The following is a 57,671-nucleotide window of genomic DNA, read 5'->3' as shown; positions in this document are numbered from 1 at the left end:
GGCGGGGACTGCCCGGTGGACGCCCGTACGCTGCTGACGTACTCGCAGTCCTCCAACCCGCGCTCGCCGCACTACAGCGACCAGACCGAGCTGTATTCGGCAGGCCGGATGCCGCGTTCGCGCTTCTGTGAGAAGGACGTGCTCGCCTCGCCGGAGCTGCGGGTGGTGCACGTACGCCAGCGGTAGGTACCGCTACACGGCGCGCTCCCGGCCCGCCCAGTACGGGTCGCGGAGCCGCCGCTTGTAGAGCTTGCCGTTCGGGTCGCGTGGCATCTCCGCGATGAAGTCGACCGACCCGGGGCGTTTGTAGCCCGCCAGCCGCTCCGCGCAGTGGGCCAGGATCGCGTCGGCGAGCGCCGGGCCCGCCGCGTACCCGTCGGCGGGCTCGACAACGGCCTTGACCTGCTCGCCCCAGTCGTCGTGCGGGATGCCGAAGGCCGCTGCGTCGGCGACGGCGGGGTGGGCGAGCAGGGCGGCCTCGATCTCGGCGGGGTAGATGTTGACCCCGCCCGAGATGATCATGTCGATCTTGCGGTCGCGGAGGAAGAGATACCCGTCCTCGTCCAGGTGGCCGAGATCGCCGACGGTGAAGAAGTCGCCGATGCGGTTCTTCCGGGTCTTGCCCTCGTCCTTGTGGTAGCTGAAGCCGCCGGTGGTCATCTTCATGTATACGGTGCCCAGTTCGCCGGGCGGCAGGCGGTTGCCGTCATCGTCGAAGACGGCCAGTTCGCTGATGGGCCAGGCCCTGCCGACCGTACCGGGCTTCTTCAGCCAGTCCTCGGCCGTGGCGAAGGCGCCGCCGCCCTCGCTCGCCGCGTAGTACTCCTCCACGCAGCTCCCCCACCAGTCGATCATCGCCCGTTTGACGTGGTCGGGGCAGGGCGCGGCGCCGTGAATCGCGTGCCGCATCGATGTCACGTCGTAGCGGGCCCGTACCTCCTCCGGGAGGGCGAGCAGGCGGTGGAACTGGGTCGGCACCATGTGTGTGTGGGTGCAGCGGTACGTGTCGATCAGAAGCAGCATCTCCTCGGGCGTCCACTTGTCCATCAGGACGACCTGGTGCCCGATGTGCAGGGACGCGCCCGCGAACTGCAGTACGGCCGTGTGGTAGAGCGGTGAACACACCAGGTGCACATTGCCGTCGAAGGGACGGATGCCGAAGATGCCGAGGAAGCCGCCGAGCGGGGACTCCTCGGGCGGCTTGCCGGAGAGCGGGCGGCGGATGCCGCGGGGGCGGCCGGTGGTGCCGGAGGTGTAGTTCATGACCCAGCCGAGGGTGCGGTCCCGCGGCGGGGTCTCCGGCTGTCCGTCGAGGAGATCCGCGTACGGCCGGAATCCGAGCACCTCGCCGACGGCGTAACGGTGTTGCGGTGGCAGTCCCGCCGCGTCGGCGGCGGCGCGGGCCGCGTCGGCGAACCGTTCGTGCGCGATCAGCGCCTTGGCTTCCGAATCGCCGACGATCCAGGCGATCTCCGGGCCGACCAGGTGGTGGTTGACGGGTACGAGGTAGAAACCCGCCTGCGTGGCGGCAAGGTAGGCGGTGAAGAGTTCCACGCCGTTGGGCAGCACCACCGCGAAGGCGTCGCCCCGCTCCAGGCCCGCGGCGCGCAGACCGTGCACCAGGCGGTTGCAGGCGGCGTGCAGCCGGGCGGCGGTCCACTCCTGGCCGTCCGGGGCGATCAGGACCGTACGCCCCGGGTCGGCGGCGGCCTGCGCCCAGAAACCGTTGGGGGATGGTGACGCCATGGATGCCGACATACGTGTCCTCCTCGGCTGGGGAAACCGGTGGCTCAACCGCGTCCGGCGATGCGGTTGACACGGTCGATGGCCCGCTCGAATCCGCGGGTGAGGTCGTCGAAGACCGCCTGCACACTGCGTTCGGAGTTCATCTGCCCGACGATCTGACCGACCGGCGTACCCAGCAGCGGCTCGACCTCGTACTTCTGGATACGGGACACGGCCTCGGCGACCAGCAGCCCCTGGAGGGGCATCGGCAGCGGTCCGGGACTGGACGGGTCGTCCCAGGCGTCCGTCCACGCCGTACGGAGCTGGCGGGCGGGCTTGCCGGTCAGCGCGCGGGAACGGACGGTGTCGCCGGGGCCGGCGGCGAGCAGTTTCTCGGTGAGCCGGCGGGAGTGCAGTCCGGCCTCCTCGGTGGTCAGCCAGACGGAACCGAGCCAGACGCCCTGCGCCCCCAGGGCCAGCCCGGCGGCGATCTGTTCGCCCGTGCCGATGCCGCCGGCCGCGAGCACGGGCAACGGGCCGACGGCACGTACGACTTCGGGCGTCAGCACCATGGTGGCGATCTCGCCGGTGTGGCCGCCGGCCTCGTAGCCCTGGGCGACGACGATGTCGATCCCGGCGTCCTTGTGGTGCCGCGCGTGCCGTGGGCTGCCCGCCAGGGCGGCGACGAGGACGCCGTGCGCGTGGGCGCGCTCCACGACGTCCGCGGGCGGTGGGCCGAGCGCGTTGGCCAGCAGCTTGACCGGATACTCGAAGGCGACGTCGAGCTGAGAGCGGGCCACCTGCTCCAGCCAGCCGGTGATGCGCCAGCCGGACGCCTCACCCGCGGGCAGTTCGGGCACCTGGTGCCTGGCGAGGGTCTCCGCGACGAAACGGCGGTGCCCGGCCGGGATCATCGCCTCGATGTCCGCCTCCGTGACGCCCTCCACCTTCTTCGCGGGCATCACCACATCGAGGCCGTACGGCTTGCCGTCGGTGTGCCGCTCGATCCAGTCCAGGTCGCGGGCCAGGTCGTCGGCGGCCGCGTAGCGGACCGCGCCGAGTACGCCGAAGCCCCCGGCGCGGGTGATCGCGGCGGCCACCGCGGGAAACGGCGTGAACCCGAAGACGGCGTGCTCGACTCCCAGCCGGTTGCTCAGCTCCGTCTGCATGGGCGCAGGATGCCGCAGGGCGCCGTACGAGGGAAGGGATTTCCTGATGCCGTGTCAGGAAGCCGAGCAGGTCGGCCACGCGCATCACCGTGTCACGTCACAGGCGGGCCGACGAGGGCCCCGCCCCTCACCCGGCCTTCTTGCGGTGGTCGCCGTACTTTTTCCTCATGACCTTCGCGCGGCCTTTGAACGTACTGGGATTCATTCTCAGAACACCCAGCCCCAGCGAAGTCGAGGAGACGACCGGCCCGGACCCGTACATGACACCGTGCAGAAACTCCTCGAATGCCGGTGAGAATTTAGGAGCGTCATCCATCGCCACACCAGCGGGAGTTGCGGCCCACCTGGCGTAGTATGTGGAGTCCTTGGACTTCATCGCATCGATGATTCTCTGCTCGGTCTCCGTATTCGCACCGCGCGCCTGTTTCGGCTCCTTGCCCTCATCATCCAGTTTTTTCTGCAGCCCGGATGGTTCAAGACCGAACCATCGGGCGATCGCCGCCTTGAAGGGTTTGGGGCCCTCCATCCTGTCCGGGTCCGTCAGTTCGTTGATCAGGTGGATCAGGGGTGCCGGAAACGCACCGTACTCCACCCGCTTTTCCCCGCTTAGTCGCCTTTCCCTCTTGGCCCGGAGCTCCGCGTCCATCTTCCCCAGCAACAACGGCTCGATGTGCGCTGCGAACTCCGCCTTCGCACGGTCCGCCCGAAGATCCTTCGACTCCTTCGTGACCGGCGCCTGGCGACCCGCCGTGCCGCCGATACTGAATTCCCTGAAATTCGACGTCAGCACCGCCGTGTCGCCGTCCTCGGCCTCGCTGGCGGACGGGGTGTGGGCCTTCAGCATGATGTCGCTGTCGGGCGGGATCTCTCGTATGATCTCCCCCTTCTCGTTCGTCCTTTCCGGCACCGTGTATCGCTGCTCCATACCGCCGTCCGCTCTCGGCACGGCTTCTTCCAGGCCGTTCCCCGCGGAGGCGGGGCCCACGCCCCTCGGGGCCGACGCGTACATGAGACGATCACGGTTTCCCATGTGCTCGCGCAGATGACCCGCGACGTCCCCACGTTTCGACTCGTCGTGCCCTGCGAGGTGACGGACGCCGGATTCGACGGCTTCCGTGTAGTACTGGTTGCCCCTGCGGGGGTAGACCAGCTTCAGCCCGATTTCCTCCTCGAAGTAGCGGAACATCGCGAGACAGGCGTCGCACGGCTTCTTCGTGCCCCGGATATGGATGGGGTCGTGGGGCGTGTCTCCCGTGAATGCGGCGTTCTGGAGAAACATCAACAGCTTCTGCTCGGCGTGCATCTTCTTCGCGTTCGTGCCGTTGTGCACCAGGTAGGCGTACCCGTCGAAGGGCCCGTCCTTCGCGAGCAGTTCAGCCAGGTACTCGCGGTGCTCGGGATCCTGCGCCTTCTCGTTGGAGACATCGACGAGGCGGATGTGTGAAGTCTCCCGCAGGGCCTTCAGTGTGGCGTTGTCGCGCTTGAACGCGCCGGATGCCGCTCCGTCGACGTCCATGGCCCCCGGGTCCACCGGCTCCAGCGCCCGGATCTGCGGCCTGAACCCCTCGCGGATCTTCAGCAGGGCCTGGCGGTCTCTCCGCGTCAGCTCCTGGTTCTTCCGCGCCTTGGCCCTGGCGATCGCCGACCGGCCGCCTTCCGCCTCGTGGTCGGTTTCGCGGTCGGTCCTGCGGCGCTTCTTGTCCTGGTCGGCGCGCGCGGCCGCCGATCGCTTGCCCTTCCCCTTCTCGACCGGGGCGGCCTCGGTCCCGGAGTCCAACCCGCTGCCGCTGCCGTCGTATCCGGACTCATCGTCGCTCGACGCGTGCTCCTGTTCCCCGAAGTCCGCCGTCAGCAGCTTCTGGAGGCTGCCGCTGCCTCCCAGATCTTTCTCGGCACTGTCTCCGCCGCTCATATTCCGCAGCACCGCGAAGAGCTGATGCATGGACTTGTTGTAGTTGCCGGCAAAGGCCAGGTGCCCATTGATTTCCGCCGCCTGGATCTCCTGCTCCCGGACCGGCTTCGCGCTCTTCTTCGCTCCGGCGTCGCCCGACGACGCGGCCTTGCCCTTGCCCTTGCCCTCTTCCGCCGCCGCGCTCTCCCTCTCCTTCTGCTCCGCGGCGGTCACGGCGAGGAGCATCCGGCGAGGGAGGTGCTGCAGACTCTGCGCCGCCGGGTCCTCGTAGTCGCGGGCGTAGCTGATCACTATCTGACTGACGAGCCGGCCCCACTGCTTCTTGTTCTGCTTACACGTGCACAGCCTGGCGAGCTTGTCGATCTCGGCGCTGATTTCCTTGTGGTTGGGGTACGGGCCGCGCGGAGCGGCCTGCGCCCGTGCGGCGCCGGAACTGCTGCTTTCGCCTCGTGCGCTCCCGCTCCCGCTCCCGCCGGCCGTGCTCCGGCTGGTCTTGCCGCTGCTCCTGCTCTGGGAGCCCTTGTCCTTGGCGGTCTTGTCCTTGGCGGCCTTCTCGTCCTTCTTGCGGGCCACGACCAGACCGCCCGCATTCCCCACCGCACGCTGCGCGAACATCCCCAGACCGCCGCTGTCCGCGCCCCCACCAGGTCTGACCGGCTGCTGCCCGCCCCTCGACGACCTCTTGGGCGAGGGTTTCAACGGCCCTTTCGCCGGCGCTCTCGACGGCGCTCTGCCCGCGCCCGCGGCGAACGCCGCACCGTCGGCTTCCGCCTTCCGCTCGGAGCCCTGCCGCGGGTCGGTGACGGTGACGCCCGCGCTGTTGCGGTTTCCCGTCTCCTTCACCCCGGCGAGGTTCTCGCTCACGTGACTCAGTTCGTGACCGACGACCGACTTCTTCTGCGCCGCCTGCGGCGGGAGGAAGATGTGATGGCCGATCGTCATCGCCTCGGCCCCCATCGCCGCGGTGGCCCGCTGGGCGACCGCGTCGTCATGGATACGCGCGGGTGACAGGTCGTTCTGGTAGAACGACTCCGCCTCCTTGCGGAGCGGCTCGGGGATCGGGCGACCCGGGGAGGCCATGGCGGCGCCGAGCAGCGCGGCCTGGTCGACCGGCTCGCTGTCCCGCACCCTGCCCGCGTCACCCTTCCCGCCGTGCCCGCAGCCCGCACCGTGGACGTGCCGCTCCTCCTTGAGCAGACGCGCGACCACCTGGTTGCCCACCAGGGACTGGAGCGCGGCGGCCCGCTCCGGGCTCATCGGCCCGTGGTCGAGGCCCCCGGGCACGGACGGTGCCCGGCGCGCGCCGGGCTCCGGGCTCCCGGATTTCTTCCCGGAGCGTTCCTCGTGCGCGTGCATGGCGTTCCCTTTCCGGTCCGGTCGGCGGCGGGCCGGCGTCGCGCGCCGCGGAAGACCCCCACGTGACCTGGCGGGGGCTCGGTTCCGGGCCACGGCCCGCTTCCCTGAGCGACCGTTGTATCCGGTGGCTCCCGGGACGGACAGGTCCGCTCGGGCACGCGTGAGGGCACGTCCGCGGGTCCGGTCACCCCTCGTCGAGGACGGCCATGGCCGCGTTGTGGCCCGGAATGCCGCTCACCCCGCCGCCTCTGACCGCGCCCGCGCCGCACAGCAGCACGTTGGCGTGCGCGGTCCGCACGCCCCATCGGGCCGCCGCGTCGCCCCCGTCGGCCTCGGTGCCGTACTCCGTGGCGTACGGGAACGCCAGCTCGCGGTGGAAGATGTTGCCGCCCGGCAGACCGAGGTCGCGTTCCAGGTCGAGCGGGCTGCGGGCCTCGATGCACGGGCGGCCGTCCGCGTCGGTGGCCAGGCAGTCGGTGAGCGGTTCGGCCAGTACGGCGTCGAGCTGGGCGACGGTGGCCGTGAGCAGCCGCTCACGGGTGGCGTCGTTGTCCTCGGTGAAGAGGCTGGCCGGAGTGTGCAGGCCGAAGAGGGTCAGCGTCTGGTAGCCCTGCCGTACCAGGTCGGAGCCGAGGATGGAGGGGTCCGTCAGGGAGTGGCAGTAGATCTCCGAGGGTGGCGCGGCGGGGAGTTCGCCGGCGGCCGCCTGCCGGTAGGCGGTCTCCAGCTGCTCGTAGCCCTCGGCGACGTGGAAGGTCCCGGAGAAGGCCAGCCGCGGGTCGACGCCGGTGTCCCGCAGCCGGGGCAGCCGGGTGAGCAGCATGTTGACCTTGAGCTGGGCGCCCTCGGCGGGCTCCGAGGACGGTTCGCCGAGGAGCCCGGCGAGGGTCTGCGGGGCGGCGTTGACCAGGACGTGGCGCGCCCCGACCGTGCCCTGTGCGCTGGTCACCTCGGCCGTGCTGCCGTCGGTGGCGATGCCGGTCACCGGGCAGCCGGTGACGATCTCCGCGCCGGCCTTGCGGGCGGCGTCGGCGAGCGCGTCGGTCAGCGCGCCCATGCCGCCGATGGGTACGTCCCAGTCGCCGGTGCCGCCGCCGATGACGTGATAGAGGAAGCAACGATTCTGCGCGAGTGCCGGGTCATGGGCGTGCGCGAACGTGCCGATCAGCCCGTCCGTGAGCACCACACCGCGCACCAGGTCATCGTCGAACACCGACTCGACCGTCTCGCCGAGCGGCCGCTCGAACAGCGCCTCCCACGCCGCCTCGTCGCCGATACGGGAGCGCAGCTCGGCACGTGTCGGCAGCGGTTCGGTGAGGGTGGGGAAGACGCGTTCGGCGACCCGCCGGGTCATGCCGTAGAACCGCTGCCAGGCCGCGTACTCCCGGTCCGAGCCGGTGAGCCGGGCGAACGAGGCGCGGGTGGCGTCCTCGTCGGTGCTGACGTACAGACCGGTGGGACGGCCGGCGCGCACCGCGGGCGTATAGGAGGACACCGAACGTCTGCGGACCGCGAAACGCAGCCCGAGATCGCTCACGATCTTCGGCGGCAGCAGGCTGACCAGGTACGAGTAGCGCGACAGCCGCGCGTCCACACCGCGGAAGGCGCGCGCGGAGACGGCCGCGCCGCCGGTGTGGTCCAGCCGCTCCAGAACCAGCACCCGGCGCCCGGCGCGGGCGAGATAGGCGGCGGCGACCAGGCCGTTGTGCCCGCCGCCGATGATGACGACGTCGTACGAAGTCCGTTCCGGCATGTCTCTTGGTAGCACGCGGTGATCGACGCCGCCAGGTACGGACGGCTGAATTCCGGCGGACCCGCAGCGCGGCGCCTTGCTCCCCTCCTCCTACGTTCCTAACGTCCGACGATGCGTTGAATCGGCCTGCTCCGCTCCCCCGTGAGGTGCCTGTGCACGTTTCGTCGGCCACGCGTCCCCCGAGGCGCACCCTGACCCGCCTGAGCGCCGCCGCCCTGGGTGCGGCGGCTGTCCTGTCCGCGGCCGCCGCCTTCCCGGCGGCGGCCACCCCCACCGCACCGGGCCCGGCCGGGCCCGCGGACGGCGCGCGCGCCTCGGCGGCCTACCCGAACCTCACCCCGAAACCCCCGATGGGGTGGAACAACTGGTCGTACTACATGTGCGACATCAACGAGAAGGTGATCCTCGGCAACGCGCGGGCCCTGGTGAAGTCCGGTCTGGCGGCCAAGGGTTACGACACGGTCACCGTCGACGACTGCTGGATGCTCAAGCAGCGCGACGCCCGGGGCAACCTCGTCCCGGACCCGGCCCGGTTCCCGCGCGGCATGGCGTACGTGGGGCGCGAACTGCACCGGATGGGCCTGAAGTTCGGCATCTACGAGGACGTCGGCAACCTGACCTGCGAGAAGTACCCGGGCAGCCAGGGCCACTACCAGCAGGACGCCGACCTCTTCGCGAAGTGGAAGGTCGACTATCTGAAGATGGACGGCTGCAACCTGGCCGCCGCCCCGGGCAGGACGAAGGAGCGGACGTATCACGACGCCTACCGGGCGGTCAGCCGGGCCCTGCGGAAGACCGGCCGCGACATCGTCTTCTCGGTGTCGGCGCCCGCGTACTTCCAGTACGACGGCGACCGGGTCTGGCACCAGGTCATCCGCTGGTCCTCGCAGGTCGGCAACCTGTGGCGGGAGGGCCGCGACATCGCGGTGGAGAAGCACAGCGGCGCCAAGAAGTGGTCGTCGATCAAGTACAACCACGCGTACAACGCCAAGCTGGCGCCCTTCCAGCGGCCGGGCCGCTGGAACGACCCCGACTTCCTGCTGGCGGGCGACTCCGGACTGTCCACCCGGCAAATCCAGAGCCAGATGTCCCTGTGGGCTGTGATGGCCGCACCGCTGATCTCCAGCACGGACCTCACGAAGATTGCACCGGCCGCGCTGAGGGTCCTCGGTAACCGGGACATCATCGCCGTGGACCAGGACGCCAAGGGCCTCCAGGGTCGCGTGGTCCAGCAGGGCACGGGCTACGACGTACTGTCCAAGCCGCTGCAGAACGGCGACCGGGCGGTCGCGCTCTTCAACTCGGGCGACACGCCGCTGACCCTGTCGACGACAACGAAAACGGCCGGCCTGCCGAAGACAAGCGCGTACGAGCTGCGCGACCTGGTCACCAAGCGCACCACCCGAACCGCCGGGAAGATCTCCGTACGGGTGCCCGCGCACGCGACGGTGCTCTACCGGGTGCACCCGGTGCGCTGAGCGGACACGGCACCGGGCCGGGGAACGCCGGACCAGGGGGGAGCCGGACCTACAGCGGCCACCCCTCACCCCCGGCCCGGCGCGCGCCGCTGCCGCAGCTCGGCGACGCGCCGGTACAGCGCGACCGCCTCGGCGGAGCGCCCGAGCTGTTCCAGGCACTGGGCCTCGTCGCTGCGGCTGGCGAGGGTGTCCGGGTGGTCGGCGCCAAGCACCCGTTCGCGGGCCGCGGCGACCTGCCGGTAGACGGCCAGCGCGTCGGGCCAGCGGCCCAGCCAGCCGAGGGCGACGGCGATCTCCCGGCGGCTGACGAGGGTGTCGGTGTGATCGGCGCCCAGCACCTGTTCACGGAGCCCAGCCACTGACCGGGCCTCGACCAGCGCCTCTTCCCAGCGTCCGAGACGCCCGAGGTTGACGCCGAGGTTGTGCCGGGCGCGCAGCGTCTCGGGGTCGGCGGGGCCCTGCGCGGCCGTACGGGCGGCCACGAGATCCCGGTACAGCTCCAGCGCCTCGACGCTGCGTCCCAGCCGCCCCAGGCTTATGCCGACCTCGTAACGGGCGGCGAGGGTGTCGGGGTGGCCGGGCCCCAGGGCCTGGACCCGGTCGGCGGCCACCTCCCGATACGTCTGCAACGCCTCCGCCCACCGCCCCAACTGGCCTAATAAATACGCCACTTCATACCGCGTCACCAGGGTGTCCGGATGCTGCGCCCCGAGCACCCGGGCGCGGGCCGACGCCACGTCGCGCGCCATCCGGTACGCGTCCTCCAGCCGCCCGAGGCGGCTGAGGTTGAAGGCGAGGTTGTGCCGGCAGCGCAGCGCGTCCGGGTGCTCGGGGCCCATCGTGCGCTCCCGGGCCCCGAGGACGGACACATACACCTGGTGCGCCTCGAAGTGCCGCCCGAGCCGGCCCAGCGCGTACGCCGTCTCCTGCCGGGCGGCCAGCGTGTCCACGTGATCCGCTCCCAGACTCCGCTCGCGCCCGGCGGCCACCCGCTCGTACTCCCGCAGCGCATCGGCGGGCCGACCGGACCGGCCGAGGGTGAAGGCCACCTCGAACCGGCTGGCGAGGGTGTCGGGATGGTCGGGGCCGAGGGCGTGCTCCCGCTCGGCGGCGACCGCGCGGTGCACCTCCCCCGCCTCCGTCCAGCGGCCGAGCCGCCCCAGGCTGAGCCCGGCGTTGTGGCGGGCGGCCAGCGCGGCGAGGTGCTCGGGGGACGGCGCGGGGCGCTCGGGGACGTACGGCGCCGGCGTGTCGCGGCTGAGCGGGGGCAGGCCGCTCGTCCACGAACCGGTGAGCCCGGCGGCCCCCTCGGCACCGGAGACCCGCGGCGCGCGGGGACCGGCCGGGGACCCGCCGCGCATGCCCTGCGTCCAGGACGGCAGACGGTACGCGGCACGTGTCGGCGTCCGGCCGTCCGGCCGCGCGGGAAGCGTCGCCCCCACGGTGGGGTACTCCGGCGGCCGGCGGGCCGAAACGAGACGTTTCACCAGTTCCGAGGCGTCCCGTGGCCGGTCCTCCGGGTCCTTCGCCAGCAGGTCCAGGACGATGCGCTCGTACGCTTCGGGCAGGTCGGGACGGTGCCCGCGCGGCGGCTCCGGCGGCGTGTCACGATGCCCCACGAGCACCGCCCAGGCGTCATCGAGATCGAACGGCGGCACCCCGGTCGCCAGTTCGTACAGCACACACCCCAGCGAATACAGATCACTGCGGTGATCGACGGTCCCGGCGCCGATCTGCTCCGGCGACATGTAGTGCGGCGTCCCCATCGCTATGCCGGTACCGGTCAGCCGGGCGGTGAACCCGATGTCGTGCCCCAGCCGGGCGATGCCGAAGTCGCAGATCTTCACCGTCCCGTCGGCGATCCGCACGATGTTCGCGGGCTTGAGGTCACGGTGCACGATGGACTGCTCGTGGGTGTACGCGAGGGCCGCCGCGACCTGCTCGGCGATGTCGGCGAAGTCCGGCACCGGCAGCGGATCGTGCCGGTTGTCCTCCAGCAACTGGCTCAGGTTCCGTCCGTCGAGCAGCTCCATCACGAGAAACAGGATCCCGTCGTCCTCACCGAAGTCGTGGACGACCGTGATACCGCGGTGCTGCAGCGCCGCCGCCACCCGCGCCTCCCGCCGGAAACGCTCGCGCAGCACCCGCATGAAGGACGGATCGTGCTGCGGCCCGAGCGGCTTGAGGCACTTGACGGCCACCTGCCGCCCCAGCGACTCGTCGCGCGCCCGCCACACCTCCCCCATCCCCCCGCGCCCGATCAAGTCGATCAGCCGGTAACGCCCCTGAACCAGCCTGCTCTCCACCATCGCCCGCCCGCGCCCCCGTCCGCCGCGTCCAACGCGATCCCCCTAGGTGCCCCGCTCGCTCAGTATGGCGGGGGCGGGGCGCGGGGTGTAGGGCGCTGAGGGGCTCTGCGGGAGCGGGCCGTCGACGCGCGCTATCGCCGTACCCGCGGCATCCCCAGCCCGATCCACGCGATGATCTCGCGCTGGATCTCGTTGTTGCCGCCGCCGAAGGTGAAGATGACCGCGGAACGGTAGCCGCGTTCCAGTTCGCCGTGCAGGACGGCGCCGGCCGAGCCGTCCTTCAGGGGGCCGGCCGCGGCCAGGACCTCCATCAGCCAGGCGTATGCGTCGCGGCGCGCCTCGGAGCCGTAGACCTTGACGGCGGAGGCGTCCTGTGGGGTGAGCGTGCCGCGCTGGAGGGCGTCCACCATCTGCCAGTTGAGCAGTTTCATGGCGTCCAGCCGGGTGTGCGTACGGGCCAGTCGGCCGCGTACCCAGCCGAGGTCGATGACGCGCCGCCCGTCGGCCAGCTTTGTTCCGGCGGCCCAGCGCTGTACGTCGCGCAGGGCGCGGATGGCCATCGTGCCGTGTGCCGCGAGGGTGACGCGTTCGTGGTTGAGCTGGTTGGTGATGATGCGCCAGCCCTGGTTCTCCTCACCGACGCGGCGGGTGAGGGGGACACGGATGTTCTCGTAGTAACTGGCGGTGGTGTCGTGCGAGGCGAGGGTGTTGATGCGGGTGCAGGAGTAACCGGGGTCAGAGGTCGGCACGAGGAGCAGGCTGATGCCCTTGTGCGGCGGCACGCCGTCCTCGACGGGGGCGGTGCGCACGGCGAGCCAGACCCAGTCGGCCGTGTCACCGTTGGTGGTCCAGATCTTCTGTCCGTTGACGAGGTAGGCGTCGCCGTCGCGCACGGCCCGGGTCTTCAGCGACGCGAGGTCCGTACCGGCGTCGGGTTCGCTGTAGCCGATGGCGAAGTCGATCTCTCCGGCGAGGATCTTGGGCAGGAAGTACGCTTTCTGTTCGTCGGTGCCGTACCGCATGATCGTCGGGCCGACGGTGTTCAGCGCCATCAGCGGCAGCGGTACGCCCGCCTGCGCGGCCTCGTCGAAGAAGATGAACTGCTCCATCGGCGTCCTGCCCTGGCCGCCGTACTCCTCGGGCCAGCCGACCCCCAGCCGGCCGTCCGCGCCGAGCCGGCGGATGATCGCGCGGTAGAAACGCTTCTGCGCGGTGGGGCCCGGCGGCGCCGCGGGGTCGCCTTCGGGTACGTCCGGCGCGCCGTCGGGGCCGTGGAAGCGCGTATACGCGTCGTCGGGGACCAACGCGGCGAAGTACTCCCGCAGCTCGGACCGCAACCGTTGCTGTTCCGGGGTGTATTCGAGGTGCACGGCCCCTCCTGGTCTGACCGGCCCGGCTCATGCGGTGACGTGTTTACGTGCTCCGACGCGCGGCGGGTACGGCGCGGCCTGGCGGGGCCGGGAGCGGTCGGAGGCGTTCCTGACGGGCCGTCGGGTAACGGGTCGTGGGCACAGTAGAACGTGTTCCATTGATAGGGAAGGGTGCGAGGGCGCGCGCGCCGTACGGGACGTATCGGGCGGAGGTGCCCGGCCGGTGGTGCGGGAACCTCCGCCCGGGCAGATCGTCGCGGCGTCCGCCGTGCGCCGCTCACAGGAACCGGGCTGCGATCTTCTCCGGCGTCACCCGGACCGTGACCAGTTCGGGAAGTACGGCCGCCGACTCCGGGTGGTGTTCGGCGTACGGCACACCGCTGTACTTGACGGCCAGCTCGTCCAGCCGCTCCCGGCTGCCCGCGCTCTCGAACCGCGCGGTGCCGCGGATGACGGCATAGGCGTACGGCTCGTCCCGCGGATTGACGGCAATACTCAGCCGCGGGTCGCGTCGCAGGTTACGGGCCTTGATCTTGTCGACGCCCGTGACGAAGAACAGATCGCCGCCCTCCCTGCCCACCCAGACGACGGACTGCTGCGGGCTTCCGTCGGGCTGGAGGGTCGCCACCGTGACGAACACCCGGGAATCGAGGACTTGTTGCAACTTTGGGGACAGTTCGGTTGTGCGCATGGTGCAACTCCCGGGGGCGAGAACAGTAAGTGACACAACTATGTGGCAGTTCATGTCACAAGCGCAATGCTTTTGGGGCGCATGACTGGTCGTTCGGTCTCGGACGTGCGTATGCTCCGTGGCACGATGAGAGCTGACGCGGCACGCAACCTGGACGCGGTCCTGCAGACCGGCGCACGCCTGCTGGCGCACGACCCCGGTACGAGCATCGCCGCCATCGCCGCCGCGGCGGGCGTCGACCGGCGCACCGTCTACCGGCGTTTCGACAGCCGCGAGACACTGATGGCCGCGGTCTACGTGGCCAAGCTCGACGCCTGTGACGAGGTGTTCGCCCAGGCCCGGCTGACCGAGGCGCCGGTACCGGTGGCGCTGCACCGGTACGCAGAGGGCACCATCACCGTCAGCCGACGGTGGCCCGTGGACCTCCGGCGGGCGGCCGGCGAGACCGCCGCCGCCCGCCTGGGTCACCTCCTCGAACGCCTCGACGCCTTCATGGCCCGCGCGGCCCGCGAGGGTGTCCTGCGCCCCGGACTGCCGGACGGGTGGGGCCGCTCGCTGCTCGTCCAGCTCACCAACGTCGCCTCCCACGAGATGCCCGAACTCACCCCGGGCCAGGGAGCCGACCTGGTCACCCAGTCCCTGCTGCGGGGCATCGGCACCGCTACAGCGGCTGCGGCAGGAGGCGCAGGGCCAGCGGCCGGGTGACCGGGCTGTGGGACAGCCGGATCGCGGCGCGGCGGACCCGGGCGACGTGGCGGTTGGCGGGCAGGAACAGGTGCTGCATCCGGCGCGCCTGGTCGGCGTGGTGGCGGGCCGTGGGGCGCGTGCGCCGTTCCCACTCCGCGATCGCCGGGACGTGCGGGCGCCCGTCGCGTACCGCTACCGCATCCGCGAGACTCGCGGCGGCCTCCACGGCCAGGCACGCGCCGTACGCCGAGTACAGGCTCAGGCTCCACGCCGCGTCACCCAGCAGCGCCACGCGCCGGTCGGTCCACCGTGGCATCCGGATCTGGCTGACCTGGTCGAAGTGGACGGTGCCGGCGGCGTCGGCCGCGTCGAGGAGGCCGGGCATCAGCGGCCCCGGATAGTCGCCGAAGACCCGGCGCAGTACGGCGGCCGACGGCTGCCGCAGCTCGGCCGCGGGGTCGTCGCTGCGGTACAGGAAGTACGCGACGGGCCCGCAGTCCCGAAACCCGGCCACCCACGCGGCGCGGCCCGCGTCGGGCATGACGGCCGTGTCACCCGTGGCCAGCCCCTCCAGGGGCCGGTCGACCATGCACGCGGCGACGACATGGCCGAAGTCGTACCGGTACGTCCGCTCGGGGCCGAAGGCCAGGCGGCGTACCTCGGAGTGCGTACCGTCCGCGCCGATGAGCAGGTCGGAGCGGATCTCGGTGGCGTCGTCGAGGGTGGTCAGTACGTGGCCGGGAGCCTGCCGGACGCGTACCGGGGAGCGGCCGTAGCGTATCGGTACGTCGTCGGACAGACGTTGGTGGAGCGCGGCCTCGATGTCGCTGCGCAACAGTGTCAGAGAGCGGCGGCGCGCCTCGGCGGGCAGGCGCATGCCCGGCAGCGTGCGCCCCCGGCGGTCGATCTCGAACCACCGGCTGTCCGGGCCGAGCCGGTCCCGCAACTGGTCGGCCACGCCCAGACGGCGGGCCGCACGGTAGCCGTCGCCGCGGAAGAAGACCAGGTAGCCGCCTCTGCGGCGGTCCGGGGCCTGTTCGACGATCGTGGCGTCCCAGCCCACGGCGCGCAGAGCCAGGGCCGCGGCCGTACCGGCTATACCGGCGCCGATGATGAGAGCATGCGGGCGTGCCGCGGGAACTGGCATGGGGTGAAGGTCCTTGGACGGGGACGGGGACGCAGGCCTTAGCGGACGTGCGGCTCAGCGGACGCGCGGCTCACGGAGACCGGCAGTGGGTCCGGCAGCGGCCGGCGACTGCCGGACGAAGGTTGCATCGGCCGTGAGCGCGTCGGCCGACGTGTCCCATGTATCCGGTGTGTCCGCCGGGGCCGCCCGCGTGGCGGCGGCGTCGGCCAGGGCACGCAGTGCCGTGGTGAACTCCGAGGGCACGGCCAGCCGGTCGAGCAGGTCGTGGGCCTGCCGGTGCAGGCCGTCGCGTACCGCGAGGGTCGCCGCCTGCACGGCGGGGTCCAGGAGAAGGGCCCTGATCTCCGCGCGGCCGCCGGGGCTGTCGGCCGCCTCGGCCACGAGCCGGAGCGCCCGCTGCCGCGCGTCGCCGGAGAGCTGCCGCAGGGCGCAGACCAGGCGGTAGGTGGCGGTGCCGTTGCGGATGTCCTCCTCCCGTTCGTCCCGCAGGTCCTCCTCGTCGTTGCGGAACTGCAGGAGTGTGCCGACCGCGTGTCCGAACGCGCGCCACGCCTCGACCGCGGAGTCGTCGCAGCCGGCGATCCGCGCGGTCATGCCGCAGGCCATGGCGTACGAGGAGCCGCTCTTGTGCTCGTACGTCGTCAGTACGGCCGACGGGTCGGCCGTCGCCGCGGTGTTGACGAGGTCCCTGATCTGGCCGTCGTTGGTCAGGGTCCAGCCGTCGAGGTAGTCGCCGACCAGGCACTCCCGCAGGGCGGCCGGGAGATCGAGGGCGGCGAGGGCGCGCAGCGGCAGTCCGTGGCCGCATTCGAGCGCGGCCATCAGGGCGGGCCCGGTGCCGACGCCGTACATCGCGGCGCCCGCGTCCCCGTCCGCTATGTCGTCGAAGGCATTGGCCGCACGCCACCACAGGGCGTGTGCGGCGGCGATGGGCACGGCGGGCTCCGGGACGCCGGTGATGGCCGCATGGGTCAGCAGGGGCAGCGCGGTCTCGTTGCGTTCGTGACGGCCCTGGTCGATCACCTGCCGCAGGGTGGTGCGCAGCGGTCCGCAGGAGTCGGGGTAATCGTCCAGCTGCCGGTCGATGAAGGCGGTGACCTCCGGCAGCAGTCGGGCGAGCACGTCGTCGGCCCGTGCCATCGTGCTGGACATGCGTACCTCCGGTAGAACGATGTCGGAAGGTGCTGCTACGTCAACTGGGCGAGGGTGTTTCCACGTTCGGCTACCCGGGGTCTCGTCGCCCATGCGCGGCAGTGGGATGTCCGTACCGGTGTGGGGCGGGGAGGCGGAAGGCCAGTGCGGCGGCGCCGGCGGAGATGACGGCGATGGCCGCCGAGGTGAGGGCGAAGGCGGTGCCGGACGCCGCGCCGGCGTCCACGGAGCCGTAGTAGATGAGCCCCAGGAGGCAGACGCCGACCGCGGCGGCCGTCTGCTGGACGGTGGAGACCACGCCGGACGCGGATCCGGCGAAACGTTCCGGCGCGGTACGCAGTGTCGCGGTGAGGGCCGGGGTGATGAACAGCCCCTGGCCCGCGCCGACGACGGCCAGCGAGCACAGCAGCCAGCCCGGATGCAGGGACAGGGCGCTGCCGGCGGCCGCGGCGTACCCGACGGCGGCCGCGCCACCGCCCCACACGAGCAGCTGCCGCGAACCCACCTTCCGCAGCCGTGGGACGAGCAGCGACAGTACGGCGAAGAGACCGGCCAGCGGCAGCATGGCGCTGCCCGCCTCCATCGGCGCCCAGCCGAGGCCCTGTTGGAGGTGCAGTCCGAGGACCAGGAAGAAGGCGTTCAGGCCGCTGTTGAACAGGGCGATCAGCAGCAGACCGGTGGGGAAACGTCCCGCCAGCAGGGCGGGTGGCAGCAGCGGCGCCCGGTCCCGGCGCTGGGCCCGGCGTTCGTGGACCGCGAAGGCGGCGCCCGCCGGTACGGAGAGGCCCAGGCACACCCACACCCACCAGGGCCAGCCCAGGTCCCGGCCGAACGCGGGCGGTACGGAAAAGGCCGCCAGCGCCACGGCGCCGAGCAGCAGCCCGGTACCGTCCAGCCCCATCCGCCTGCGCCCGCCGCGTACGGCCACGAACGGCAGCGCGCACAGCGCCGCCAGCCCGATCGGCACGTTCACCCAGAACACCGAGCGCCAGCCCAGGCCGAACAGGTCGGCGCCGATCAGCCAGCCTCCCAGCAACTGCCCCGACACCGCCCCCAGGCCCATGACGGCTCCGGTCGCGGCGAAGCCCACCCGCTGCTCGCGCTCCCGGAAGAGGGTACGGGCCGCGCTGTAGACCTGCGGTACGAGCAGCGCCGTACCCGCTCCCTGTGCCAGCCGGGCCGCGACGAGCGCCACGGCGGTCGGCGCGAGCGCGCACCCCACCGAGGCGACCACGAAGACGGCCATGCCCGCCGCGAAGACGCGGAAGATGCCGAACATGTCGCCGAGGCGGCCGCCCGTGATCAGCCCCAGCGCGTAGACGAGCTGGTAGCCGGCCAGCACCATCTGCTGCTGGCCGGCATCGGCACCGAGGTCCCGGGAGAAGGACGGGACCGCCACCACGACGATGAACACGTCCAGGTTGGCCAGCAGCGTCCCGCACAGCATCACCGCGAGCGCGGCCCAGCGTCGTGTGGTGGACGCGGGCGCGGACGGCTCCGAAGTGAGCCGGTTCGCCCGGGAAGGTTCCGCTGACGCTTCCGTTCCGGAACCTTCCGTCCCGGGCGGCTTCCCCGCCGGTCCGGACTGCTCCGCACCGGTCTCTTCCGTCTCGGACGGCCCGGTCGTCGATGATCGCTCCGTCATGCTCCCAGCCTGGCCCATCGCAGCGTGGAAACGGCGGATCTCGCCGCCCCGGCACCGCCTACCCGCGCGTACCGGCGGCAGTCCAGGACGTACCGGTAGCACCAGCCGTACCAGCCGGTCCGGGTCGTACCGGCCGTACCCGGCCGAAACCAGCCGCACCTGGCCGTACCTCAGTCCCCCGCCTCCGCCAGGCGCCGCAGCAGCGGCTCGATCGCGGCGAGCCGGCGGACCTCGTCGGGCCGCAGCGAGGCGAGGCGCTTGGACAGCACCTCCGCCTCGCCGCGCGCGACGTCGGCGAGCGCGGTCGCGCCGCGTTCGGTGGCCAGGACGCGGCTGGCGCGCCCGTCCGTGGGGTCGGGTTCGCGGCGGATCAGACCGGCGGACTCCAGCCCCAGCACGGCCGCGGTGGCGGTCGGCTGGGAGCAGGGGACCCAGGCCGCGATCTCGCCGATCCGGGAGGGGCCCCGCTGCGTCAGCATGGCCAGGACGGCGAGTTGCGTCGGCTGGATGCCGCCCGCGGCGGCGGCCCTGCGCAGGCTGCGCGTCAGCCGGTGCAGGGATATCACCAGTTGGAGTGCCGCGTCGTCACCGATTGTCATCGCTCAGCCCATCGTGCCGCCCGTCCGGGTCAGGAAAGCGTAAGGCGGGGCTGGTACATGTCCAGCCACAGGGCCAGGTCCAGCGTCTTTTCGAGACCCTTGCGGGACGCCTGGGTGATCTGCGGCGCGGCGTGGTCGGCCGCCCGCTTGAGCCAGTTGCGGTCGACGACGTCGAAGACCGGGTGCGAGGAGCGGGCCAGCAGGTCCTTGGCGTGGTGCTGGAGGGCGATCGCGTACTTGGGGTCCTGGGTCGACGGGTACGGGCTCTTGACCCGGTCGTACACCGACTTCGGCAGGACGTCGGCGGTGGCCTCGCGCAGCAGGCTCTTCTCGCGCCCGTCGAAGGACTTCAGGGCCCACGGCGCGTTGTACACGTACTCGACCAGCCGGTGGTCGCAGAACGGCACCCGCACCTCCAGCCCGACGGCCATGCTCGCGCGGTCCTTGCGGTCGAGCAGGATGCGGACGAATCGGGTCAGGTGCAGGTAGCAGATCTTGCGCATCCGGTACTCGAAGTCGCTCTCCCCGTCGAGGCGCTGTACGTCCTTGATCGCGGTGCGGTATTGGTCCCGTACGTACGAGCGCAGGTCGAGGGAGTCGGCGAGCGCGGGCGTGAGGACGTCGCCGTCGTCGCCGAAGTGCTCGGCGAAGCGGACCAGCCAGGGGAACGTTTCCGCGTTCCGGGCCTCCTCGTCGAAGAACTGCTTGTAGCCGCCGAACACCTCGTCCGCCGACTCTCCGGAGAGGGCGACGGTGGAGTGCTGCCGGATCGCCTTGAAGAGGAGATACAGCGAGGCGTCCATGTCACCGAAGCCCATCGGGATGTCGCGCGCCCGGATGACCTTCGAGCGCACCTCGGGGTCGGCGAGGGCGTCCGAGTCCAGGACGATGTCCTGGTGGTCGGTGCCGGAGACGCGGGCCACGTCGTGGACGTACGGCGTGTCGGGGGTGGCGCGCAGCGCGTCGGCCACGAAGTGCTCGGTCTGGCCGACGAAGTCGACGGCGAAGCTGCGTACGGTCTCCCCCACCTCGCCCAGCTGCCGGGCCGCCAGCGCGGTCATGGCGGAGGAGTCGAGGCCGCCGGAGAGCAGGGTGCACCGCGGGACGTCGGAGACGAGCTGGCGGCGGACGATGTCGTCGAGCAGGGTACGGACGTGGGCGACGGAGGTGTCACGGTCGTCCTGGTGGGGGCGGGTCTCCAGCGACCAGTACACATGACGGCGCAGACCGCCGCGGTCGACGGTGACCACCGTGCCGGGCTCGACCTCGTGCATGCCCTCCCACACGCCGTGGCCGGGCGTCTTGACGAAGGCGAAGATCTCGCGGAGCCCGTCGAGTCCGACGGTCCGCTCGGCCAGCGGGTTGGCGAGGATCGCCTTGGGCTCGGAGCCGAACAGCACGCCGTCGGGCGTCTCGTAGTAAGAGAACGGCTTGATGCCCATCCGGTCGCGGATCATGACGAGCCGTTGGCGCTGCTCGTCCCAGACGGCGAACGCGTACATGCCGTTGAGCCGCCCGGCGACCGCCTCACCCCACTCGATGTAGCCGCGCAGCACGACTTCGGTGTCGGACTCGGTGCCGAACCGGTGCCCACGGGCCGTGAGTTCCTCGCGCAGCTCGCGGAAGTTGTACGTCTCGCCCGAGTAGACGATAACCACCGGGCTGCCGCCCGCCCGCTGCGCGGTCATCGGCTGGCGCCCGCCCGGCAGGTCGATGATCGCGAGGCGGCGGTGGCCGAGGGCGGCCGGTCCCTGCACCCACGTACCGCGGTCGTCGGGCCCGCGGCAGGACATCGTCTCCGTCATCGCGTCGATGGTTGCCTGCTCGGAACGCAGGTCACGATCGAAGGAAATCCAGCCGGTGATGCCACACATGCCATGTCCTCCTGTATCCGACCCGGAGAGCGGTCCGCCCGGCACCGAGGAACCGCGCGCGGGCACGGTGAAGCCCGGCGGCTCGGCACCCTCACAGGTCAGTTGTATCGAGCACCTATATATCGAGGTTGTTCCTCGCGGTGGCGCACCGTCAACCTGGCCGTAACACAGGGCCAGCCGCCCAACGCAGGGCGTGGCGGGCGCGTTTGGACGCTCGACAGGGCTCTGATCTGGGAGTTCGGCGGGAGAGGGCGGGAGAAGGCGAGCCCTGCGAACGGGCTGCCGCTTACGGCAATGTGGTGAAGGCTTTACTCCGCGATGGGGCGGCGGGGCGATGGAACGATGGGGTGGCGGCGGGCACGCGGGCGCGGCGCCCTGCCCGCCAACGCTGGCCCGCCTGGCGGCAGGCAAAGGTCACACACGGGCAAGCAGCCCTTGGGCCGCTCGGCAACCGTTGGTCACGGCTACGACTCGGCGGTGGGTACGGCTACGACTACGGCCACGGCCACAGCAGCAGCCACGGCCTGGCGGAAGTTACGGATGTGGCCACGGCCACGCCGCACGCCTCACCGACCTCACCGACCTCACCGACCTCACCTGCGGAAGATGTGCAGCGCCCGGCCCAGCGCGCCTCCCATCCGGCGGAAGAGGCCCCGGCGCCGGGGCCTGGGCAGGGTGATGTCGCCGGCGGCCCGCCAGTCGGCCGCCTGCGCCACCATCGCGGACAGGGTGCGGCAGAAGGCCGAGTACCGGTCGGCTCCGTCCAGGTCGGCCCACGTCAGTACGTGCGAGAGGACGCCGTCGTACTCGTGGTACGGGCGGGCCCGCATGTGGTCGGTGAGCTTGGTCCGTATCGCCCGCTGCCGCTCGGGCGGGAGGCCGGACGAGGGCAGTTCGTCGAGCAGCCGCTGCACATGGCCGACGACCAGGTCCACGAAGGCGTCACGGCGCCGTGCGTCCACCCGGCCCAGGCGGGCGTTCTGGTAGTCCTCCTCGCGTCCGGGCGTCTCGTTCTTCACCCGGTCTTCCTCCGCCTCGGACAGCCGCGGCACCCGGAAGTTGAGCATGCGGGAGTCGTACGCCTGGTTGACCGCGACGTGTGTCAGTTCGTGGACCATCACCGCGAGGTGGTCGCTGCGCGCCATGCCCGGCGTGTAGGCGTAGGAGATGGCGTACCGGCCCTGGCCGAGGTCGCGCGTGTTGCCGCCGCCCGTGCCCGTCGTCCGCTCGAATTCCGCCCGGTTGACGTGGCCGAGCAGCTCCCCCAACAGCCGCTGGACGTATGGGTCGCGGGTCTCCCGCGAGTAGTCGTACAGCAGTTGCCGGTCCTGTGCCGTCGAGTCGTCCGCCACGATGCCCTCCGCTCGGTGTGGTCCGGAGCGCGGTGGGCGGCGGCACCGGTGTCCGTGCGCGCCATCGCCGCACCGCGCCTGTGGCGCGGTGACGTGTGCTTGCGCGCCAGTCTGCTGACTCCGACCGCCGCCCGGTATACGTAAACCCGTCTCACCGCCCGCCACTGCCACCACCCCCGGCCCCGCCCCGACGCCTCCCCCCAACCTCTCCTCCAGCCGGGTCCGGCCCCCAGCACATCCAACGGTGTCCGGTTGGCCGTACCGCCGTCAGACGCCTGTGCTGCCGTCGATACGCTCCCGTATGAGGTCGGCGTGACCGCAGTGCCGGGCGTACTCGGCGATCATGTGGGAGTAGATCCAGCGCAGGCTGACCCGGTTGTCCCGCCACAGGCCGGTGTCCTCCAGCGCGTGGGCGGCGGCGTTCTCCCGTGCGCGCTCGATCTCGGCCTGCCACAGGAGGCGGGACTTCGCATAGGTGGCGTCCTCGCCGAGCTCGAACCCGCGGTCGGCGGGCTGGGTGTCGGCGCCGGTCTCGAAGACCGGCGGGACGTCCTCTCCGGTCAGGACTCTGCGGAACCACATGCGTTCGACCTCCGCCATATGCCGGACGAGACCGAGCAGGGTGAGCGACGAGGGCTCCGCCGACGCCTTACGGAGCTGCTCGTCCGTCAGGCCGTCGCACTTCTGGGCGAGGGTGGTGCGGTAGAAGGCGAGCCAGCCCTCCAGGGTGGCCCGCTCGTCGGCGTCCATGGGCGGGAAGGTGCGTTCAGGTGTAGTCATGTCCGTCATCGTGACACGTGGGTCTGACAATGCCGCTGAGCTGGGTGTTTCCGCACAGGACTTGGCGGAAATCGGTATCGGCCGCCCCCCGGCCGACTCACCGGCCCTGCCGCCTGAGTGACCCCGCCACCCTCAGCACCCCGGCCCCCGCCGTCGAAGGCGGCGTGCCCCGGCCCGTCCCCCGCGGCGGTCTCCCCCGAGGCGATCGCCCGCAGTGCCGCCAGGTGCCGCTGATACGCGGCCCTCCCCTCGGCGGTCAGCGCGAGCCACGTCCGGTGGCGGCGGCCGACCCGGCCCTTGTTCACGGCCACTCAGCCCGCCGCCTCCAGCGCCGCGACCTGTTTGGAGAGGGCGGAGTCGGTCACCTCGACCGGTCGCGAGGACGGCGCCCACGGCGAGCGGCAGCCTCGTGTACGGGCTTTCGGTGTATGTCTGACGGCGTTGCCCGTCACAATGACCGTCGCAGCGGCAGGCCGGGCCGGGCCACAGCAGAGCCGTGCCGTGCCGTGCCACAGCAGGGCTACGGGGACGAGTATCAGCTGCCATGCGGCAACGAACCGTAAGCGGAATCCGCTCCCCACCCCCGAAATACACAGCCCCCTTTCAGCCCTCCCCCGCACCCGGCAACGGCAGTTCCGTCCACACGGTTTTGCCGTCGCGGGTGTGGCGGGCGCCCCAGCGGTCCGTGAGCTGGGCCACCAGGAGGAGGCCGCGGCCGCCCTCGTCGGTGCTGTGGGCGCGTCTGAGGTGGGGGGCGGTGCTGCTGGGATCGGAGACTTCGCAGATGAGTGAGCGGTCGCGGATGAGACGGAGGGTGATCGGGGTGCCGCCGTACCGGTAGGCGTTGGTGACCAGTTCGCTCACCACTAGCTCGGCGGTGAACGCCAGTTCTTCCAGGCCCCATTCGGTCAGCTTGTCGGCGGTCAGTTCGCGCGCTTCCGCCGCGGCGGTCGGTTCGGCGGGCAGTTCCCAGGAGGCGACGCTTTCCGGTGGCAGCGCGCGCGTACGGGCGAGGAGGAGGGCGACGTCGTCGCGCGGGTGGACCGGCAGCAGTGCGTCGACCACCGCCTTGCAGCTGTCCTCCATGCGGCGGGCGGGCTGTTCCAGCGCTCCGCGCAGCAGTGCCAGCCCTTCGTCGAGGTCCCGTCCGCGTACCTCCAGCAGTCCGTCGGTGTAGAGGGCCAGCAGGCTGCCTTCGGCGAGTTCGAGTTCGACGGACTCGAACGGCAGGCCGCCCAGTCCGAGTGGCGGGCCCGCGGGCAGGTCGGGCAGGGTCATCCGGCCGTCGGGGCCGACCACGGCGGGCGGTACGTGGCCGGCGCGGGCGATGTTGCAGCGGCGGGAGACCGGGTCGTACACCGCGTACAGGCAGGTCGCGCCGATGACCTGCGGGCTCTGTGGGCCGCCGGCGGCCGATTCCTGTTCCTCGGCGAGGCGGTTGACGAGGTCGTCCAGGTGGGAGAGGACTTCGTCGGGTGCGAGGTCGAGTGCGGCCAGGGTGTGCACCGCCGTACGCAGCCGTCCCATCGTGGCCGCGGCGTGCAGCCCGTGGCCCACGACGTCACCGACGACCAGGGCGACGCGGGCGCTGGAGACCGGGATGACGTCGAACCAGTCGCCTCCGACGCCCGCCGCGGGGTCGGCGGGCAGGTAGCGGTGGGCGACCTCGACGGCCAGTTGTTCGGGCAGTTCGCGCGGCAGCAGGCTGCGTTGCAGGGTGAGTGCCCCGTAGTGCTCCTGGGTGTAGCGGCGGGCGTTGTCGATGCAGATGGCGGCGCGGGAGACGAATTCCTGGGCCAGTACGAGGTCGTCCTGTTCGAACGCCTGCGGCCGCTCCGCCCGCCACAGGCTCACCAGGCCGAGCACCAGCCCGCGGGCGGCCAGCGGCACCACGATCAGCGAGTGGGCACCCAGGCTCAGGGCCCGTTCCGACCGTTCCGGGTCCTGGATGTACCAGCCGGTGCAGTTGGCCAGGTCCGGTTCGAGGATGGGCTGTTGCCGGGTGAGGCACTGGGCCTGTGGCGTGCCCGGGGCGAAGCGGAACACCTCGCCCTCCGGGTACATCACGTCCAGGGCGTCCGGTACGACGGACCGTACGGCCGTGCGGTGCACCGGTACGTAGGTCCCCCGGGTGGGGTCCTGGCCGCGGGTGACCGGCTCCAGCAGGTCCACGGAGACCGCGTCGGCGAGGTCGGGGACCGCGACCTCGGCGAGTTCCCGGGCGGTCTGGGTGACGTCCAGTGTGGTGCCGATGCGGGCGCTCGCCCGGTTGAGCACCGCGAGCCGGTGCTGGGCCCGGTGCCGGTCGGTGACGTCTTCCACCATTTGGGTGACGCCGAGCACCGCTCCGGAGGGGTCGCGCATCCGGAACGCGGACACGGACACCACCCGTTCGTGTCCAGGGTCGGCGCGCAGCCGGCACGACTGCTCGGTGAAGATCAGCGGCTCGCCCGTCTCCAGCACCCTGCGCAGCCGCTCCTCGATGGTGGCGACGTCCGGGCCGATGAGGAAGTCCGCCATGCGCAGGCCCCGGTGTGCGGCGGCCGGGCGTCGGCTGATGCCCGCGATGGCCCGGTTGATGCGGAGGATGCTCAGGTCGGGGGCGTGCACGGCCAGGCCGATCGGGGACCGCCGGAACAGGCCGTCCAGGACCGAGCGGTCGATCTCCCACTGGACGACCTCCGCAGCGGGCGCGGCGACGACGAACCACTCGTGCCCGGAGTCGCCCCGCATGACGGACCGGACCCGCAGGCCCAGCTCGACGCGGTGCCCGCCGTGGTGCAGCACCGGCAGGATGCCGGACCAGCCTGCTTCGCGCCGTGCCGTGCCGACGGCTTCCGCGGCGGCGTCCCGGCCGTCGCCATGGAGCAGGAATGCGTCCGCCCGCCGTCCGATCACTTCCCGTGCCGGGTAGCCGAGCAGGGTTTCGGCGCGTTCGCTCCAGCCCACGACGGTGCCCTCGTCGTCGAGCACCGCCGAGGCGGCCCGGCTCAGCGCGAACGGGTCTTCCGGCCGCTCGGTGAACTCCGGCACCGGTGCGTCCATCGCTTCGCCCCTTCGACTCGCCGACCGGCCCCCGCGCCCTCTCAGGGTGACCCCGCAATCATGGATAGAGCAGCTGAGCCCAGTATCGTTTCGGGCCGCCCGCCCCGCGCTCCGGGCGGGGAGCGGGGTGCCGGTCACTCGGCCGAGTGGGTGGCGCTCGGGACGGGATGTCACGGGCCGGCGCGGCGCCCGTACCGGATCACTTGGCGGCCGTACTCCGACGGGCACGGTGCGCGGCGACGTTGAGCCGGTTGCCGCACAGTTCGGGCGTGCAGTACCGGCGCCGTCCCGCCTTGCTCGTGTCGACGAACATCCCGTCGCAGGCGGGCGAGGCGCAGGGCCGGATGCGGTCGTGGGACAGGGTGCGCAGGACGCCCAGCAGGCCCGCGCCGGTCACTGCCGCCAGCGCGTCGGCGAGCGGGGTCCGGGGCCCGGTTCCGGCGTACCACTGCCAGCGGCCGTCCGCGTCGCGCTCCATGGTCAGTGTCACCGCCGCCCGCCCCAGCAGGGCGTTGGCGCCGCCGGCGACTGCTTCCTCGCTGCCGGACTCCAGGAGTTCGCGCAGCTCCCGGCGCAGCGCGTGGACCTGTGCCAGGTCCTCGCCGGTCGGGCGGCGGCCGGGTCCCGTGGCGTCCACGGGGAGGGCGTGCTCGTCGAGGAATCGGCCGAGCGCCTGCGGGTCCGGGAGTGCCTCGCCGGTGCTTCTGCGGACCTGAGGGGAGGTGTTGACGAGGCCGGTGGCGACGGCCGCCCCGAGCGCGTAACCGGAAAAGAGAAACTTCACGCCTTACTCCACGCTAAGGTAACTGGAGAACAGCGATTATACCTCTTACGCGAGGAGAGATCGGCATGCGCACATCCACTCCGGCCCCACCATGGCAGCTCCACGAGCGCGTGGCGGTGACCGGCGGCGAGGTCGCCACCGGCGTCTTCGGCGAAGGCCCGCCCGTCGTCCTGGTCCACGGCAGCCCCGCCTCCTCCTACCTCTGGCGGAACGTGGTCCCCGTCCTCGCCCGCCACCACACCGTGTACGTCTGGGACCTTCTCGGCTACGGCGCTTCCCGCATCGCGCGGAGCGCCGCCCCCTCCATCACCCGGCAGGCCCGTACGCTCGCCGAACTGATCGCCCACTGGGGGCTCGCCGCCCCCGCGCTCGTCGGTCACGACATCGGCGGCGGCATCGTCATGCGGGCCCAACTCCTGGAGGGCGTACGGGTTTCCCGTACGGCTCTCCTCGACGCCGCGGTTCTCGGCCCCTGGAACACTCCCTTCACCGACCACCAGCAGCGCTACGCCGAGGCCTACCGCACCATGCCGGCGCCCGTCTTCGACGAGCTTGTCGCCGGCCGCGTCCGGACGGCCTGCCACCGGCCGATGTCCGAGGCGACCGTCGCTGCCTACTGCGCCCCCTGGGCGGGAGACGAGGGCCGGCAGCGCTGGATCGACCAGGTCTGCGCCGTCAGTTACCAGGACACCCGGGAGGCCGTGGCGCGATTGGGTGACATCACGACGCCCACCCTCGTGCTGTGGGGTGCCGAGGACCGGTGGCTGCCGCCCGCCACCGGCGACCGGCTCGCCGCCGCCATACCCGGTGCCGAGCGCGCCACCGTCCCCGACGCGGGCCACTTCATGGCCGAGGACCGGCCCGGGGCGACGGCCGAGGCGCTGCTGGAGTTCTTCGGACGGTCCTGAACGGCCTGCCGGCCGACGGCGTCAGCGCCCCCGCCCTCAGCGCCCCTCCGTCACCTGCCCTCCGTCACCTGCCCTCCGGTCCCCTCCAGCCGCAGCACCGTGACCGAGTACGCCGGAAAGGTGTGGGTGAACCGCGCGCCCAGGCCGCTCAGCGGGACGGAGCGGGGCACTACCGCGGTGGGGTCGTCGAGTGTGTTGGTGGCTTCGGGGCCGGGGCCGGAGAGGATTTCGGCCCGGCCGGTGGCCGCGATGTCCGGTACGCCGTCAATCCGTACGGTCGTGGTGCGGGCTGTGCCCCCGGTGTTGACGACGGCGACGTACAGCCGTCCGGTGCGGCGTTCGCGGGTGGTGACGGCGCTCAGACCCGGCAGGGCGCGGGTCCCGGTGGGCAGCACGGTGTCGCCCCGGTGGGTGCGCAGCAGTTGCTGCGCGTAGGAGCTGGGTGAGTGGTAGCTGGTCAGGCCGTCGTAGGCGATGAGGTTGGTGGCCCAGGTGTTGTCGCGTACGTGGCTGAAGAGGGGGGCGTAGCACTCCATCACCACGTGGTCGCTGTTGCGGATGAGGCCGGTGAGCCAGGAGGCGTCGCCAAGTGCTGCCCGGAGGTTGGCGGTGGGGCGGCCTTCCTGGGCCGCCCACTCGCCCACGAAGACCTTGGGAGTGGCGCGGTCGCGCCGGTCGTAGAGGTGCGATCCGGCCGCGAAGGCGGCGGGTGAGCGGTAGTAGTGCTCGTCGATGAGGTCGTGGGGACGGCTGCGGACGGGGGTGGTCGCGATCAGCTTCAGGTGCGGGTGGGCGCGGGTGAGGGCGTCGCGGAAGGCCGCGTACCGCTCCTCGTAGGAGCCGGAGGTGTCGAACCAGTCCTCGTTGCCGATCTCCACATACGTGAGCGGGTACGGCGCCGGGTGGCCGTCGGCGGCGCGCCGGGCGCCCCAGGGGGAGGTGGCGGGCCCGGTGACGTACTCGATCTGGTCGAGCGCGTCCCCCACGAAGGGCCGCAGGGCGTCGCCGGTGACGTGTTCGCCGTTGAGCGAGTAGCCCGCGTACACGCACAGCACCGGCTCGCAGTCCAGGTCCTCGGCCATCTGGAGGTATTCAGGCAGGCCGAGTCCGTCGGTGGACCAGTAGCCCCAGGCGGAGTTGCGGTGGCCGGGGCGTCGTTCGACGGGGCCGATGGTCCGCTTCCAGTCGAAGCGGTCGGCGATGACGTTGCCTTCGAGGTAGTTGCCGCCGGGGAAGCGCAGGAAGGCGGGGCGCAGCGCGGCGAGTGCGGCCATCAGGTCGGGGCGCAGGCCGTTGGGGCGGTCGCGGTGGGTGGGCGGGAAGAGGGAGACCTGGGAGAGCCAGAGGGTGCCGGTGGTGCCGGTAGTGCCCGCGGTGGTCACCGTCAGGCGGGCGGCAGTGGTGTGCGGGGCAGTGGGCGGGGTGCGCAGGACCAGGTCGTGGCGGCGCCAGTCGCGGCCGGGGGCCGGCGCGGCGGCCCGGGCGTACACGGTGCCGTCGGTGCCGGTGAGGGCGAGGGTGAGCGGTCCGGTGGTGCCGTCGGCCTTGGCGAAGTACGAGGCGCGGTAGGTGGTGGCGGGGCGTACGGGGATGCCCCAGTAACCGTCGTTGGCCGTGCCGGAGCCGGGGCCGCGCACGGTGATCCGCAGGGACCGGGTGAGCGCTTCGTTGAGGGGTGCGGTGGGGTCCAGGGCGATGGTGGCTCCGCCCAGCGGGCTCCAGTGCAGGGGGTTGCGCGGGTCGGCCATGAAGCTGCGGTTGTTGACGAGTTCGGCGTACAGGCCGCCTTCGCCGCTGTGGTTGATGTCTTCGAAGAAGATGCCGCCGTGCCGGGGCGGGACGGCGGGGCCGGGGCGGCGGGCGTCGATGGTGAGGAGTGGTGTGGTGTCCCGTTCCGGTACGCCGGCCAGCCGGGCGATCTGCGTGCCGTCCAGCGCGGTGTCGTAGCAGCGTACGTCGTCGATGCCGCCCTGGAAGTGGTCCACTTCGGCGCCGGCGAACAGGCCGCGTCCGACGGTGGTGGCGCCGGTGGCCCGCCAGCCGCCGGGGGTGGGCACCTCGCCTTCCGGTACGCCGTCGACGTACAGCCGTAAGACGCCTGCCGCGGCGTCGTCGACGCCTGCCAGGTGGTACCAGCGACCGGGTTCGGGGGCGAAGCCCGCGCCGGCGATCGCGGCGGCGCCGTTGGCGTCGGCGGCGTCCCGCGGCAGCCTGGTGAAGGCGAACGCCTTGGTGTCGTCGCGGAATTGCAGGTAGCAGGCGCTGACAGTGGTGCCGTCGATGGCGACGGCGGTGCGGTAGCCGCCGGTGTCCGTCAGGCGGACCCAGGCGGTCACGGTGAAGCCGCGCGCGGTGTCGACGGCGGCGCCGGCGGCAGTGGCGCAGGCGCGCCCGGACAGGGCGAGGCCCGGCCCGGTGTGCCCGTTTCCCCAGGTGGCGCCGGTGCACAGGGTGAGGGTGCGGCCGTGGCCCGAGCTGTCGGCCGCGGTGCTGCCGTGCCCTTCGCCGAAGGCCCAGTGGGCGGCGGGGGCGGGCAGTCCGGGCCCGGCGGCCGCGGCGGCGGGTGGTGCGGCGCCGGTGCGCAGGGCTTCGGTCAGGGCCGTGGCGCCCAGTGCGGCGATCACGGTTCTTCGTCCGGGCCCGTCCGGAACCGTCCGCGGACGGTGGTCCTCGCTCACCATGGGATTCCTCTCCCCTCGGCCACGTGCGTCCTGTCGCCGCACCCGTCGTTCGGTATCCCGAACGACGTACGGAATCTCGCGCGGCTTGCGAGGGAGGATGCGCCTCGGGCGCCGCCGCGTCAACACCCGGCACATCAGGAACACCTGAGCCGAACCGGTGAACGGCGACGGCTCCGCGCGCGCCCATTGACACCGTCCGACCGCGCTCACTACGGTCGCGCCACCATTTCGGACGCGTGACGAAATATCGAACACGATGGAGGGTCATCTCCCGTGCGCATCACCGGTATCAGCACGCACGTCGTCGGCACCCCCTGGCGCAACCTCACCTACGTACAGGTCCACACCGACGAGGGCCTCACCGGCGTCGGCGAGACCCGGATGCTGGGCCGCACCGACGCCCTCCTCGGCTATCTGCGCGAGGCGGCGGACCACCACGTCACCGGCTCCGACCCGTTCGCCGTCGAAGACCTGGTACGGCGCATGAAGTACGGCGATTACGGGCGCGCCGGGGAAATCGTCATGTCCGGCATCGCCTGCGTGGAGACGGCGTGCTGGGACATCAAGGGCAAAGCTCTGGGCGTGCCGGTGTGGCAGCTCCTCGGCGGCCGGGTGCGCGAACGCGTCAAGGCGTACGCCAACGGCTGGTACACCACCGAACGCACCCCGGAGGGCTACCACGCGGCCGCCCGCGCGGTGGTGGAGCGCGGGTACCAGGCGCTGAAGATCGACCCGTTCGGCACCGGGCACCTCGAACTGGACCCCGCCGCCACCCGTTACGCCGTTTCCCTCATCGAGGCGGTACGGGACGCGATCGGCCCGGACCGGGAGCTGATGGTGGAGATGCACGGGCGGTTCAGCCCGGCCACCGCCGTACGGCTCGCCCGCGAACTGGCGCCCTTCGGCCCGGCGTGGCTGGAGGAACCCGTACCGCCGGAGAACCTCAAGGCGCTGGCCAAGGTCGCCGGCAAGGTGGACACACCGATCGCGACCGGGGAACGCATCCACGACCGGGCCGAGTTCCGCGAACTGTTCGAGTCGCAGGCGGCCGACATCATCCAGCCGGACGTGGGCCACCTCGGCGGCATCCTGGAGACCCGCAAGCTCGCCGCGACCGCCGAGACGCACTACATGCTCCTCGCCCCGCACAACGTGGGCGGCGGGGTACTGACCGCCGCCTCCCTCCAGCTCGCGGGCTGCACCCCCAACTTCAAGATCCTGGAGCACTTCAACGACTTCGCCGACGCGGGCATCAAGCAGGTGGTCAAGGGCGCCCCGGAAGTAGTGGACGGGTACTTCGCCCTGCCCGACACGCCCGGCCTCGGCGTCGAACTGGACACCGAGGCGGCGGCCGAGTTCCCGCAGCGGCCCGCCCGCTTCGACCTGTGGGCGGAGGGGTGGGAGCGGCGTGCCCCGGACGCCGGGCGCCGGTGACCGCCGTCGCCGCGCCCGCGCGCACCCGGTCGGTGCTCGTCGACCGGCCCGGCCGGCACCGCCTGGTGAGCGCTCCCACCCCCTCCCCCGGCCCCGGCGAGGCGCTGGTGCGGGTGGTGGCGGCGGGGCTGTGCGGCAGCGACCGCGAGGTGTACGACGGCGGGCGGCCCGCGCCGTACGTCCGCTACCCGCTCGTCCCCGGTCACGAATGGTCGGGAACGGTCGCGGCGGTCGGCGACGGCGTGTCCGCGGAGCTGACGGGCCGCAAGGTCGTCGGCGAGAACTTCCGCACCTGCCTGACGTGCGAGCGCTGCCGGGCCGGCGCGACCTCGCTGTGCGCCGCCGCCTACGACGAGACCGGCTTCACGCGCCCCGGCGCGTTCGCGGACACCCTGCTGGTGCCCGCCCGGCTGCTGCACCCGCTGCCCGACGGCGCCGGCCTCGAAGCCGCCGCCCTGCTGGAACCGGCCGCGGTGGCCGCCGCTGCCGCGCTCGCCGCCCGGACCGTGCCCGGCGAGCGGGTCGCGGTGCTGGGGGCCGGCACCCTCGGACTGCTGGCCGTACGGTTCCTCGCCGCCGTCTCGCCGGCCGAACTGCTCGTCGTCGACCCGCGACAGGCACGTGCCGAACAGGCCCTGGCCATGGGCGCGACCGGCACGTCCGCCCCCCGCACCGCGGCCGGAACTCTCCCCGGCGGCTTCGACGTGGTGGTGGAGACCGCGGGCGCGCCCGGCACCGCGGCAGCGGCGGCGGAACTCGCCCGGCGTGGCGGCCGCGTCGTCCTGGTGGGGCTGCCGGGCGCCGGCGCCCGGGGCCTCGATCCGGCGCGGCTGGTGACGGACCACCTGACCGTACGCGGTGTCTTCGGAGCGCCGTCCGCCGCCTGGACCCACGCCGTACGGGCGTTCGCCACGGGCCTGCTGGACCCGGCGCCGCTGATCACCCACGCCTTTCCGCTGGAGCGCTGGGGCGAGGCGGTCGCGCTGGTCGGCAGCGGTGATCCGGCGGTGGGGAAGGTGCTGGTGCGCCCCGCGCTGTAAGGGCAGCCGTAGAGGCCGGAGTACGCACCGCTCGGGTGCCCCGCCGCGGTCGCCGGGCCTGAGCGCTCAGGCCGCCCCTGCCGCGCCTCTTCCTCCCCGAAGGCCGAAGCCCGAACGGTCCGAAGCCCCAAACGGCCCGACGCCTCGAACGCCGCCCGATATCTCGAACAAGGAGCCCCATGACCGCGCCCCCCTCCGCAAGCCACCCCCACCCCTTCCGGCACCCGGCCGGCCACGCCCTCGCGCCGCTGGGCCACGCCGCCCCCGCCGACGACCCCGCCGACGCCTCCCCGTACGCGTTCCCCGACGGCGGCACCTGGCGCACCGAAATCCCCTCCGTCGAAGGCCCCGAAGTCCTGGCCGCCGTCTTCGCGGAGGCCGGGCGGCTCGGCGTGCCCGTTCACCGCGTCAGCCAGGGCAGCGGCGTCTGGATGCTGACCGACGGCGAGATCACCGACATGCTCAGCGCCTGCGCCGCGCACGGGACGGAGCTGTGTCTGTTCACCGGGCCGCGCGGCACCTGGGACGTCGGCGGCGGCGCCGGGCCGCGCGCCCGGGGCCAGGAGGCGGTGGCCGGCTGCGTCGAGGACGCGCTGCGCGCCACCGGTCTGGGCGTGCGCTGTCTGCTGGTCGCCGACGAGGGCGTGCTGTGGTTACTGCACCGGCTGCGGTCGTCCGGTGTGCTGCCCGCCGGCACCACGTTCAAGGTTTCCGCGCTGATCGGGCCGGTCAACCCGGCGTCGTACGAGATTTTCGAGCGGCTCGGGGCCGACTCCGTCAACGTGCCCAGTGACCTCACGCTGGACCGGCTCACCCAGATCCGCCGTGTTTCGCGCGCGCCGATGGACTTCTATGTCGAATCCCCAGATGACCTCGGCGGTTACGTGCGGATGTACGACGTGGCGCAGCTCATCCGGCGCGGCGCGCCCCTGTACCTGAAGTTCGGGCTCAGCCGCTCCCCCGTGCTCTACCCCTACGGCGCGCAGCTGCGCGCGGCCGCCCTGGACTGCGCGCGCGAGCGGGTGCGGCGCGGCCGGCTGGTGCTGGATCTGCTGGCCCGGCTCGGTGCGGACGGCCGCATGTCTCCGCCCGGCTCCCGGCTGCCGGGCGACCTGCGCCGCTTCCCGATACCCGAGGAGGTCCGATGACCTCCCCCTTGCACGTCCCTCGCCGGACCGCCCTGGCCGCGACGCTCGCCCTGGGCTTCGGGCTGGCCGGCTGCGGGCAGGAGGCCAAGGGCGGCAGCCGGTACCGGCCCGGCGGCGCCGGGGGCACCGTCGGCATCGCGATGCCCACCAAATCCTCCGAACGGTGGCTGGCCGACGGCCGCCACATGGCGAAGGAGTTCCGGGCCAGGGGCTACCGTACGGACCTCCAGTACGGCGACGACCGGGTCGACAACCAGGTCGCGCAGCTGGAGAACATGGTCGCCAAAGGGCACCGGCTGCTGGTCGTGGCGGCCATCGACGGGTCGGCGCTCACCGATGTGCTGCGCCGCGCCAAGGAATCCGGGGCCGCGGTGATCTCGTACGACCGGCTGGTGCTCGGCACCCCGGACGTCGATTACTACGCCTCCTTCGACAACGCCCGGGTCGGCCGTCTCCAGGGCCGCTACATCGCCGACAAGCTGCGGCTCGACGCGCGCGGGGGCGAGCGGTTCACCATCGAGCTGTTCGCCGGGTCGCCCGACGACAACAACACCAAGTACTTCTGGAACGGCGCGCTGGCCGAACTCCGCCCCTACCTGACCCGCGGTCAGCTCGTGGTCCGCAGCGGGCAGACCGCGCTGAACCAGGCGACCACCCTGCGCTGGGACGGTGGTACGGCGCAGAAGCGGATGGACGACCTGCTGAGCAAGCACTACGGCGCCACCCGGCTGAACGCGGTGCTCTCCCCGTACGACGGCATCTCCATCGGCGTCATCTCGGCCCTGAAAAGCGTCGGTTACGGGTCCGCCGACCTGCCGTACCCCGTCGTGACCGGGCAGGACGCGGAGCTGGCGTCCGTGAAGTCCATCCTGGCCGGGCAGCAGACGCAGACCGTCTACAAGGACACCCGCAAGCTCGCGCGGCAGGCGGTGCTGATGGGCGACGCCGTACTGCACGGCAGGAAGCCGCAGGTCAACGACGCGAAGACGTACCACAACGGTGCCCGGGTGGTGCCCGCCTACCTTCTCGACCCGGTCAGTGTGGACCGCCGCAACACCCGCATCCTCGTCGAGGAGGGCTATCTGAAGGCCGCTGACCTGGGCGGTGCCCGGTGAGCGGGCGCGCGGCCGTTGACAAGGACGCGTCCGTGCTGGAGATGCGCGGCATCACCAAGACGTTCGGCGGTGTCACCGCGCTCGACGACGTACGGCTGACCGTGCGCGCCGGGGAGATCCACGCCGTCTGCGGGGAGAACGGCGCGGGCAAGTCGACCCTGATGAACATTCTCAGCGGGGTGTACCCGCACGGCAGTTACACGGGTGAGATCCGCTTCGGCGGTGTCCGGTGCGCGTTCCGCGACATCCGGGCCGGTGAGCGCCACGGCATCGTCATCGTCCACCAGGAACTGGCGCTGGTTCCCTGCCTGTCGGTGGCGGAGAACATCTTCCTCGGCAACGAGCGGGCCCGGCGCGGCGTCATCGGCCGGTACGAGACGCTGCGGCAGGCGTCCGCGCTGCTGGAACGGGTGGGCCTGGCGGAGGACCCGCGCACCCGCGTCGCCGGTCTCGGCGTCGGCAAGCAGCAGCTGGTGGAGATCGCCAAGGCGCTGGCCAAGGAGGTACGGCTGCTGATCCTCGACGAGCCGACCGCCGCGCTCAACGACACGGACAGCGACCACCTGCTGGACCTGGTGTGCCGGCTGCGCGACCAGGGCGTGGCCTGCGTCCTGATCTCGCACAAGCTGGGCGAGATCAGGCGGGTCGCGGACACCGTGACGGTGCTGCGCGACGGGCGCACCGTGAAGACGCTGACCGTACGGGAGCGGCCCGGCGCCGTACCGGCCGTCTCCGAGGAGCGCATCATCCGCGCCATGGTCGGCCGGGACCTGGACCGGCGCTTCCCGCCGCGCACCCGCTACACGGGACCGGACGCGGGCGAAGCGGCGCTCGCCGTCCGGGGGTGGACCGTGCACCACCCCGTCGACCAGCGGCGCAAGGTGGTGGACGGCGCGTCGCTGCACGTACGGCGCGGGGAGATCGTCGGCCTGGCCGGGCTGGTGGGCGCCGGCCGTACCGAGCTGGCGATGAGCGTCTTCGGCCGCTCCTACGGGCGGTACGCGGGCGGCACGGTGTGCCTCGGCGGCCGGCCGGTCGTGCTGCGTACGGTGCCGCAGGCGGTGGCGCGCGGCCTCGCCTACGTCACGGAGGACCGCAAGACCTACGGCCTGAACCTCCTGGACACCGTGCACCGCAACATCTCGCTGGCCGCGCTGCCCGGGCTGGCCCGGCGCGGGGTGGTCGACCGGCACGCGGAGCGGCGGGCGGCCGAGGACTTCCGTACGTCGCTGGGCATCAAGTCCCGTACGGTCTTCGAGCCGGTGGGGCGGCTCAGCGGCGGCAACCAGCAGAAGGTCGTGCTGGGCAAGTGGCTGCTGGCCGACCCGGAGGTGCTGATCCTCGACGAGCCGACCCGTGGTGTGGACGTGGGCGCCAAGTACGAGATCCACGCGGTGATCGGGCAACTGGCGGCCCGGGGCAAGGCGGTGCTGCTGATTTCGTCCGAACTGCCGGAGTTGCTGGGCCTGTGCGACCGCCTCTACACGATGGCGGCCGGCCGGGTGACCGGCGAACTGACGCGCGCGCAGGCGACGCAGGAGGCGCTGATGCGTCTCATGACCATCGAGCCGCCGCCTCCGGCTTCCCGGGAGCCGCAGGCCATCCGCCCCTTCCCCACGGACGAGAGCTGAGGCGCCCATGACCACCGCAGTCCGACCGTCCGCCGAGCATCCGGCAGGCCCGCCGTCCGGCGCGGGGCCCGGTCCGTCGGCCGGCGCCCTGCTGCTGCGTGCGATACGCGGCAATCTGCGGCAGTACGGCATGATCATCGCGTTGGCGGTCATCGTCGTGCTCTTCCAGATCTGGACCGGCAACGCGCTGCTGCTGCCCAACAATGTCTCCAACATCGTCCAGCAGAACAGCTACATCCTCATCCTGGCCATGGGCATGATGATCGTGATCGTGGCCGGGCACATCGACCTGTCCGTCGGCTCGCTGGCCGCCTTCGTGGGGGCCGTGGCCGCCGTTTTGATGGTGCAGCACCACGTCCACTGGGTGGCCGCGCTGCTGCTGTGCCTGCTCATCGGAGCGGCGGCCGGTGCCTGGCAGGGGTTTTGGATCGCCTACGTCGGCATCCCGTCCTTCATCGTCACCCTCGCCGGGATGCTGCTGTTCCGGGGCGCGACCCAGATCGTCCTGGCCGGGCAGTCACTGTCCCCGTTCCCCGGCGCCTTCCAGGATCTCGCCCAGGGCTTCCTGCCGGAAATGGGGCCGTATACGCAGTATCACAACCCCACCCTGGTGATCGGGCTGCTCGTGGTGGCCGGTTTCCTGCTGCGCGAACGGCGCGACCGCAGGCGCAGGGCCGCCCACGGACTGGAGGTGCTGCCGCGTTCCCTGTGGCTGCTGAAGTGCGCTGCCGGCACGGCGGCCGTGGCGGCGTTCACGCTGACGCTGGCCAGTTACCACGGCGTGCCGGTGGTACTGCTGATCATGTGCGTGCTGCTGCTGGGGCTGGGCTTCGTCATGCGGGACGCGGTCGTCGGCCGCCATGTCCACGCGCTCGGCGGCAACCGGGCGGCGGCCCGCCTCTCCGGCGTCAAGGACGCGCGCGTCACGTTCCTCGTCTTCGTCACGATGGGCGTCCTCGCCGCGCTGGCCGGCTGCGTCTACGCGGCCCGCCTCAACGCGGGCACCCCGCAGGCGGGCATCAACTTCGAACTGGAGGCGATAGCGGCGGCGTTCATCGGCGGCGCCTCCATGAGCGGCGGCATCGGCACCGTGTTCGGCGCGGTCGTCGGCGCACTGGTGCTCGGCGTACTGAACAACGGCATGTCGCTGGTCGGTATCGGCACCGACTACCAGCAGCTCATCAAGGGGCTGGTGCTGCTGGCCGCGGTCGGCTTCGACGTCTGGAACAAGCGGCGGACCGGTACGTAGCACGGCCGGCGTGAAAGGCCGGCCGCAGCGCGCCGGGGCCCTGCCGTTCGACGGCGGGGCCCCGGAATGGCGGGTGGCCCGTACGGCGGCGCCCGGGCCCGGTGTCCGGCCCGGTGTCTCGCGCCCGTGGACGGGTCAGGCGGCGGGCAGTGCCGTCTCGTCCCGGACCGGCAGGTCGGAGAGTACGGAGTCGTCCTCGACCCGGGCGCCCGGCAGCCGGTGCCGGGCCGCGATCAGCGCGGTGTCGACATCGCGGGTGCCGGTGGAGACGCACAGGGTGTAGGCGACGTCGTCCATCCGCTGCCGGACCTCCGGGCTCCCGTCCGCCGCGTTCAGTACGCGCAGCGTCTCGTACTGCTCGACCAGGTCACGCAGTACAACAGGGTGAGCCAGCAACATCAGGGGCCTCCTCGTTCGCCACCGTCAAGGAACAACTGCGCTCCTTGTACCCGGCCGCCCCACCCGTACGCCCCTGACTTTTCACCGCCCGTCTCACCCGGCGAACTCGGGCTGCGCCAGCCCCCGCCCCGCGTCCGGCACCACCAGCAGCGAACCGCCGAGCGGCGCCGCGCCCGGTCCGCCGCATGCCGTGGTGACGTACAGATCGGTGCGCGCCGCACCGCCGAACGCGCAGGCCGTGGGGCAGCCGACCGGCATCGGCAGGACCCGTTCCAGCACGCCGTCGGCGCTGTAGTGCCGCACCTGCGCGCCCTTGAACATCGCCACCCACACGCCACCGTCGGCGTCCACCGTCAGCCCGTCCGGGTAGCCCGCCGTGTCCGCCGGCTCCTCGATCTCCACGAACGGGCGGCGGCCGGTCACCAGCCCGTCGTCCGTCACGTCGAAGACGTCGACGCGCCGGGTGGGAGTGTCGATGTAGTACATCAGCCGGCCGTCCGGGCTCCACCCGGTGCCGTTGCTGACCGTGACGTGCGACAGGACACGGGTGGCCCGGCCGTCCGGCGCGATCCGGGTCAGCGTGCCGCGGCCCGGCGCCTCGTCGTACGCCATGGTGCCCGCCCACAGGGAGCCGTCGGGCGCCACGGCCGCGTCGTTGCCCCGGCACCCCGCCACCGGCTCGCGGCACAGCCAGGAGAACGCGCCCGCCGCGTCGTACACACCCACGCCGTCCCGCAGGTTGACCACCAGCCCGCCCCCGGCCCGTGGTTTGGCCGCGCCGACGTGCTGCTCGGTGGCCAGCACGGTACGGCGGCCGGTGACCGGGTCGAAGGTGTGGACGCGCGCGGAGAGGATGTCCACCCAGATCAGCCGCCCGGCGCGGGCGTCCCAGGTGGGCCCCTCGCCGAGCCGGGCCGGCGCGTCGACGGCCACCTCCCAGGCCCTGTCTCCGGACCTGGCCCCGGTCACGGCCGCCCCCGGTATCCGAGCCGCGCGGACAGCTCCCCGGCACCCCCGCGGGCCAGCCCGGCCAGCTCGGCGCACCGCTCCTCGCTCCACCGGATCATCGGCACCGAGACGCTGAGCGCCGCCACGACCCGCCCCGACCGGTCCCGCACAGGCGCCGCCACACAGCTGACGTCCGGGTTGGACTCGCGCTGCTCAACGGCGACGCCGCGGTCCCTGATCAGCGTGAGCTGGTCCCGCAGCTCCTGCGGCGAGGTGACGCTGTGCTCCGTCATCGCCGTCAGCTCACCACCCGCCGGTACGCGTTCGGCGAGCGCGGGCTCCGGCAGCGAGGCGAGCAGCATCTTGCCGACGGCGGTGCAGTGCGCGGGCAGCCGGCGGCCCGCCGCGGACACCATGCGTACGGCGTGGATGCTGTCCACCTTGGCGACGTAGATGACGTCGGCCCCTTCGAGCAGTGCGACGTGCACGGTCTCCCCGCACGTCTCGGCGACCTCACGGGCCACCCGTTCCCCCTCGGCCGCCAGGTCGAGCTGCTCCGCGTACCGGCTGCCGAGCTGGTACGCCCGCACCCCGAGCCGGAAGCGCCCCGGCTGCTCGGGTACGTACGCGAGGTAGTTGCGCGCGACGAGCGTGCTGACCAGCTCGTGCACGCTCGTGCGCGGCAGGCCGAGTCTGCGGGTGATGTCGGGGGCGGACAGCGTGCCGTCCCCGTCGAGGAAGAGCTCCATTATGTCCAGGGCCCGCGTCACCGCGGGCACGAGCCGCCCCATGTGCTCACGCCCTTCATCCGTCCCGTACCGCCGGTCCCGCCGGACGTTCGGCATACCGGCCACCTACCGGTATCACGGACAGAGCCTAGGCCGCACCACCCCCCTCGGCAACGGTCCCGGCCGGTGCCCGTGTCGTCCTGGTGGTGTCCTGTGGTGAACGGGTGGCAGCCTTCCCCGGCGGTCGGTCCCACGACCGCGTCGGAAGCCCCCGGTCAGCGCCGGATCGCGTCCGGCATACTCACCGTCGGGGAGGCCGACGACGGGGAAGCCGCGTTCGCGTGGCTGACCGAGCGGATCACGCGGGGCGCGTACGACTGGCAGGCCGCCCTCCAGGAGACCCGCCGGGTACGGGCGGCGGCTCGTAAGGCGAGGGCGGCGGCCGGAAACGGACGGCGCGAACGGCCGCACCTGTGCGAGCCCGGCACAGTCGTGGCGCTGTGGGAGGACGTGGCCCAGTCATCAGTCGTGTCACGCACCGGCGGCCGCCCCCACCGCCTCCGCCTCGCGGGTCGTCTTGGTCCACCCCGTCTGTCCGCGCAGCATGCGGAACAGTGCCCTCCAGGCGCAGAGGAACGACATGTAGTTCATCCCGACGAAGGAGTGGCCCATGAGCAGGGCCCGAGGCAGGCCGACGTTCCTGTCGCGGCGCAGATAGGCCCAGGAGGTGATCAGGGCGGGGGCGAAGGCCAGCAGGTACCAGGCGAGGAGGTTGAGGGGGAGGCGCAGCCAGGTGCCGTTGACGGCGGCGGCCGGTCTGCCCCGCAGGACCAGGACGTCAGGGTGGCGGACGAACCAGTACAGGCAGTACTGGAAGAGCAGGGACCAGGGCAGGTCGAGGACCCAGGGCACCAGCAGGTAGGCGAACATCTCCAGGGCCGCCAGGTGGCCCATGCGCGGGGCGCGCCAGATCTCGCCCATGCGCCCGATCGCGGTCATGTGGCCCTGGTACCAGCGGGTGCGCTGACGGATGAGACGCCGCAGGTCGCTGACGCCCTGCTGGTCGACGGAGGCGTGTGCGGTGGTGCGCAGCCGCCAGCCGCGCACGGCGAGGCTGATGGCCAGGTCGAGGTCTTCGGTGAGGGACGGGGACCAGGGGCGTTCGCCGAGGCCGTCGAGGGCGGAGAGGCGGGTGAACTGACCGTTGCCGCCGAGGCTGACGGTCTTGGTGAGGTTGCGGCCGAACTGGGTGACGGCAGCCATCGCCCAGAACTGGTAGTCCTGGAACCAGGTCAGGAAGTTCGAGCGGCGGTTGCGGATGCGGACGCCGAGCTGGACCCCGCCGACCCGCGGGTCGTCGAAGAGCGCCAGGACGTGGGACAGCGCCCGGTCGGAGAGGCGGCCGTCGGCGTCCATGACGCACACCACGGTCTGTGCGGGGTCCTGCCCGAGTGCCGCGACGCGCTCGCGCACCACGCGGATGGCGTGGTTGAGGGCCTCGCCCTTGCCCTGCCGGGCGTCCGGCGGCTCGCGCCGCAGAATGGTCACTTCGCCCTGTTGTCCGGCCGCGTGGGCCGCCGCGCCCGCCTGCTCGGCGACAGCCCCCGTGGCGTCCTCCGAGCCGTCGTCGACGACCAGGACGGTGGTGCGCGGGCCGAGGAGGCCACTGACCGTCGCGCCGATCACCGACTCCTCGTCGAGGCAGGGTACGAGGACGTAGAGGTGGTGGCGGTCGCGGCGGCCGAGGTGCGGGCGGCCGTAGGAGGTGTTGCCCTGGGCCCGTAATGTGGCTTTCTGGCGGCGCAGTTCGAGCAGCCCCGCCCCCATGGCCAGGGCGAGATAGCCGGCGGACAGGCCGATGACGGTGCGGCCGATGGTGTCAACGGTCTTGAGCAGGGCGGGTCTCACCCGGGTGCCTCCCTTTGTGACGACGGGCCTCGGCGGCCAGGGCGGGTGTGGCGGGAGACGGCCGGGTACGGATCGGCGCGTCCGGGCGGCCGGGCCGGGGCAGGTGCGCGGGCACGGGCCGGCCACCGCGCCCCAGCCTGCGCTGGATCTCCCGCCCCAGAACGAAAGTCAGCGGTACCACGGCCGCGCCGATGGCGGCTGTGAGGACACCGCGTCCACCGGACGTGCCGACGCGTGCCGCCGCCATGCCGCCTGCCAGCGGCCAGGTGGGTCCCAGGTACATGGACGGGCGGCACCTCCGGGCGGCAGGACGTCCTGTGCGCAGGCCAGCGGGTACGCAGGTCAGACAGCGGATCGGGCACCGGATCGAGCCGGGGCGGGGCGGGCAGTGACCACTGTGAACCACCACGCGGCCGATGGCCAGTCCCCGCCGTGGCGCCCCGGCGCCGCCCGGTGACGGTTTTGCGTCGATGGCCCGGGCCCGGGAAATCACGGACGGCCGTGGGCACCTGGGCTTTTCCGTTTTCCCAGCAGGCCTATTGGTTCGATCCGGCCAATCCCATGACTCCGGAACCATTGCCCACGTTATGTCCCGGCGTTTAGCGTCAGCGGACGCGGAATGAGTGCCGGACCACACCTGCATTCTCCGCCGTCGCCTGCCACAGGTGCAACACGTCGCATGTTCAACGTCAGTGAGCTGCCTCGCCCTTACGCGAACCCGCCGTATACCGACGCGATGAACGGTGTCTCCATGCGCCTGATCTCCCCTCCCGCACCCCACCCGGAAACGACTCGGAATTGAGCGGCCGACAGTGCGTCGCCATTGTCGTGGGCACCCGCCCGGAAGCCATCAAACTCGCTCCGATCGTCCGCGCATTACAACGGACGCGCTGGGCCGAGCCGGCCGTGCTCACCACCGGACAGCACGGCACGGTCGTACGGGACACCCTCGCCTGCTTCGGACTGCGCCCCGAAGCCGAACCGGACCCGCCCCCCGGTACGGGCCGCACGGCCAGCACCGGGTCGGTCACCGAGCTGACGGCCGGTCTGCTCAGCGGGCTCGGCCCCCGGCTGCGCGCACCCGCCGTACACGCGGTGCTCGTCCAGGGGGACACCTCGTCCGCGCTGGCCGGGGCGATGGCCGCCTTCTTCGCCAAGATCCCGGTCGTGCACGTGGAGGCGGGGCTGCGCTCCGGTGACGTGCTGAGCCCGTTCCCGGAGGAGGCCCACCGCCGGATGATCGCCGAGCTGAGCGGCCTCCACCTGGCGCCCACCCTCGCCGCCCGCCGGAACCTGCTCGCCGAGGGGGTGGCGGCCGACCGGATCGTGGTGACGGGCAACACGGTGATCGACGCCGTCGTCGCCGCGAGCCGGAGCCCGCGCCCCCGTGCCGTATCCGAACTCCGGGGAATCGACCGGAATTCCGCTCCCCTGGTCGTGGTGACCGCACACCGGCGGGAGAACTGGGGCGAGCCGATCCGGCGGGTGGGCCGGGCGGTGGCCACCCTGAGCCGTCAATATCCCGAGGTGACGTTCGTCGTCGCGGCGCATATGAATCCCGCGGTCCGTACGGCGATCGAGGAATCGCTGCGCGGCATACCCAACGTTCGGCTGCCCGGCCCGATTCCGTACGACGCCTTCGCCCGCCTCCTGTCCCGGTCCGTTCTGGCCATCACCGACTCCGGCGGAATCCAGGAGGAGGCGGCGGCCTTCGGTCTGCCGGTTCTGGTGACCCGGGACAACACCGAGCGGACCGAAGGGATCGATTCCGGTCTGGCCCGGCTCGTCGGTACGGACGAGACGGAGATCGTGGCGGCGGCCGAAAAGGAATTCGCCCGCGAGGGCGTGCTGGACGTCAATAAGCCGAACCTGCCATTCCCCCGGCCCAACCCGTACGGCGACGGGCGGGCCGCCCGGCGCTGCGCCGCCGCCTGCGGCTGGCTGCTGGGCCGGGCCCCCAGGCCGTCCGACATCTCTGCCGAGGCGATGCGATGACCGCTCCCGCCACCGTGCCCGTCATCGGCACGGTCATCACGGTCGCCGGCGACGGCGCGGCCGTCCAGCGCTTCAACGCCCCCACCGGCATCGCAGACAACTCCCCGTACGGCTGTTACCACGCCCAGGCCGCCATCGGGCGCCCGGCACCCGTACCGCTGTCCGTCCACGTCCTCTGATTCACGACAGGAGCAGCAATCATGACCACCGCATCCAGCACAGGAGCCGGTCCGCAGCCCGCGGGCCTGGCCGACGGCGCGATCGCCACCGTCGCCGGCAACGGCGTGGCCGGATTCATCTCCGACGGGGGGCACGGAGCGCTGACCCGGGTCCACTACCCCACCGGGGTGACCGTAGACAAGCAGGGCAACCTGTACATCGCCGACCGGTACAACCACCGCGTCCGCAAGGTCACCCCGAACGGCAACATCACCACCGTCGCGGGAGACGGCACCGCCGGTTTCATCTCCGACGGCGGGCCCGCGCTCGCCACCCGGCTCCACTACCCCGGCGACGTGGTCGTGGACGACGCGGGCAACCTCTACATCGCGGACACCAACAATCACCGGGTCCGCAAGGTGACGCCCAACGGCATCATCACCACCGTGGCAGGCAACGGCACCGCCGGATACGTCTCCGACGGCGGCCCCGCCATCGCCACCCCGCTCAACACCCCCTGGGCGCTGGCCGTCGACCGCTCCGGCAACCTCTTCATCTCGGACCACGGCAACCACCGGATCCGCAAGGTGAACCCCCAGGGCATCATCACCACCGTGGCCGGCAACGGCACCGCCGGTTACGTCTCCGACGGCGGACCCGCCATCGCCACCCGCCTCCACTACCCCTTGGGTCTGGCGGTGGACGCCGCAGGCAGTCTGTACATCGCCGACCGGCACAACCACCGCATCCGCAAGGTGACTCCCAACGGCATCATCACCACCGTGGCCGGCAACGGCACCGCCGGTTACGTGTCGGACGGCGGCCCCGCCCTCGGCACCCGGCTCCACTACCCGTGGGGCCTGGCGCTGGACGAGGCCGGGAGCCTGTACATCGGCGACGGGCACAACCAGCGGATCCGCAAGATCACTTCGGACGGCATCATCACCACCGTCGCGGGCAACGGCACCGCCGGATACGTGGACGACGGCGGTCCCGCCGTCGGCACCCGGCTCTACTACCCCTACGGCATCGCCCTGGACCGGAGCGGCAACCTGTACATCGCGGACTGCAACAACCACCGCATCCGCGGGGTGACGGCCGTGGCGCAGATGACGCCGCCGCCCCCGCCGACCGCCGATCTGTACGGCGAGGTCGTCAGCCCCTACCGCGTGCAGCGCGACCAGGAATTCGACCTCGGCGCGCGGATCCGCAACCGCGGCCCCAACCCGGCCGACGGGCAGTACGTGACCGTGGTGCTGAACCTGGCCGACGGTCTCGTCGGCGGCCCCGGCACCAGCGGCCGGCGGCTCACCCGCACCTTCACCGGCCAGCAACTGCCGGCCCAGCAGGGGATTCTGGACGGCGTGTTCCGGGTCAGCGCGCCGGAGAGCACCCCGCCCGGCACGTACCTCTCCACGCTGGAGGTCCAGTACGGCGGCGACCTCAACCTCAAGGACAACGCGTACACCCTGCCCGTCACGGTCGTGGTGCCCGACCCCGTGGCGGACGAGACGGCGCTGACGATCTTCCAGGACACCGTCCCCAAGGTCGCTCCGGGCCAGAGCGCCGCCTTCAACCTGCGCTACACCTCGCCCGCCGGGCAGCCGGTCAACCCCGGCACGATCGTCCAGCGCTTCACCGCGCCGACCGGGTTCGTCTTCACCGGGCAGCCCACCTACGCGTACTACGAGACCATCCACGGGGTCATCTCCGGAAACCTGGGCCACCAGATCCACGACGGCGGACGGACGCTGATCGTCACGGCGAATCCGCATGTCAACACCACCACCAGTGACACCGGCTCGGTGATCTACACCATTCCGGTGCAGGCCCGCACCGACGCGCTGCCCGGACGGTACGACAACGGCTCGGCGAGCGTCGGCCGGCACACCCCGGTCCAGCTCTCCGGCACCATCTCGGGCACCGCCCAGGACGAGACGGCGCTGCGTGCCGTGCAGGAGTCGGTGCCCGCGGCCGCGCCGGGCCAGCACACCACGTTCAATCTGGAGCTGCGGTCGCTGAGCCATCAGCCGGTCAACCCCGGCACGATCGAGCAGCGCTTCACCGCCCCCACCGGCTTCGTCTTCACCGGCAGCGCCTCGTACGGCTACTACTTCGTGACGCCGTACGTGACCGGAAACCTGGAGGCCCGGCTGGAGGACGGCGACAAGACCCTCGTCATCAACTCCAACCCGCATCTGAACACCGGGACCACCGACAAGACGGCGCTGATCTACACCCTCGGCATCCGCGCCCTGCCCAACGCGACACCCGGCACCCAGCCCGACGACGGCCAGGCCGTCATCGGCCGCCTCGCGCCCGTACCGCTGTCCGCCCAAGTTCTCTGACCACGGGAGGAGTTCCCATGGCAACCGAGACCACTCCCGGAAGGGGCCCGCAGCCCGCGGGCATCGCGCAAGGATGCATCGCCACGGTGGCGGGCAACGGCACCGCCGGATACCTCTCCGACGGCGGGCCCGCCACCCTCACCCAGCTCAACTGGCCGCACGGCGTGGCGCTGGACAAGAACGGGAACCTCTACATCGCCGAGCGGAGCAGCCACCGGATCCGCCGGGTGACCCCGCAGGGGATCATCACCACCGTCGCGGGCAACGGCATCGCCGGATACATCTCCGACGGCGGACCCGCCACCGCCACCCCGCTCAACGGTCCCTCGGCCGTGGCGATCGACGACGAGGGCAATCTCTTCATCGCGGATCTCAACAACCACCGCATCCGCAAGGTGGACCCGCGGGGCATCATCACCACCGTCGCCGGCAACGGACAGGCCGGTTACGTCTCCGACGGAGGGCCCGCCACCGCCACCCAGATCAATACGCCGACCGGCGTAGCGGTCGACCTCCAGGGGAACCTCTACATCGGTGAATGGGGCAACCACCGGGTCCGCAAGGTGGACACCCGGGGCATCATCACCACCGTCGCGGGCAACGGCCAGGCCGGATACGTCTCCGACGGCGGACCCGCCACCGCGACCAAGCTCTACCAGCCCGCGGGGGTGGAGGTGGACGGCAACGGGAACCTCTACATCGCGGACTGCAGCAACCACCGCATCCGCAAGGTGGACACCCGCGGCATCATCACCACCGTCGCCGGCGACGGCACCGCCGGGTACGTCTCCGACGGTGGCCCCGCCACCTCCACCCGCATCAGCTCCCCCTTGGACGTGTGCCTCGACGACGCCGGAAGCCTCTACATCGCGGACACGATCAACCAGCGCATCCGCAAGGTCGCGTCGGACGGCAGCATCGCCACCGTCGCGGGCGACGGCACCGCCGGATACGTCGATGACGGTGGGCCCGCCCTCTCCACCCGGCTCTACCAGCCCCGGTCGATCGCTCTGGACCGCGCGGGGAACCTCTACATCGCCGACGCGAGCAACAACCGCGTCCGCGGGGTGACCGAGGTCGCCACCATGACCCCGCCGCCCCCGCCCACCGCCGATCTGTACGGCGAGGTCGTCAGCTCGCCGTCGGTCCACACCGGCCAGGAGTTCGACCTCGGCGCCCGGATCAAGAACCGCGGCCCCCACCCGGCCGACGGCCAGTACGTGACCGTCGTCCTCACCCTCGCCGACGGGCTGCGCGGCCCGGCCGGCACGTCGGGCAACCGTCTGTCCCGCACGTTCCCCGGGCAGCAGCTCCAGCCCCAGCAGGGCTCGCTCGACGGCGTCTTCCGCATCACCGTGCCCGGTGACACGCCCCCCGGCCAGTACACCTCCACCCTGGAGATCCAGTACGGCGGCGACCTCAACCTCAAGGACAACACCTGCACGCTGCCGGTCATCGTCGTCGTCCCGCCGCCGCCGACCGACGAACGGGCGCTGTCCATCACCCAGGACACCATCCCCCAGGTGGCTCCCGGCCAGCGCACCGCGTTCAACGTGAAGTTCGACTCGGCCGGCAGCCGCCCCGTCAGCCCCGGCGACATCGTCCAGCGCTTCACCGCCCCGAGCGGCTTCCTCTTTCCCGGGCAGCCGACCTACGCGTACTACAACACCGCCCAGGGTGTGATCTCGGGCAACCTCGACTACCGCATCGAGGACGGCGGCCGGACCCTGACCATCACCGCCAACCCGCACGTCAACACCACCATCAGCGACACCGGCCCGCTGTACTACACCATCCCCGTCCAGGCACGCCCCGACGCCGCGGCCGGGACCTTCCAGAACGGCTCGGCCAGCATCGGCAGGCACACGCCCGTCCAGCTCTCCGGCACCATCACCGGCTCCGCCCAGAACGAGACCGCGCTGCGCGCCACCCAGGAGAGCGTGCCGCAGGCCGCCCCCGGCCAGTCCACCACCTTCAACCTGGAGATCCGCTCGCTGGCCGACCAGCCGGTCAACCCAGGCACCATCGAGCAGCGCTTCACCGCCCCCACCGGCTTCGCCTTCACCGGCGGCGCCTCGTACGGCTACTACTACGTCCAGCCCGCCGTCACCGGGAATCTCGACACCCGCCTGGAGGACAACGGCAGGACGCTGATCATCTCCTCCAACCCGCACGTCAACACCGGCACCACGGACAAGACCGCACTGATCTACACCATCGGCATCCGCGCACTGGCCGACGCCGAGCCGGGCACCCGGTCCGACGACGGCACGGCCGCCATCGGCCGTCTGACGCCCGTACCGCTGAGCGCCCGCGTCACCTGACCTCCCCTCCACCACAGACCCAGGGCCCCGACCGCGGCACGGTCGGGGCCCTCGGGCTGCGTCGGCCAGGCCGAGGCGTCACCCCGCACGAAGCCCGCGCCTCCCGCCCTCCGGACCTTGCCCCGGCTTCGTGTAGAACGGACCGGTCAGGTCAGCCGTTGAGGTACCGAGGAGAGGATGAGCGTGAACGCGTCGGTGGACAGTGACAGTGAGCTGAGCGATCAACAGCTGGCAGCACGACAAGCGGAGCTGCAGGCCGAGGCCGACGCGGTGAGTGCCGACCTGGGGCTGGCCCGGATGCTGTCGGAGCAGGGCGAGGCCGTCCGGGTGGGGAGCGCGGCCCTGGGGCTGATGGTGGTGCCGGATCTCGACGTCACGGTGATCTGCCCGGAGCTGACGGACCGCACGAAGCGGGCGGTGGCCAGGGTGGGGTCCGAATTAGCCGTGCACGACCGCGTACGGCAGGTGTGCTTCCGCGACGACACCGGCCACTGGAACACCGATCCCGGCTATCCGGACGGGCTGTACCTCAAGATTGACTGCCGCTCCGCGGCCGGGCGGGACTGGACCGTGGACATCTGGTTCGTGGACGAGCCGGACCGCCAGCCCGACCTGGCACACGTCCGTACGCTGCCGCCGCGGCTGACGGACGCCCACCGGGCGCACATCCTGCGGATCAAACAGGTACTGGCCCTGCGGCCCGACACCGGCGGGCGGGTGCCCAGTTACGAGGTCTACCGCGCGGTGCTGGACGGCGGGGCCACGACGGCCGAGGAGTTCGACCGGTGGTACGTCCGCCCGTAGGCGGCGGACGGTGACAGCGGGGCGCCGGGAGGCGGAGCCGGGTGTGTCCGGCCCCGCCTCTCCGCCGTACGTGCGGGCCGCACGAACCGTCCGTCAGCCGAGGGACCGAGGCCCTTCGGCGAGCGGCCGGTAGTCGTTGACCGGGAAGTAGTCCTCGGCCGTTCCCTCCCGGTTGACGTCCCAGGTGGCGCAGTGCAGCGATCCGCCGTACTCGAAGACGTCGCGGAAGGGCACCGGGAAGACCTCGAACCCGAGCTTGTCGAGCAGGTCCTGCAGCGGCTTCTCCCGCTCCTCGCACACCACCTTCGTCGGGGAGATGCTCAGCACGTTCATCGACAGCCACTTCGAGGACTGGCAGTACATGGGCATCTCGTCGTTGGTCGACGACGGCTGGGGCACGTCGACCAGTTCCCAGCCGTTGCGCAGGAACAGCTGTTCCTCGCCCTCGCGCAGCGGCCGCTCGGGGTTGGTCAGCACCAGCCCCGGCCGCAGCGGCACGAAGGTGCAGTCGATGTGCGAGGGGAAGAAGTCGAGCGGGAAGTGCACCGGGTGGACCCGGAAACCGCGCGGTTCCAGATGGCGCTTGAGCCAGTGGATGCCCGAACGGTTGGTGGTCATCGACTCCTGTACGACGATGTCGCGGCCGAACCGGCTGATGTCGGCGGCGTCGAAGATCACCTCGTCCTGCGTGACGCAGAACTCCGAGGAGTGCATCCGGCGGTGCCGCTCCTCCAGCGGCCACTCCCAGAATTCCTGGCGGTACATGGAGTCGGCCATGGACGGCTTGGGCGCCACGGTCCACACCATGCCGGGGTCGTTGTTCCAGTACGAGTAGACCAGTCCGCGGTACGCCTGGTACTCGAAGTACCGGGCGCGGCGTGACATCGTGGCCTCGATGATCTCGTTGCCGAGCGTGATCATGACGTCCCTGGGGCAGACCACGCAGTACTGGTTCTCCACCTGGAAGTCCGGCGTGCGCAGCGGGCTCGTCAGGTCCGGCGCCTCGGGCCTGTGGACGGTGACGCCCTGCGATTCCAGCAGCCTCGCCAAGCCGTCCAGCTGCTCATTGGCACGGCCGATCATCTCGGCCGGTTTGGGTCCGGTGGGGAAGGGCGCCGTACCGCCGTCCGGGGTGCGCAACTGCGGCCGGTGCCCCGGCTCGGCCGGCTCGAAGCAGGCGTTGTCGGCGACTCCGACGATGATCTCGCGCAGCGGGTCCCATTCGTTCCAGGAATTGACCAGGCTCGTCGGTCGGCTCATGGTGTACGCCCTTTCGTTCGCGCTTCGGTGCTCTGGTGCTTTCGTGCTCGTGCGCTTCCGTGCTCGTGCGCTTCCGTGCTCGTACGTGGTGCTACCGGCGTTTTCCGGGTCCCAGCGGGAAGCTGCGCAGCCCGGGGTCGCCCAGGTGGGCGGCGAGGGCGGCGCAGGCAGGCCCGGCACGGTGGCCGGGTGCGGGGGGCGAGACGGCGGTCAGCGTCGCGATGCCGCCCGCCGTGCGGTAATCGATCGCCGATCCGCCGTGCCGCAGCCGCGCGGCTCCATCCGTGGCGGCGCCCGCGTGGCCGGTATGCGCCACGGGCACCGTCAGCGAATACGACGGCGCCGCAGCCACCGCCCGGCGTACGACCCGTTCGAGCGCGGCGCTGCCGATCCCCTCCAGACCGGGCTGCTCCTCCTGAACCGCCCGGTTGAACAGGTAGACCGGGAAGTTGGGCAGCGCGGCCCGCAGACCGAGTCCGGAGGCGTGCCGCGGGTTGAGTTCGGTGGCCGTGAAGCCGTCGGGCGTCAGCAGTCCGTCCACGCTGAAGATGCCGCGGTAGCCGGTGGTGCGGACCAGTTCCCGGCCCGCGCGCCGCGTGGCGTCGCGCATCTCGCGGTCGGCGGACGCGCCCGGCCGCCAGTGGGTGGCGGAGCCGCAGAACAGCAGTCTGCCGGTGGCCGGATCGCCGAGGGTGACGATCTCGATCGGTGTGAACACCGCGATGCCGTCGGGCAGCGCCATGCCGAGCACGCTGCACGGCACGCCGTCCGCGAAGCGGGCGATCCGTACCCGGTCGGCCCGGTCGGCGAGGTCACGTACGGACTCCTGGAACCTGCCCGGGTCGGGGACCCAGCGCAGTCCCAGCGAATCGCCGACATGACCGCGCGTGGAGTCGGCGGCGGCCACGACACCGGCCGGGCCGGCGATCTCCGCGAGCCCGATCTCCACCGGCCCCCGCCGCAACTGCTCGACGCCGACGACGACATGGGGCGGCGAGGCCACTCCGGCGGCGGCCCACAGCCGGTCGATGGTGGTCTTGTCCTCGACTGCGGCCCATTCGGGGCGCCGCCACCCGTACACCTTCCGTCCGAGGAACTCGGCGACCCCGGTGCGGGGCGTGCCGAGCGCCGTCCAGCGCCGTTCGGGGTCCAGCCCGTCCAGCCACCGCCGTACCTCCTGGGACGGGTTCCGCAGCCATGCCTCGAACTCGGGCCGGGTCATCTCCGGGCCGGATTCCCGGCACTGCCGGCTGTGCGGGACGGCGGGTGCCCCGGGCCCCGGGCCGGTGCGTGAGAGCACCGCTTCCACCCGTGCGCCGCACGCCCGCAGTTCGCCGACGAGCGAGGTGGCCCGGTGGTCGAAGTCGTCGAGCAGGAGCACCACGCCGCGACCGGACCACAGGCGCCGCAGCGCCTGGTGCACGGTGCGGACGAGGTCCGCCTCCTCCGCGTCGGCCCCGGAACGCGGGGCGCCCTCGGCGGCCGGCGGGCGTGTTCCCGGGGCCCGCCCGGTGGTGCTGGTCATCGCTGTCCCTTCCGGCCGGCCGGATCACCGTCGCGCGGCCCGGGTGTCGGCGCGCACGGTGTCGTCCGCGCGAGTCTGAGATAGACGGCGGCGCCCAGAAGCAGCGCGCACGCCATTACGGTCCACGGCGCGCCGCCCGACGCCGACAGCAGCAGCGTGTGCACACCGGGGCCGAGCGCCCCCGACAGTCCCCACGCGAGCTGGTACAGAGCGCTGTAACGCCCGGCGTCCTGCCGGGTGGCGAACGACAGCACGATGGTCATGGCGACCGCCCCGAACACCGCCTCGCCCAGGCTGAACACCAGGACGGTCAGCACGATCCAGACCGTGCCGCCGGCCTGGCCGAACCGGCCGAGCGGGACCAGGGACGCCAGCGCGACCGCGATGAGCACGGCGGCCAGCGCCATCAGCCGCATCGGCCGGTATCTGCGGCCCAGTCGCAGGGCCAGTGGCTGGAACGCCGGGATCGCCACACAGGAGAGCACGTAGGCCACGGGGGGCATCCACAGTGGCATCCCCAGTGAGCGGAGATAGACGGGCAGGATCGAGTCGAAGGCGACGCTGGAGAGGGTGATGGACAAGGTGGCGCCGGTGAAGGCGAGGAAGGGGCGGTTGGCCAGGACCCCTCGGTAGGAGGCCCGGCCTTTCGCACCCTTGCGTGGCACGACGGGTGCCGGCCGCAGGGGCCGTCCCACCCAGCGGAACATCACCCCGGCGACGGCGAAGCTCGCCGCGTTGACCAGGGGGATGGCGTGCCACAGGGCAGCGCCGCCGGCTTCCTCGAAGGAGGCGCCCAGGGCCACGGCCAGCGCACCCACCCCGAGGCCGACGTTGCGCAGGGAGTTCATCAGGGCGAACAGGCCGCGTTGCACCTGCTGTGAGGTGGTGACGCTGTCGACCAGGCCCGCGTGTGACGCCCAGTAGAGCCGGTCGCCGAAGCTGATGGTGAAGGCGATGGCGGCGACCGTCATCGGGGTGTCCGCCAGCAGGTAGCAGGGGAAGCCCAGTGTCCGCAGCGCGCAGCTGAGCGTCGCGGCCGGGAACGGCCCCATCCGGTCCGTGATCACTCCGACGGCCAGCCCGCCGGCCAGCAGCGCGGCCAGCGCTCCCGCGCTCAGCGCGGAGCCGGCGGTGGTCAGGGCCATGCCCTGGCCGTAGGTGAAGTACAGCAGCGAGAAGGTGATCCACACGCCGCTGCCCACGGCGTCGACGATCATCGCCGTCATGAAGGCGCCGGTACGCGCCACGGGCCGGGTCACCGGTTCGCCGGGGGCGTCGGCCGCGCCGCGCCCGTCGTCCGCGGCGTCCGTACCTCCCGTGCCTTCCGTCCCCGGGGTCAGCCGGTCTCCCACAGCGCCTCCCCCGACCACCAGTCCTCGACCGCGCGCAGTTGCGGCTCGACCTCCTCGGCAGCGTCGACCCGGAAGACCAGCTCGGCGATGCTGTCCGTACTGGACCGCGGCCCCTCGTAGGACGTGCCCACCTCGCCGTACGCGGCGAAGCGGTGGGCCCGGGGCAGTGGGCACGCGGCGGGCAGGTGCCGCAGCGTGCCGCGCCGGGGCGGGAACCAGGCCCACCCGTACCGGGGGCGGGCGCCGTCGTGATCCGGTACGCCGGCCGTCAGCCCGGCTTGTCCGCGCAGGTGCGCGGCGTAGAGGTTGACTCCGGTGGAGAGTTCGTACGCCTCCACGATCCCGCAGCCACCAGGGCGGCAGGCGATCTCGCACAGGAGGAGTTCGTCGTCCGGCGTGTGGAAGAACTCGGCGTGAAAGGCGGTCACTTCCTCCACGGCGGGCAGCGCGGCGACCACGGCGGCGGCCGCACCGGCCAGCCGGTCCGCGAGAGGGTCCGACGGCGTCAGCATCCCGCTGATGCTCGGGGTGCCGTGGGCCGCCGTGTCGAGGTTGGCGTGCAGGTAGCGCGACGCGATGCCGTGCAGCACCTCCCCCTTCGCCATCAGTCCGTCCACGTGACACACCACGCCGTCCACGAAGCGTTCGGCCAACCAGGTGCCGTCGCCGGGAAGTTCGCACTCCCGTACGGCACGGTGGTCGCGCAGCACCCGGACGCCGACCGAGCCCGCGCCGTCCGCCGGTTTGACCACCACCGGCAGACCGTGGGCAGCCGCGAAGGACCGCAGCTCACCGGTGTCGCGCACCAGGGCCATGGGGGGCACCGGGACGCCGTGCCGCGCTGCCAGCGCCTTCATCCGGTGCTTGTCCCGGTAGGCCAGGGCGCCGGCCACCGACTGGCCGGGCAGGCCGTGGCGTTCCCTGGCCCGCGCCGCCCGCACCACGTCGATCTCGGCCGTGGTGACCACCCGTTCCACGCCCTCGTCCGCGCAGAGTGAGTCGATCAGCTCATCGACCTCGGCCGACTCGTAGTCCTCCACGGTCTCCAGCCGCGTGAAGCACTCCTTCAGCGGGCGGGGCGAGGGCCCGGTCAGGGCGGACTCCGCCGTCAGGACGATCAGGGACGCCTCCGGCAGCCAGGCCGGCAGGCACGGGAGTATGGGCCTGCGGTTGAGCAGCAGCAACGCCATGGACGGCCTCTCCGGGGCGGGGGGTCAGAGGGGGGAGCTACGTAGGGGCACTCCGGCAACGCCGCGTGCAGCGGTGTCGGGAGGCGGGCGCTCGACCGGAGCTAGGATGCAGGCTCCGAGCACTGGGCGATCAGTTGCCGCAGCGCCGCGGTGGCGTAGCAGCCGGACGGCAGCAGGAAGCTCACCTCCACGGCCCGGCGCCCGGGGAACTCCTCGTCCGGCCCCTCCTCCTCGGCGGTCACCGTCGTCTGGATCACGGTGGGCCGCACCGTGGGACGCTCCACGGGCCCGTCCTGGTACGCGTACCGCGTGTACGGCAGTTCGTGGCAGGCCGCCAGGAGCGCCGCCACGGCCCGCCCGGTGGTGGGGAAGCGGTAGGGCAGGCCGTCGACGCGGGCCTCCGCTGACTCTTCGGGGCAGACGGTGCCCACCAGCTCCCGCACCTGGGCGTTCCATGCGTACGAGGAGTGCGCTGCCAGGTAGAAGGCCACGGTCCTGGGGTCGAGTTCGCGGAAGAGGTCCCGGTCCGGGCCGTCCCACCGCTCGGCGGTCCCGCTCTCCGGAGCGCCGAGCCCGGCCAGTTCCCGCCGCGCCAGCGCCCAGTCCTCCTTGAGCAGCGCCTCGCCGACCAGGTGGGTGCGCCGGGGGCCGCCGGGGACGCCGAAGCGCTGGGTGTCGTAGTAGTTGACGAACAGCAGGTTCATCCGGTGCCGGGCCGCGAGCCGGGCGGCGGTCGTCTCGTCCAGGCCGCGCAGTACCACCCGGAATCCGTTGCCGTTGAGCCGGCCGACCCGCAGCGGCTCCCGCCCGTAGCCGTAGTGGCTCAGGCTCAGCAGCCGGTCCGGTCCGGTCTCCTCTACGAGCCCCGCGGACGGTAGTTCGCCGAGCGCGGCGGCCACCTTCAGCGGGACGGACAGCAGTTGCTCGGTGATGCCGTCCTCGTCCTTGAGGCCGGCATAGCCCACGTCGCGGCTGGGTACCCCGAGCCGGTCCGCCACCAGCCGTACGGCCTCCATCGTGGTGTATCCACGCTTGTGCAGCAGGAGGTAGCGCTGGTCGGCGGTGGCCTCGTCGGTCAGCGCCAGGACCAGGTTCTCCCGTACCCGGAAGTCCTCCGGGCGGTGCTTGAGCACCAAGGTGCCGGTCATGCTTCTCTCCCCTCGTGTCCGGTGTGCTACTGGGCGGACCACGCGGCGACCCGTTCGCCGATGACGAGGGCGACCAGGTGGGTGTTGGCCCGTATCGGTACCGGGATGACCGAGGCGTCGGCCACTTGGAGCCGCTCGGTGCCATGGACCCGGCAGCGGCCGTCCACCACGGCGTCCGGATCGTGGGCGGGGCCGATCCTGGCGGTGCCCATGGGGTGGTGCGCCGTCCGTGCCGCCTGGCGGATGAAGGCGTCCAGCCGCTCGGTCGAGCCGGCCGTCTCCTCGTCCATGGCGTCCGTGCCGATGAGTTCCTTGGTCAGCGCGGTGAACGCGGGCTGCCGCAGCAGTTCCCGGCACAGTTGGACCCCGGCCCGCTGACGGCGCAGGTCCTCCGCGTCCGCGGTGTAGTCGATGCTGATGCGCGGCGGTGTCTCCGGGGCGCGGGAGACCGCGGTGACGGTTCCCCGGCCCCGGGGGGCCATGAGGTTGGAGGTCACCATGAACGCCCGGCCGCCGGGCACCCGGTCGGCCAGGTGCGGGGCGTACACGTCCAGTTCCACATGGTTGAGCACGTAGAGCTGCATGTCGTTGGGGGTGTCCGAGCCCGGTGCCGTGTACCGCAGGAGGACCTGTGCGCACGGGTCGGACGGATCGCACAGCCCGGGGACGGGGAGGACGCCGATAGGGACCTGGGAGTGGTCCGACAGCCCGGCGCCGACGCCCGGCAGGTCGGCGACGACGTCCACGCCGAGCGCGCGCAGGTGCGCGGCCGGGCCGACGCCGGAGCGGTGCAGCAGCGCGGGGGTCGCGTAGGCGCCGGCGCACAAGGTGACCCGGCTTCCGTACACCCGTGTGGCGCGGCCTCCGGAGACCGTCACGACACCGGTCGCGGTGTTTCCCTCGAACAGCACCCGGTCGACCAGGGTGCCGGCCGCGATCGTCAGGTTGGGCCGGCCGCGCGCGGGGTCCAGATACGCGGCCACGGCGGAGACGCGGCGTCCGCCCTCGGCGAGGTTCAGCGGCAGCGGCCCGACACCGGTGGACCCGGGCGCGTTGTGGTCGGCGGCGTAGGGATGGCCGGCGGCGGCAGCGGCCTCCACCAGGGCGGCCGACAGCGGGGAGAACTCGGACCGTGCGGGCCGGCGCAGCGGCAGCGGACCGCGGGAGCCGTGGTGGGGGCCCGAGAAGTCCGCGTCGGCTTCCAGCCCGGTGAAGTACGGCAGGACGTCCGGCCACGACCAGTCGGTGCCGCCCGCCCGCTCCGTCCACCGGGCGAAGTCCTCCGGTTCGGGGCGCAGCGCGATACAGCTGTTCACCGCCGAGGAGCCGCCGACCACCCGGCCCCGCGGCAGCGGCAGCCGGGCGCCGTCCGGGCGTTCGGCCGTCAGCGCCCAGTCGTGGTCCACCATCGACGGGGTGCACCCGTTGCGGAGGTCTTCGGGCAGGCGGGCGGGGTCCGGGTAGTCGGGGCCCGCCTCGATCAGCAGGACCCGGCGGTCCGGGTCCTCCGAGAGACGGGCCGCGAGTACCACTCCCGCCGGGCCCGCGC

General features: G+C 72.1%; 42 protein-coding genes (2 of these 42 cut by a window edge). 15 read left to right on the top strand and 27 right to left on the bottom strand.

The window, feature by feature from the left end:
- Window positions 1–186, top strand: the end of a protein-coding gene (locus ACZ53K_RS10725) for a penicillin acylase family protein (RefSeq protein ID WP_468833836.1). 2,283 nt of this gene lie to the left of the window's left edge; only the last 186 of its 2,469 coding nucleotides appear in the window; its start codon lies beyond the left edge, outside the window; it ends in the stop codon at window positions 184–186.
- Window positions 187–192: 6 nt separating this feature from the next.
- Here ACZ53K_RS10725 and ACZ53K_RS10720 read toward each other — a convergent pair whose 3' ends face one another.
- The 4 genes from ACZ53K_RS10720 to ACZ53K_RS10705 form a co-directional block, all read right to left on the bottom strand.
- Window positions 193–1,758, bottom strand: a complete 1,566-nt coding sequence (locus ACZ53K_RS10720) for an acyl-CoA synthetase (RefSeq protein WP_468833834.1) — start codon at window positions 1,756–1,758, stop codon at window positions 193–195.
- A 32-nt stretch (window positions 1,759–1,790) separates the two neighbouring features.
- Complete coding sequence (locus tag ACZ53K_RS10715; RefSeq protein ID WP_468833833.1) at window positions 1,791–2,894, bottom strand: NAD(P)H-dependent flavin oxidoreductase; 1,104 nt, start codon at window positions 2,892–2,894, stop codon at window positions 1,791–1,793.
- A gap of 127 nt (window positions 2,895–3,021) precedes the next feature.
- Window positions 3,022–5,934 carry an eCIS core domain-containing protein gene (locus tag ACZ53K_RS10710; protein WP_468833832.1) on the bottom strand — a complete coding sequence of 971 codons (2,913 nt, stop codon included), beginning with the start codon at window positions 5,932–5,934 and terminating at the stop codon, window positions 3,022–3,024.
- 412 nt (window positions 5,935–6,346) lie between these two features.
- The gene (locus tag ACZ53K_RS10705; RefSeq protein WP_468833830.1) at window positions 6,347–7,915 is read right to left on the bottom strand and encodes a phytoene desaturase family protein; all 1,569 of its coding nucleotides are present in this window, start codon (window positions 7,913–7,915) and stop codon (window positions 6,347–6,349) included.
- 152 nt (window positions 7,916–8,067) lie between these two features.
- Here ACZ53K_RS10705 and ACZ53K_RS10700 point away from each other — a divergent pair, with 152 nt between their 5' ends.
- Window positions 8,068–9,393: a glycoside hydrolase family 27 protein gene (locus ACZ53K_RS10700; RefSeq protein WP_468833829.1), complete on the top strand. Its 1,326-nt coding sequence runs from the start codon at window positions 8,068–8,070 to the stop codon at window positions 9,391–9,393.
- A gap of 65 nt (window positions 9,394–9,458) precedes the next feature.
- Here ACZ53K_RS10700 and ACZ53K_RS10695 read toward each other — a convergent pair whose 3' ends face one another.
- The 3 genes from ACZ53K_RS10695 to ACZ53K_RS10685 all read right to left on the bottom strand — a co-directional run bounded on the left by ACZ53K_RS10695 (window position 9,459) and on the right by ACZ53K_RS10685 (window position 13,763).
- Window positions 9,459–11,702, bottom strand: a complete 2,244-nt coding sequence (locus tag ACZ53K_RS10695; RefSeq protein ID WP_468833828.1) for a serine/threonine-protein kinase — start codon at window positions 11,700–11,702, stop codon at window positions 9,459–9,461.
- A 131-nt stretch (window positions 11,703–11,833) separates the two neighbouring features.
- Complete coding sequence (locus ACZ53K_RS10690; RefSeq protein WP_468833825.1) at window positions 11,834–13,072, bottom strand: acyl-CoA dehydrogenase family protein; 1,239 nt, start codon at window positions 13,070–13,072, stop codon at window positions 11,834–11,836.
- 277 nt (window positions 13,073–13,349) lie between these two features.
- Window positions 13,350–13,763, bottom strand: coding sequence for a PPOX class F420-dependent oxidoreductase (locus tag ACZ53K_RS10685; protein ID WP_468833824.1), 414 nt, complete (start codon window positions 13,761–13,763; stop codon window positions 13,350–13,352).
- A 126-nt stretch (window positions 13,764–13,889) separates the two neighbouring features.
- On the opposite strand from ACZ53K_RS10685, the gene ACZ53K_RS10680 reads away from it, so the two are divergent.
- Complete coding sequence (locus ACZ53K_RS10680; RefSeq protein WP_468833823.1) at window positions 13,890–14,468, top strand: TetR/AcrR family transcriptional regulator; 579 nt, start codon at window positions 13,890–13,892, stop codon at window positions 14,466–14,468.
- Here ACZ53K_RS10680 and ACZ53K_RS10675 read toward each other — a convergent pair.
- The 9 genes from ACZ53K_RS10675 to ACZ53K_RS10635 all read right to left on the bottom strand — a co-directional run bounded on the left by ACZ53K_RS10675 (window position 14,425) and on the right by ACZ53K_RS10635 (window position 26,828).
- Window positions 14,425–15,597 (bottom strand): FAD-dependent monooxygenase, encoded by a 1,173-nt coding sequence (locus ACZ53K_RS10675; RefSeq protein WP_468833820.1) that lies wholly within the window; start codon window positions 15,595–15,597, stop codon window positions 14,425–14,427. The genes ACZ53K_RS10680 and ACZ53K_RS10675 overlap by 44 nt on opposite strands.
- 54 nt (window positions 15,598–15,651) lie before the next feature.
- The gene (locus tag ACZ53K_RS10670; RefSeq protein WP_468833819.1) at window positions 15,652–16,749 is read right to left on the bottom strand and encodes a polyprenyl synthetase family protein; all 1,098 of its coding nucleotides are present in this window, start codon (window positions 16,747–16,749) and stop codon (window positions 15,652–15,654) included.
- A 70-nt stretch (window positions 16,750–16,819) separates the two neighbouring features.
- Window positions 16,820–18,394 carry an MFS transporter gene (locus ACZ53K_RS10665; RefSeq protein ID WP_468833817.1) on the bottom strand — a complete coding sequence of 525 codons (1,575 nt, stop codon included), beginning with the start codon at window positions 18,392–18,394 and terminating at the stop codon, window positions 16,820–16,822.
- A gap of 170 nt (window positions 18,395–18,564) precedes the next feature.
- Window positions 18,565–18,993 (bottom strand): MarR family winged helix-turn-helix transcriptional regulator, encoded by a 429-nt coding sequence (locus tag ACZ53K_RS10660; protein WP_468833815.1) that lies wholly within the window; start codon window positions 18,991–18,993, stop codon window positions 18,565–18,567.
- A gap of 29 nt (window positions 18,994–19,022) precedes the next feature.
- Window positions 19,023–20,867, bottom strand: a complete 1,845-nt coding sequence (gene asnB, locus ACZ53K_RS10655; protein WP_468833812.1) for an asparagine synthase (glutamine-hydrolyzing) — start codon at window positions 20,865–20,867, stop codon at window positions 19,023–19,025.
- Window positions 20,868–21,460: 593 nt separating this feature from the next.
- Window positions 21,461–22,219: a hypothetical protein gene (locus ACZ53K_RS10650; protein ID WP_468833810.1), complete on the bottom strand. Its 759-nt coding sequence runs from the start codon at window positions 22,217–22,219 to the stop codon at window positions 21,461–21,463.
- Window positions 22,220–22,486: 267 nt separating this feature from the next.
- On the bottom strand, window positions 22,487–22,999 hold the full coding sequence (locus ACZ53K_RS10645) for a DinB family protein (protein WP_468833808.1): 513 nt from the start codon (window positions 22,997–22,999) through the stop codon (window positions 22,487–22,489).
- Window positions 23,000–23,602: 603 nt separating this feature from the next.
- Complete coding sequence (locus ACZ53K_RS10640) at window positions 23,603–26,044, bottom strand: SpoIIE family protein phosphatase (RefSeq protein WP_468833806.1); 2,442 nt, start codon at window positions 26,042–26,044, stop codon at window positions 23,603–23,605.
- Window positions 26,045–26,243: 199 nt separating this feature from the next.
- Window positions 26,244–26,828, bottom strand: a complete 585-nt coding sequence (locus tag ACZ53K_RS10635) for a CGNR zinc finger domain-containing protein (protein ID WP_468833804.1) — start codon at window positions 26,826–26,828, stop codon at window positions 26,244–26,246.
- Between the two features lie 65 nt (window positions 26,829–26,893).
- On the opposite strand from ACZ53K_RS10635, the gene ACZ53K_RS10630 reads away from it, so the two are divergent.
- The gene (locus ACZ53K_RS10630; RefSeq protein ID WP_468833801.1) at window positions 26,894–27,736 is read left to right on the top strand and encodes an alpha/beta fold hydrolase; all 843 of its coding nucleotides are present in this window, start codon (window positions 26,894–26,896) and stop codon (window positions 27,734–27,736) included.
- A 50-nt stretch (window positions 27,737–27,786) separates the two neighbouring features.
- Here ACZ53K_RS10630 and ACZ53K_RS10625 read toward each other — a convergent pair whose 3' ends face one another.
- Window positions 27,787–30,417 (bottom strand): alpha-L-arabinofuranosidase C-terminal domain-containing protein, encoded by a 2,631-nt coding sequence (locus ACZ53K_RS10625; RefSeq protein ID WP_468833799.1) that lies wholly within the window; start codon window positions 30,415–30,417, stop codon window positions 27,787–27,789.
- A gap of 273 nt (window positions 30,418–30,690) precedes the next feature.
- Between ACZ53K_RS10625 and ACZ53K_RS10620 the strand changes: the two genes are divergently transcribed.
- The 6 genes from ACZ53K_RS10620 (at window position 30,691) to mmsB (ending at window position 38,034) form a co-directional block, all read left to right on the top strand.
- Window positions 30,691–31,851: a mandelate racemase/muconate lactonizing enzyme family protein gene (locus ACZ53K_RS10620; RefSeq protein ID WP_468833797.1), complete on the top strand. Its 1,161-nt coding sequence runs from the start codon at window positions 30,691–30,693 to the stop codon at window positions 31,849–31,851.
- A complete protein-coding gene (locus tag ACZ53K_RS10615) occupies window positions 31,848–32,891 on the top strand; it encodes a zinc-dependent alcohol dehydrogenase (RefSeq protein WP_468833794.1) in 1,044 nt (347 codons plus the stop codon). The genes ACZ53K_RS10620 and ACZ53K_RS10615 overlap by 4 nt, the downstream gene beginning before the upstream one ends.
- A 179-nt stretch (window positions 32,892–33,070) precedes the next feature.
- A complete protein-coding gene (locus ACZ53K_RS10610; RefSeq protein ID WP_468833792.1) occupies window positions 33,071–34,039 on the top strand; it encodes a hypothetical protein in 969 nt (322 codons plus the stop codon).
- On the top strand, window positions 34,036–35,154 hold the full coding sequence (chvE, locus tag ACZ53K_RS10605; protein ID WP_468833790.1) for a multiple monosaccharide ABC transporter substrate-binding protein: 1,119 nt from the start codon (window positions 34,036–34,038) through the stop codon (window positions 35,152–35,154). Before ACZ53K_RS10610 ends, chvE begins: the two co-directional genes overlap by 4 nt.
- Window positions 35,155–35,195: 41 nt before the next feature.
- Complete coding sequence (locus tag ACZ53K_RS10600) at window positions 35,196–36,785, top strand: ATP-binding cassette domain-containing protein (RefSeq protein WP_468834021.1); 1,590 nt, start codon at window positions 35,196–35,198, stop codon at window positions 36,783–36,785.
- Window positions 36,786–36,792: 7 nt separating this feature from the next.
- Window positions 36,793–38,034 carry a multiple monosaccharide ABC transporter permease gene (gene mmsB / locus ACZ53K_RS10595; protein WP_468833787.1) on the top strand — a complete coding sequence of 414 codons (1,242 nt, stop codon included), beginning with the start codon at window positions 36,793–36,795 and terminating at the stop codon, window positions 38,032–38,034.
- A gap of 135 nt (window positions 38,035–38,169) precedes the next feature.
- Here mmsB and ACZ53K_RS10590 read toward each other — a convergent pair whose 3' ends face one another.
- The 4 genes from ACZ53K_RS10590 to ACZ53K_RS10575 form a co-directional block, all read right to left on the bottom strand.
- Window positions 38,170–38,433, bottom strand: coding sequence for a DUF5133 domain-containing protein (locus tag ACZ53K_RS10590; RefSeq protein WP_468833785.1), 264 nt, complete (start codon window positions 38,431–38,433; stop codon window positions 38,170–38,172).
- A 93-nt stretch (window positions 38,434–38,526) separates the two neighbouring features.
- Entirely contained in the window at window positions 38,527–39,402 is an 876-nt protein-coding gene (locus ACZ53K_RS10585; protein ID WP_468833783.1) for an SMP-30/gluconolactonase/LRE family protein, read from the bottom strand.
- Window positions 39,399–40,172, bottom strand: a complete 774-nt coding sequence (locus ACZ53K_RS10580) for an IclR family transcriptional regulator (RefSeq protein ID WP_468834019.1) — start codon at window positions 40,170–40,172, stop codon at window positions 39,399–39,401. The genes ACZ53K_RS10585 and ACZ53K_RS10580 overlap by 4 nt, the downstream gene beginning before the upstream one ends.
- A 468-nt stretch (window positions 40,173–40,640) precedes the next feature.
- Window positions 40,641–42,017: a glycosyltransferase family 2 protein gene (locus ACZ53K_RS10575; RefSeq protein ID WP_468833781.1), complete on the bottom strand. Its 1,377-nt coding sequence runs from the start codon at window positions 42,015–42,017 to the stop codon at window positions 40,641–40,643.
- Window positions 42,018–42,815: 798 nt separating this feature from the next.
- Here ACZ53K_RS10575 and wecB point away from each other — a divergent pair.
- From wecB to ACZ53K_RS10550, 5 genes are all read left to right on the top strand, one after another.
- On the top strand, window positions 42,816–44,012 hold the full coding sequence (gene wecB / locus ACZ53K_RS10570; protein ID WP_468833779.1) for a non-hydrolyzing UDP-N-acetylglucosamine 2-epimerase: 1,197 nt from the start codon (window positions 42,816–42,818) through the stop codon (window positions 44,010–44,012).
- Window positions 44,009–44,191, top strand: a complete 183-nt coding sequence (locus ACZ53K_RS10565) for a hypothetical protein (RefSeq protein ID WP_468833775.1) — start codon at window positions 44,009–44,011, stop codon at window positions 44,189–44,191. The genes wecB and ACZ53K_RS10565 overlap by 4 nt, the downstream gene beginning before the upstream one ends.
- Before the next feature lie 21 nt (window positions 44,192–44,212).
- Entirely contained in the window at window positions 44,213–46,519 is a 2,307-nt protein-coding gene (locus tag ACZ53K_RS10560) for an NHL repeat-containing protein (RefSeq protein WP_468833773.1), read from the top strand.
- 17 nt (window positions 46,520–46,536) lie between these two features.
- Complete coding sequence (locus ACZ53K_RS10555; protein ID WP_468833771.1) at window positions 46,537–48,843, top strand: NHL repeat-containing protein; 2,307 nt, start codon at window positions 46,537–46,539, stop codon at window positions 48,841–48,843.
- 177 nt (window positions 48,844–49,020) lie between these two features.
- Entirely contained in the window at window positions 49,021–49,647 is a 627-nt protein-coding gene (locus ACZ53K_RS10550; protein WP_468833768.1) for a hypothetical protein, read from the top strand.
- A gap of 93 nt (window positions 49,648–49,740) precedes the next feature.
- On the opposite strand, the gene ACZ53K_RS10545 is transcribed toward ACZ53K_RS10550, so the two are convergent.
- The 6 genes from ACZ53K_RS10545 to ACZ53K_RS10520 form a co-directional block, all read right to left on the bottom strand.
- The gene (locus ACZ53K_RS10545) at window positions 49,741–50,907 is read right to left on the bottom strand and encodes a glycine amidinotransferase (protein WP_468833766.1); all 1,167 of its coding nucleotides are present in this window, start codon (window positions 50,905–50,907) and stop codon (window positions 49,741–49,743) included.
- A 91-nt stretch (window positions 50,908–50,998) separates the two neighbouring features.
- A complete protein-coding gene (locus tag ACZ53K_RS10540) occupies window positions 50,999–52,432 on the bottom strand; it encodes a hypothetical protein (protein ID WP_468833763.1) in 1,434 nt (477 codons plus the stop codon).
- Window positions 52,429–53,784: an MFS transporter gene (locus ACZ53K_RS10535; protein ID WP_468833761.1), complete on the bottom strand. Its 1,356-nt coding sequence runs from the start codon at window positions 53,782–53,784 to the stop codon at window positions 52,429–52,431. The genes ACZ53K_RS10540 and ACZ53K_RS10535 overlap by 4 nt, the downstream gene beginning before the upstream one ends.
- Window positions 53,769–54,974, bottom strand: a complete 1,206-nt coding sequence (locus ACZ53K_RS10530; RefSeq protein ID WP_468833758.1) for an ATP-grasp domain-containing protein — start codon at window positions 54,972–54,974, stop codon at window positions 53,769–53,771. Before ACZ53K_RS10530 ends, ACZ53K_RS10535 begins: the two co-directional genes overlap by 16 nt.
- Before the next feature lie 101 nt (window positions 54,975–55,075).
- The gene (gene truD, locus ACZ53K_RS10525; protein WP_468833756.1) at window positions 55,076–56,122 is read right to left on the bottom strand and encodes a tRNA pseudouridine(13) synthase TruD; all 1,047 of its coding nucleotides are present in this window, start codon (window positions 56,120–56,122) and stop codon (window positions 55,076–55,078) included.
- A 26-nt stretch (window positions 56,123–56,148) separates the two neighbouring features.
- On the bottom strand, window positions 56,149–57,671 hold the 3' portion of the coding sequence (locus tag ACZ53K_RS10520) for a GMC family oxidoreductase (protein ID WP_468833754.1). The gene runs 31 nt beyond the window's last position; only the last 1,523 of its 1,554 coding nucleotides appear in the window; its start codon lies beyond the right edge, outside the window; it ends in the stop codon at window positions 56,149–56,151.

It is taken from the genome of Streptomyces sp. NPDC033221 (assembly GCF_055577005.1).
The sequence above is the reverse complement of the archived record's forward strand: the minus strand, read 5'-3'. Positions and strand labels throughout refer to the sequence as shown.

Bases quoted from the DNA above. Each gene is read 5' to 3' on its own strand.
- ACZ53K_RS10645 (WP_468833808.1), bottom strand. From the start codon at position 22,999: ATGACTACACCTGAACGCACCTTCCCGCCCATGGACGCCGACGAGCGG.
- ACZ53K_RS10590 (WP_468833785.1), bottom strand. From the start codon at position 38,433: ATGTTGCTGGCTCACCCTGTTGTACTGCGTGACCTGGTCGAGCAGTAC.
- asnB (WP_468833812.1), bottom strand. From the start codon at position 20,867: ATGTGTGGCATCACCGGCTGGATTTCCTTCGATCGTGACCTGCGTTCC.
- ACZ53K_RS10540 (WP_468833763.1), bottom strand. From the start codon at position 52,432: ATGACCAGCACCACCGGGCGGGCCCCGGGAACACGCCCGCCGGCCGCC.
- ACZ53K_RS10555 (WP_468833771.1), top strand. From the start codon at position 46,537: ATGGCAACCGAGACCACTCCCGGAAGGGGCCCGCAGCCCGCGGGCATC.
- truD (WP_468833756.1), bottom strand. From the start codon at position 56,122: ATGACCGGCACCTTGGTGCTCAAGCACCGCCCGGAGGACTTCCGGGTA.
- ACZ53K_RS10640 (WP_468833806.1), bottom strand. From the start codon at position 26,044: ATGGACGCACCGGTGCCGGAGTTCACCGAGCGGCCGGAAGACCCGTTC.
- ACZ53K_RS10685 (WP_468833824.1), bottom strand. From the start codon at position 13,763: ATGCGCACAACCGAACTGTCCCCAAAGTTGCAACAAGTCCTCGATTCC.
- ACZ53K_RS10530 (WP_468833758.1), bottom strand. From the start codon at position 54,974: ATGGCGTTGCTGCTGCTCAACCGCAGGCCCATACTCCCGTGCCTGCCG.
- ACZ53K_RS10625 (WP_468833799.1), bottom strand. From the start codon at position 30,417: ATGGTGAGCGAGGACCACCGTCCGCGGACGGTTCCGGACGGGCCCGGA.
- ACZ53K_RS10660 (WP_468833815.1), bottom strand. From the start codon at position 18,993: ATGACAATCGGTGACGACGCGGCACTCCAACTGGTGATATCCCTGCAC.
- ACZ53K_RS10600 (WP_468834021.1), top strand. From the start codon at position 35,196: ATGCGCGGCATCACCAAGACGTTCGGCGGTGTCACCGCGCTCGACGAC.
- ACZ53K_RS10560 (WP_468833773.1), top strand. From the start codon at position 44,213: ATGACCACCGCATCCAGCACAGGAGCCGGTCCGCAGCCCGCGGGCCTG.
- ACZ53K_RS10630 (WP_468833801.1), top strand. From the start codon at position 26,894: ATGCGCACATCCACTCCGGCCCCACCATGGCAGCTCCACGAGCGCGTG.
- ACZ53K_RS10715 (WP_468833833.1), bottom strand. From the start codon at position 2,894: ATGCAGACGGAGCTGAGCAACCGGCTGGGAGTCGAGCACGCCGTCTTC.
- ACZ53K_RS10720 (WP_468833834.1), bottom strand. From the start codon at position 1,758: ATGTCGGCATCCATGGCGTCACCATCCCCCAACGGTTTCTGGGCGCAG.
- ACZ53K_RS10580 (WP_468834019.1), bottom strand. From the start codon at position 40,172: ATGGGGCGGCTCGTGCCCGCGGTGACGCGGGCCCTGGACATAATGGAG.
- ACZ53K_RS10675 (WP_468833820.1), bottom strand. From the start codon at position 15,597: ATGCCAGTTCCCGCGGCACGCCCGCATGCTCTCATCATCGGCGCCGGT.
- ACZ53K_RS10680 (WP_468833823.1), top strand. From the start codon at position 13,890: ATGAGAGCTGACGCGGCACGCAACCTGGACGCGGTCCTGCAGACCGGC.
- ACZ53K_RS10665 (WP_468833817.1), bottom strand. From the start codon at position 18,394: ATGACGGAGCGATCATCGACGACCGGGCCGTCCGAGACGGAAGAGACC.
- ACZ53K_RS10695 (WP_468833828.1), bottom strand. From the start codon at position 11,702: ATGGTGGAGAGCAGGCTGGTTCAGGGGCGTTACCGGCTGATCGACTTG.
- ACZ53K_RS10610 (WP_468833792.1), top strand. From the start codon at position 33,071: ATGACCGCGCCCCCCTCCGCAAGCCACCCCCACCCCTTCCGGCACCCG.
- ACZ53K_RS10565 (WP_468833775.1), top strand. From the start codon at position 44,009: ATGACCGCTCCCGCCACCGTGCCCGTCATCGGCACGGTCATCACGGTC.
- ACZ53K_RS10670 (WP_468833819.1), bottom strand. From the start codon at position 16,749: ATGTCCAGCACGATGGCACGGGCCGACGACGTGCTCGCCCGACTGCTG.
- mmsB (WP_468833787.1), top strand. From the start codon at position 36,793: ATGACCACCGCAGTCCGACCGTCCGCCGAGCATCCGGCAGGCCCGCCG.
- ACZ53K_RS10545 (WP_468833766.1), bottom strand. From the start codon at position 50,907: ATGAGCCGACCGACGAGCCTGGTCAATTCCTGGAACGAATGGGACCCG.
- ACZ53K_RS10550 (WP_468833768.1), top strand. From the start codon at position 49,021: ATGAGCGTGAACGCGTCGGTGGACAGTGACAGTGAGCTGAGCGATCAA.
- chvE (WP_468833790.1), top strand. From the start codon at position 34,036: ATGACCTCCCCCTTGCACGTCCCTCGCCGGACCGCCCTGGCCGCGACG.
- ACZ53K_RS10705 (WP_468833830.1), bottom strand. From the start codon at position 7,915: ATGCCGGAACGGACTTCGTACGACGTCGTCATCATCGGCGGCGGGCAC.